This window comes from Actinoplanes awajinensis subsp. mycoplanecinus, from assembly GCF_001509495.1.
Lineage (GTDB): Bacteria > Actinomycetota > Actinomycetes > Mycobacteriales > Micromonosporaceae > Actinoplanes > Actinoplanes palleronii.
Genome location: NZ_LLZH01000223.1, coordinates 56923 through 100641, shown reverse-complemented (window position 1 = coordinate 100641; position 43719 = coordinate 56923). Strand labels below are relative to the sequence as shown.

Here is a 43719-nt window from a genome sequence, read left to right as displayed (position 1 = left end):
AGCGACTCAAAGCCATGCAATACCGGCCCGCTCTCGCCACCGGCTTCCTCGGCAGCAGCGGCCTCAAACCACCCTGACCCTGACCCCAAAAGGTCAGTACTTGCAGAAGTTCAAGACGGTGGGGGTAAGCCGGCTCGGTGTCGGCTTCGTCTTGCGGCGGTGTGGGCTGGTTCACGTCAAGTCCTCGTGCCATGCAGCGTCGACGATCTCGGGGATCTCGTAGAGATAGTTCTTGAGCACGTTGCCGCTTCTGTCCAGGTACCGGCGTAACAGAGTCAGTCTCTGGTTGATGGGGTCGAAGCTGTCGTCGGCGCGGATGGCAGCGGCGAGTCCGGCGCCGGCGACGGAGGTGCGGTAGCCAAAGCCTTTGTCGAGTGGTTTGACGTCGACGAGGCCGCGGCCGATGAGGGACCCGAGGACCGCGTAATAGGAGGGATCCCAGGGGCCGTAGCGGTAGCGCATCATGCGGGCATCGAGCGGTGCTTCGTCGGGGTCGATGCCCGCGATTTGTTCCGGGCTGGCGCCGTGGGCGAGCAAGACCTGGCGTAGGTGGCGGGGGTAGCGCAGAAGGAAGTCGAGTTTCGCGAGCTTGATCCGGCCCTCAAGGTAGCGTTCTTGGGTCTTGTTTTTGCGGCTGAAAGCGTCGATCAGTAGAAGAATCCGCGCTTCGGCCTCGCGGGAGGGGCGAAATCGGGCCCTGGGTGACTCGTCGTCGGGGAGGCCTGGCGGTGGCGGGACACCGTTGGGTGGAGCGGCTGTCATGGTGGCTTGAGGGGTCATGACGCGCGCCATCCGAACCGGCAGGTATCGGATAGGTGGCCGAGGTAGCCAAACACGAAGAATTCGTCGCGGTCAAAGATGTTCTGCCGGTCGCAGTGGGCCAGGTGTGCGGGCTGGGACAGCAGGGCGTTGGCGATTGCCTCAGCTGGACGGCCCGCTGCCGCGGGATTGGTGACTGCGGCCAACTCGACTTCGGCTGCGGTTGCTTCGGCCATTCGCAGGACCCGTCGCGCCAATTTCTCGAGGTCGTCTTCGGCGCTGTCGCGGCTGGCGAGCATCAGCTGGCGTTCGACCTCCATGTCGGCTCGCATCTCCTGCATCTTGGCGATGAGCGGGCGGCTGGCACCGGCCGCCGTCATCTTCAGTTCCATGAGGGAGACGGAGGTGCCGGCGGAGATGCGTGCGAGTAGTTGTTGCTGGGACTCGCCAGGCTGCGGCGGGGTCAAGCTGAGCAGCATGACGCGGCTGAGGATTTGGTCGCGGATCGGCGCGATGGCCTGCCCTGCGGGTTCGTGCGGTTCGGGTAGGTCGGACCCGAGGTGGGGAAGGGCTGCGCTGAGGATCGCCTGGATCGATGGCGGCTGTCCTTCTCGTGCTGTTTGCGCGGCTTCTGCGGCGGTCAGTAGCCGCTCATACAGGAACTTGACCTCTGGGTGGGACAGGGATGGCCAGAGAGCGTGCAGTTCCCACATCGCCTTGGCGTCGATGTGAGCCTGCGTGGGCTGGTCTGGTTCAATGACGAGGCGGTGGAGGAAGTCGTCGACCCAACCTCGGGGGATCTTGTGCGCGACGAGTTTCTTTCGCACCTCAGCGCTGGCGGATCACGGGTCTTGGACGAAGTCTTCTGTATCGGCTTTCCCAGCGGTCGCCCCTTCGAACCAGAGTTCAAAGGTGCAAAGCTCGTGCATCCTCTGCTTGCGAGCCGCAACATACGAGCGAGCGAGCGCGTCGAGGCCGCGATCGTTCATGGCGGCGACGCTCCAAGAGCCCTTGTCACGAGTTTTGAGTTGAATGAAGCGGACTTTGTCCGCGTACACCAAGGTGAGGTCCTCAACGTGCTCGCAGGCTAAGAACAATGGTTGATCTTGTTCTCTGAGACACGTCAGCCACTGTCGTACAACCTGTTTGGCCTGCCACCGGTAGCGGGCAAAGGTGTCGAGTCCTGTGGGATCGCTTTCGACGGTAGCTACCTTGATCAGCATGTCCAGGCCAGGGATCGGCTGTTGCTGCTTTGCGTCAGTCACCCGGATGAACCCCCACCGATAAAGGCAACAACGAACCACAGACAACCCAGCGTGCCCATAGCACTACGCTGAGGAAACGATGCTAGCGGTCGTGGAGCGAGGTCAACACCCCCTGAACTGTCCTCGGGCCGTTCGACTGTTCCTTCATGGACACCCGGCCTGCCTCGGGCCAGCGTGTCAGCCATCTTCGCCACGTTGGCGGTCTCGCCGCGGTAAAACGTTCCTAAAGATCTCTGCGGGGGACTGTAAAAAGAACGGTGTAACTCCTGATCAAGGAGACGCACCTGATGACCATGACGACCGAGGCCGTGGATACTTCCGCGGTGGCCAAGAAGAAGAACCCGGCAGCCTCGCCGGGTGGTGTTGATGCCCAACTGGTCGGCCAGTTGGTCGAGCAGGCCCGTGCCGCGGGCCTGCAGCTGACCGGCGAGGGCGGCCTGCTGCAGCAACTGACCAAACGCATGATCGAGGCCGCGATGGACGGCGAGATCACCGACCACCTGGGCTATGAGAAACACGATCCGGCCGGCAAGGACGGCGGGAACTTCCGCAACGGGTCAGGGCCAAGACGGTGCTGACCGATGTCGGCCCGGTCGAGATCAGCGTGCCCCGCGACCGGGACAGCTCATTCGAGCCGCAGATCGTCAAGAAGCGGCAGCGCCGGCTGACCGGGGTCGAGGACATGGTTCTGTCGCTGTCGGCCAAGGGCCTGACCACCGGGGAGATCAGCGCTCACCTGGCCGAGGTATATGGCGCCGAGGTGTCGCGGCAGACGATCTCCACGATCACCGACAAGGTCATGGACGGCATGGCCGAGTGGCAGAACCGACCCCTGGACCGCGGGCGGTTTCTACCAATGAGCGCCCGTCAAGGTGTGGATGGCCGGCGACTCCACGATGATGAACGCCAGCACCTGCCCGATCGGCTGGGGCAGCCAGTTCGGGTCGTGCCTGACCACCGACGCTACGGTGCAGAACAGCGCCGTCGGGGGCCGCAGCATCCTGACGTGGCTCTACGAGGGCAACGTGACAAGCACGAAGAACGCCGCAGGCGAGTGTGCGCTCAGCTCGACGGCATACAGCTCACGGTGGACCGCGATGCTCAACGGCTTCGCGTCAGGTGACTACCTGATCGTCCAGTTCGGCATCAACGACCGCGACACGGCCTGCCCGCGGCACGTCGGTACCGCCCGCTTCAAGGAACTGCTCGGCGTGATGGCCACCGCGGCCAAGGCCAAGGGCGTCAAACCGATCTTCGTCACCCCGGTCGCCGCGATCACCTGCAGCGGCAGCACCGCCGTCGGCAACCGCGGCTTCGTCACCGAGACCAAGGCCGCCGACACCACCAACGGCGTCCCGGTGATCGACCTGCACGCCCGCAGTGTCGCCCTCTACAACTCGCTGGGGCCTGTGCCCGAACAACGGCGACTACACGACCGGTGCGGTCGGCGCGTTCTTCTGCAACGACCACACCCACTTCGAGGCAGCCGGCGCAAAACAGATCGCCACCGCACTACGCGAACAGAGCATCCCCCTCGCGGCGTACCTCAAATAACGTGCGCCGGGATCAGGGCCGTGTCAGACGCGTTGTCTCCCCAGGAAGGGACTGGGGGTGCCATGCCAGAAGACAGCAAGCTCGTCACGAGCCCTGGTCGCGGCCACGAAGAGCAGTGAGCGGTCCCGCTGCCTCTCGTTCTCGTACCGCTTCGGGTCGAGGTCGCGATACCTGTTGATCATCTGGCGTGGCACGAGGCCGTCGCTCACTCCGGCAACGATGATCTTCTGGTACTCGAGGCCCTTGAGCCGGTGCATCGTCCCGACATGAACGCCGTCGCCCCGATCAGGGCCGTTGGGGCCGATCTCGACGGCGGGGATGTCCTCCGCCTCCAACCGTGTCATCACATCGGTGGCAAGCTTCTTGGTCGGCACGCAGATCGCCACCGAGCCGTCTCGGGGCGTGCCCCAATCGGCTAGCTGGGTAATGATCAAACCGCTCTCCTCGGCCCAGTCAGCCGCACCGAGGAAGACGGGCTTCGCACCCTGCAACAGGGATCGATAGCCGGCCAGGTCGTCGGAGCCGCCGTCGAGGTCGTCGTAGGCTCCGCCATCGATGATCTCCAGCGCGGCGGCGAGGATCTGCCGTGTCGTCCGATAGCTCAGAGTCAGGCGGGCTGAGCGGCCCCGGATGTTGATACCGAGGCTGCCCAGCCGCACCTGGTTGTCGTAGATGCGCTGGTGGGAGTCGCCGGTGAGGAACATGTCATCGGGTCCCGCCGGAACCAGCGCGCGCAAGATCCGCCAATGTGCGGCGCTGAGGTCCTGTGCCTCGTCGACCACAACGTGCTGGTATTGGCACGGGCTACCAGCGGCAAGTGCCGCCGCCCGGACAGCCACCTGACGCCACGTCCAGGAACCCTGCGCTCCCAGCCATCGCACGAAGCGCTCGCTGAGATCCCACACCTGGTCACGGTCGGCACGAGCCAGGGCTCGGCCCCGATGAGGCCGGCGGGCGCTGAAGTATCCGGCCCGCGAGGTGATCGCCTGCCCCAGGATTACCTGCTCCCATTCGGCCGCGAGGAACTCGGGGCTCCACGTCGAGGCACCGATCTGCGTGTCCAGGAACTTGCGCCACAGCTGCGGCACCTGAATGTCGTCGAGCTTGCGCTTGGGAGCCCTCGGGTCGTACTGGGAGACGATGCGGTCGGCGAGACGGTCGACGTGCACCACGTCGACGCGGGAGAGAACCTCGTCGCCGCCGAGCGCGCGCAGGCGCGTACGGAGGTCAGCGGCCAGGTTGCGGTTGAAGGTGGTAAGCAGGATCGGCTTGTCGATGCCGGCCGGCAGCTGCCGGGCCAGGTGCACGGCCCGATGCAGCGCGACGATCGTCTTGCCGGTGCCCGGGCCACCGCTGACTCGGGCCGCCCCGTTGAATCGGCGCTCCACCAGGCGGCGCTGACTCGGATGTAGGAAGATCTGCCACCGCTCGAAGGACTCGCCGAGGATGAAGCGGAGTGCCTCGTCGTCCGTTGTGACCTGGCTCGCCGGACGCTTCACCGCGGCCCGGAGGTCGTCGACATCGACCTGGTCGGCGGCCTGCACCGGCTGGGTGATCCGGTCGTGGACGTAGTCATAGGTGTCGCCGTCGAAGAGCGCGAAAAGCACATCAGTGGTGAGTTGCGGCGCCCACTCGGCCATCTCCAGCAACTGCGCCTCGTCGGCCAGTTGCCGCACGTGGGGCAGCAACGGCTCCGCGACTCCCAGGGCGATCAGCTGCTCGTCGGTGTAAGCACCGAAAAGCTGCCCGCTCGGCAGGTGCCTGCCGATGATGCTGACGCCGACGGGCCGGGTGTCGATCGACTTGAGGTCCATCACCTCGATGCCGCCGGTCACGCGGTTGACCCGGTAGGCGTATCGATCGAGGTCGTCGTAGACGGAGCTGCGATGCTCGACGCCGATCAGCAGGTACTCGCTGTGCCCGAGGTGCAGCAGGATCGCACGAACGTCGCGCTTGACCCGGGCGGCCATCAACCGGTTGTCCCCGTGCAGGGTTTTCAGGTCAAGGCCGGGCTGGTCCGGGTTGTTGCGGAACTTGTACATGAACTCGAGGACTGCCCCCTTGTCGGTCCGGGACAGCTTCATGATCTCTTTCTCGGCCTGATCGAAGACGTGCAGCGTCGCCCGGTCGCTCATGCCATCACCCGCCTGCTGATCTCGTCGGCCGTCCAACCCCGGGCCGGACGTGCGACCCAGCCCGCGGCCGCATACGCCTCATCCCGTTGAGTCACCTCGTGGTCGTCCAACGCGCCGACCAGCACGATCGCTGTCTTGCGAAGCGGCCAGGCCAACTCGGCCATCCAGCCCTCGTCGCCCAGCTCATATCCGACCACAGGTGCGGGAGCCCCGCGGTTGGCCAGCTCAGGGACGAGGCCGGCCAGCGCCGGGTCGCTCAGGTCCGCGTAGCGCAAGACCTCCTGCCATCCCGGAGCCATCGGCAGAGCCTCCTCGTCGGCCTCGACTGCGGCCAGCATCTCCGCGATCTCGTCGACGTCCACGCCGGCATCGCCCGGCACGTCACGGGCATCGTTGAGCAGCGCCTCGAACGTCTCCCTGGCGGCGCGGCGCTCATTCACGTCGCGCTGGAGTTGCCCGATGTAGCGGCGTAGCCGCAGTGCACGAGCGTCGGTGTTGCCGTGCGCCAGGCGATAGTCGGCCAGCAAGCGCTCGATGCGCTCCAGCGCCTGCCGGGTACGTCCCAGCAAGGCATCGCACATCGCGGTCCGGTACCTGCAGTCGAACTCCAGGTCGGACACCCCCGCGTCCACGGTTGAGAGATCCACCGCGAGCGCATGGAAGATCGGCTCCGCGTCCTCGTAGTCAGCCGCCTCGAACAGCTGGGTGGCCTGCTCGTGACGGGCACTCGCAACATCGGCGTCGACCGCGTCGAGGACCTGCCGTGCGGCTAGCACCGCACGGCCCAGCATGGCTGCCGCATCACCGTGGCGGGAGCGCCGCGCAAGGGCGCGCGCCTCCTCGCGCACGCGTCGCAGCTCCTCCCTCGCGAGGAGAGACGCACCGGACTCGATGGGATCGGCCGCCGGAGGGTGTGCCTCTGTCGTTCTGGCGAATACTCGCTGCAGCACGCCGGCGTACATCCGGGCGGGACTCAGCATCGAGGGTGGGTCCAGGGCTCCAGGCAGCGGGCCGAGGTCCACGGAGAACGGCAGAAGCCGGTGATAGACCTCCTCGGCGCTGGCCGGGCGGGCCTCCGGCTTCTTCTCCAACATCTGCATGACCAGCTGTTCCAGTTCAAGAGGCACATCGGCACGGCGGGTCCGCGGTACCGGCGGCGTCTCATTCACCTGCTGGTTCATCAGCGAGAAGGCCGTGGGACCGGTGAACAGGGGCGAACCGGTCAGCATCTCGTAGAGAGTGCAGCCGAGGGCGTACAGATCGGCGGCCGGGCCGGCCTCGCTCGTCTTCACCTGCTCAGGCGCCATATAGGCGGGCGTCCCGAGATAGTCGCCCATCCGGGTGATACGCGCGAAGTCCGCGTCAGACGGCGCGGTAGCCAGCCCGAAGTCCAATACCTTGACCGCGCCGTACGGCTCGAGCATGACGTTGCTCGGTTTCAGGTCGCGGTGGACCAGGCCTTCGGCGTGTGCGGCGGCCAGGACCGAGCAGATCTGAGCGCCGATCGCGGCGACCCAGCCGATCGGCAGCGTGTCCGGATGCTGCTCGACGATGAGGTCGGCGACGGTCAGACCGCGGATGCGTTGCATGACCATGTACGGGACATCGCCGTCGACGCCCACGTCATAGATCGCCGGAACACCCGGGTGCTCCAAGCGCGCGGTGATCATCGACTCCCGCTCGAAGCGATGCCGGATGTGCGCCTCGTCCTCAACGCCCGGCGGCACCCGCAGGAACTTGACCACGACCTCGCGTCTGAGCCGGTTGTCGTGCCCGAGCCACACCTCCCCCATACCGCCGTGCGCCAGTGGGAGCTTCCGCAGCTCATAGCGCTTGCCGTTCAGGCTGAGACCCGGCACGTGCCCTCCCGTCTACACACGAGTGCCGCAATGCCTCTTGTTAACACAGCTTTCGTATCGTAGTGTCGTCCGTGTTGCGCACCGCGAAAGCATAGCGAGCGCTGGCACGGCCGCGGGAGATCAGTCCCGTTTCTGTTTACAACCCGTCGGCAGCTTCCCGGGGAGAAGTACTCGTCCACCGGGGGCAGCCGACCGACGAACACTCTCGGGGCGTGACCGCGTGGTTCCGTGCCTGACCGCCGCAGTGCACACCCGAGGAGGTACGCGGTGAACTACCTGGAGTGGAACAGCAGCCTGCTCACCTACGTGATCGACCGCGGGGACCCCACCCGGGACCTCTACCTCTACGTCGACCGCGATCTCCTCGCCAAGCTGTCCGGGCTCAGCCCGGAACAGGCGGTAGAGGACTTCAGCAGGGCTTTTCAGGTGGGCATGGGCAGCAAGCCGTTCCATCGCGGCATGCAGACGGCGACCAAATGGCGCCTCAGCGGCTTCCCGGGCGCACCACAGTTCGTCATCCATCTCGCGATGACGGTGCTCGCCGTCACCGAGGACCCGATCGACGGCAGCGTCTACAAGCGCCAGAACGCCCTGCTCGGCCTGCCGAGCCTCAAGAGCCCGCCGCTGGGCTACGACACCGATGTCCCGCTGCTGTGGCGGGCGTGGAACATGTGGCTGAAGGGGCCGGGCGCCATCCACGGCCGCCCGACCGCACGGTCCCACGACCTGTGGTCACTGCAGGGCTGGGCGCGCAGCCAGGCACTCATCCGCTATCACGACCGGCTCCTGATCGAGGAGTACCTGGCGGCCGGCGACCCGTCGTTCGACAGCTTCCGGACCTGGCTGGCCCTGCACCGCCCGCACGTCTGGGATCGCTTCCGCGAGCAGCCGGCCATGGACATCCTGCGCGCCGTCTTCGAGGAGGAGGAGGCTCGCTTCGGGGTGCACGAGCCACGCTCCCGGCCGGCAACCGGCCCCTCGCAGCAGCAAGGCCTGCTGAGCTACGACCCTATGACAGGCGCGTTCTCCGGCATCGTGCTGATCGACGAGGAGTGGGTCGGACGCACGGTCGACCTGGGCCAGGGCGAGAAGCACACTGTCGACGGCTACGACCCTGTGCTCCAGATCCAGCCCGATGTCTCCGAGCTGGAGATGCTCACCACGGGCGTCCAGCACCGGCTCGCCGATGACCTTGTCATGCGCTTCGGTGGCGAGAGCCTCTACGCCCTGCGCGACGACGCCCGCGTGGACGCCCAGCTGCAGGTCCGGAGCGTGGACCATCCCGCTGTCGTCGATCTCCTGGTTCGCGCCGACCAGGTTGCCCGGGTGACCTCGATCCTGCAGACGGCCGGGCTGGAGCCCCGGCAGACGCCCGCCGGGATCGGGGACTGGGCCCGGTTCCGCGACGTCAGCCTGACTCCGGCCCAGCCCGCTCTGCTCACAGGGCTCGGCTTGGGCAGGGCTGCCCGGGCCGAGCAGCAATGCACCTTCTTCGGCGGGCTGCGGGTACGGACGGGCCTCTACCTGGTCGGTGGGGAGCCCGACGTCCATCTCACCGGCGACGAGCCGGTCACCGAGGTGATCGTGGACGGCGTGCCGCATCCGGTCCTGGCGGACGACCGGCGGCTCGCGCTGTCCGACCTGGCACTCTCGCCGGGCCAGCACCGCATCGAGTCGCCCTGTGGCACGCGGACCCTGCGGACCGAGGACTACGTGCACGAACGGCCTGTGCACAGCGAGATCGCGCGGCCGATCGTGCTGCTCCCGCACGGCTATGCCGTCAAGCCCACCGAGGTGCGCACGTCAGCGGCGGCGACACTGGCCGGCGCCGCCCTGGACGGCGTCCAGGTCTACGACCCCGTCATCATCGGCAAGCGCCCGGGAACCGACACGCTGATGATCACTTACTCGGGCGACGTCAGTGAGGTCTTCCCGACCACTCCGGTCTGGGTCAGCGAGGCGGGGATGCAGCCCAGCACCATCGATGTGCTGGCCACGGTGCGAGACAACTCAGCGCCGGTCGCGTGCGTGCTTGTCCGCAGCCGTGCCAACGAGCGTGTCCAGGCCATCGCAGTGCCGTCGGAGGCGCCGCGCTTCGAAGGCAAAGCACCGAGCCGTCCCCGGCCGGACCTCATGACCTCCCTGGTGCTGAGCTTCCGCAAGTGGTCCTGGGTCGGACAGCGCCACCCCCGGGTCGACAAGATCATGAGCACCGCCCTGCGCGCCACGGAGCGCGCCTCCTCGACGGCACCATTCGTGCAGCCGAGCCCCGGCCCGGAGGTCTCGCGGGTTACCGTGGCCGAGCGTCTCGTGGCCGAGAACCCGTACGACGACGTGCTGACCTGGCTCTCCGAGCGGGAGAATGGCATGGCCTCGATCTCTGAGCTCGCCGACACCTGGAGCTGGCTGTGCCGGCGCTACGGGCTCACCGATCTTGCCTTCCGCTGGCGCGGAGCGCTGAAAGTCCTGGAAGACCTGGGCCACATCGAGAGGCACTACGACTCGGCCCGGGTCGGCGTCGCGCCGTCGACCTTCGTCGCCCTGCCGGCCTCTGCCGGGCTCTATGCGCTGGCCGGAGCACGACCGCAACAGCTTCTGGAGCGGCTCAACAATCCGGATGATCCGGACGCGGTCGTCGCCGAGGCGGCCCTGTACTGGCAGGTCCACCACCGTACCCCGGTGGACGTCCAAGGCAGGCCGAGCGGCCCGCAGGCCATCTACCTGGAGTCCGACCCCGCACAGCGAGATGTCGTCCAGCGCGGCCTGCAGGGTCTCGGCGTGAAGATGCGCGGATTGGTGGCCGATGCCCTGCTCGCACTGCAGCCCGCCATCACTGACCTCGACGCCGTCGGCACCCGGCAGACCATGTCGCCCGGCACCGAGATCCACCGGCGCACCAACCTGAACGGCGTCTACGACTGGAAGCCGGTCCGAGACGACGCACGGCCTGGGCTCTACTCCTACCGGCTGCGCAGCGGCAGGGCTTTCGCCTGGCGCCAGTCACCGGGCGACTCTCTGGTCGAAGTCGAGTTCGGCGTCGGCGAATGGCTGCTGCGTGCGGCAGAGGGAGAGACCAGCCTCTTGCACGCCGACCAGGGCACCCGTCGCCGCCTGGCGGTTCCCGAGGCCGTGCAGCTGCCCCGAATGATCTCCCGCGCGCTGGTGCTGCGCAGTGGGCTTCCTCCACGGGTGAGCCGGATCGGACCCGGCCCCGCCCTCTACCTGGTCTACGAGAACGTCGACAGCTCCACCACCCGTAACGTGGCTCAGCTGCTCGCGCAGGAGCCGGTTGCGGGGACCATCATGACAGCACGACAGGGGTGACACAGCACATGAACTCTCCGGCCCTGACGCTCGACGGGCTTCAAAACTATCTCGAAGACGCGTTCCTGCGGTACTACGAGACCGCGTACGAGCTACGCGACAGCGCATTGGAGAAGGAGCGCCGCCGACTGCTCAGCCAGCGCGGAACGGTCTTCGTCGACCCCTATGTCGAGCTGATGCCGTCGTACCCCTCGTCGCGGTCGACCACGGGGGAGATCTTCTTCGATCTCGGCATGCCCGAGGCTGCCTCGCTGGTCCAAGCCGGCCTGCTGCCGCATCCTCGTCCATACGCCCACCAGGAGCAGTCGCTACGGGAGTCGTTGAAGGGCCGAAACGTCATCGTCGGCACCGGCACCGGCTCCGGTAAGACCGAGTCGTTCCTGCTGCCGGTGGTGGCGGGGCTCGTCAAGGAGTCGAAGAGCTGGGCGACGCCGGCCGACGCACCGGCGGCTACGCCGTGGTGGCGCGCCGGCGGGGCGTTCCAGCCGCAGCGCGACAAGGAGCAGGGCCGACTGCCGGGCATCCGGGCGCTGCTGCTCTATCCGATGAATGCCCTGGTGGAAGACCAGCTGGTACGCCTGCGCACCGCCTTGGACTCGCCGGCCGCGCGTGCGTGGCTGGACAAGAACCGACCGGGACACCGCTTCTACTTCGGGCGTTACACCGGGCGCACGCCCCTGCCCGGCACGCGCGAGACCGCCACCCCGGACAAGGTCAAGCGGCTCGCAAAGCTCATGCGCACAGCGGAGCAGCGCCAGCAGCGTCTGGCGGAGGGCATCGCCGAGGGATCCATCGACGACAAGTGGCGGTACTTCCTGCCGTCGCTGGACGGGGCGGAGATGAGGTCGCGCTGGGACATGCAGCACGCTGTCCCGGACATCCTCATCACGAACTACAGCATGCTCTCGATCGCGCTTTCCCGCTCGGACGAGGCGCCCATGATCGAGGCAACCCGGCGCTGGCTCGAGGCCTCCCCGAGCAACAAGTTCAACCTGGTCGTCGACGAGCTGCACATGTACCGCGGCACGTCCGGCACCGAGGTCGCCTACCTGCTGCGACGGCTGATGAGCGCGCTCGGCCTGGACCAGCGCCCCGACCAGCTCAAGATCATCGGCACGTCGGCGAGCATCCAGGACGACGCTGAAGGCCGCGCTTTCCTCAGCGAGCTCTTCGGCCGCAAGGACAGCTCGTCCTTCACCTTCATCAAGGCCAAGGAGGAGGAGCCGGAAGGCGCCGACGACCTGCGCGAGCTGACCGCTCCGCTGCTCGAGGAGCAGCTGACCGCGGAGAGCCTGCCCACCGACGGGACCTTGCCGCGGGCGATGCTCCGGGCGATGACCGAGGACGGCGAGCTCCGGCCGCGTGCGCTGTCCACCGTTGCGGGCAAGCTGTTCCCCGGCGTCGGCAACGAGCAGGCGCGGAAGGCCTTCGACAACCTGACGAAGCTGCTGGAGATGCAGGACTCCCCGGCCGTACGCCTTCGTGGGCACCTCTTCGCCCGCACCCTGCAGGGCCTCTGGGCATGTGCTGACCCGGAGTGCTCACAGGTGGCAGCCGACGAGCAGTCTCCGCAGCGCCGCATCGGCAAGCTGTACGCCACCCAGCGCTTCACCTGCGATTGCGGTGCCCGGGTACTGGAGCTGCTGTACTGCCAGTCCTGCGGGGAGAGCATGCTCGGCGGCTACGTCGCCCGGAACGCCGGCAAGGAGTTCCTCGTCTCCGCAATCGGCACGCTGGACAAGCTGCCAGACCGGGCACCCGCCGGACGCGACGCTCACGACTATCGCGTCTACTGGCCGACCGACCGTGAGCCGGTGGTCAAGGGGAAATGGCGACGAACCGGCACCCGGACCAGCAAGGACGCCAAGCCTCCGGCGTACGAGATGGAGTTTGTCAAGGCCCGTTTCTCGCCGGGTACCGGCCAGCTCGAGCGCAGGTTCACCAAGCCGCGCACCGGCTTCATCTTCAGCCTGACGGCCGGTGGCGCCGAGGATCGGATGCCCGCGTTCCCCACCCGGTGCCCGTCCTGCAAGGACGACCGTGAGCGCCCGACGAAGAGCGACCGGGTCGAAGACCAGCGCCGATCCGGCTCGCCAATCCGGACCCAGGGTGTCGGTTTCGAGCGAGCCAACCAGGTGCTCACCGGCGCGCTGAAGCGCCGGCTCAAGTCGCGGCTTGTCACGTTCTCCGACAGTCGCCAGGGCGCGGCTCGCGTCTCGGCAAATCTCGAGCTGGCGCACTACCTCGACCTGATCCGCGCGTTGCTTGTCAAGTCGGTGAAGGCCAAAACCGGCGATGGTGTGCTGTTGCAGAAGCTGCTCGACGGGGACCGGAGCCCCGAGGCGAAGGAGGCCCTCGGCCGGCTCAAGGCCGTCAACCGAGAAGCGTTCATGGCGATCTCCACCAAGATGAACGGCTTCGACTTGGACAGCGCTGACGAGCGCGCGCTCGCCGGCGCCCTGGAGTCCCTGAGCGGGCGACCCAGCCTCGTTGACATGGTCAACGAGCTGCAGCCGCGGCTGCTGGAGCTCGGCGTCAATCCCGGCGGCCCGGGGCCGACGTTAAACAAGGTGCGTGACGGGCTGTCCTGGACGCGCCTGTTCGACTGGGATGTCAGCCCGGTACGCGACCGCGGCACCTCCCTCGACGCCGACGACCGGGAGTTGCTCGCTGAGATCCAGCGTGCCCTCGGCGCCCAGGTGGTCAAGACCGTCTTTGCCGGCGGCGATCGGGACATGGAGGCTCTCGGCCTGGGTCACGTCGTGCCTGGTGCGCCGATGACCCTCGGCTCGCTCGACCCGGCCGCCGCCAACGAGTTCGCCTGCTCCGCGCTGCGCATTCTGGGTCGCCGACGGCGAACCCCGTGGACGAGCGAGTATGCCGAGAAGGACTGGCCCCGTCAGCTGCGCGACTTCGCGGATAAGGTGGTTGAGCGACACCCCTCATGCGGGCTGGACGGGGAAGGCTTGATCGAGGCCTTCGGCCGGAAGCTGAACGCCGGCGAGCAGTCAGGCCACCGTGTCGATCCGGCCGAGATGCGCGTTGCCCTGGTCGACAAGCCGGCCTTCTGGCGATGTGGCACCTGCCGGACCAAGCATCTGCACCGCAGCGCCGGCATCTGTATCACCTGCTTCGCCCGGCTGCCCGAGGAGCCGGAGACCGCTGAGTCGGTCGCCCAGGACTACTACGCCTGGCTGATCGATGAGGACGGCGGCTTCCGTCTGCACTGCGAGGAGCTGACCGGCCAGACCGACCCGCTGGAGTCCCAGGCCCGCCAGGCTCGCTTCCAGGACGTCTTCCTGGGCGACACGGAGGTGCCCCGAGTCGACGGCATTGACATCCTCTCGGTCACCACGACGATGGAGGCCGGCGTCGACATCGGTGCGCTCAGCGGCGTAGTGATGGCCAACATGCCGCCGCAGCGATTCAACTACCAGCAGCGGGTCGGCCGGGCCGGCCGGCGCAGCGAGCATCTCGCCATCGCGCTGACCGTCTGCCGGGGTGCGCGCAGCCACGACGAGCACTACTTCGCCAACCCGGCCGCGATCACCGGCGATAAGCCGCCGCAGCCGTTCCTCGACATGCGCTCCGAGCCGATCCTCAAGCGCGCCTTCGCCGCTGAGGTGCTAACTCGCGCGTTCCGCTCAGTGTCGAAGCGAGTGACGTTCGCCGTCGGCCGCAGCGTTCACGGTGAGTTCGGTTCCACCGACGACTGGATCAACCTCCCCGAGCTCAGCAGCGCCGTCCGCGACACTCTTGCCATCGGCCACGCGACGTGGCTTTCGGTCGCCAACGGCCTGCTGACCGCGACCAACATGGATCCCAAGGTGGCGGACCAGCTCGCCGACTGGGCGGCAACCCAGTTGGCCGATGCCATCACTGACGCCGCTCGCACGGCCCGCACCCAGTCGCTGGCGGAGACCTTGGCGCAGGCCGGCCTGCTACCGATGTTCGGCTTCCCCACGCAGGTTCGCGTGTTGTACACGGAGAAGCCCAGGGGTGTCGGCGAGCCGAACACTCTTGACCGGGACTCCAGCATCGCTCTCTCCGAGTTCGCCCCGGGAGCCGAGGTCGTCAAGGACAAGTCGATCCATGTCGCGGTCGGCGTGGTGGACTACCGGCAGGCCGGCAACGGCACCTGGATACAGAGCGGTGAGGACCCTCTTGGCCCGCGGGACAAGGCGGGTGTGTGCCAGCAGTGCCTCGGCATCACCCTGGCGGAGACCGAGACCTGCCCGGACTGTGGGGCAGGCGCTCCCAGCTTCGCCCAGGTAACCGTCGCGCAGCCGCTCGGATATCGCACCTCGTTCGTGGCGCGCGACTATGAGCAGCTCGGCGAGCCGACCGCCCGGGCGGCGCAGCCCCGGTTGGTCATGGGTGTGTGGACGGAGAAGCACCATGCGAACGCCCGCGTCCGCTCGACCACCGGCAAGATCATGTCGGTCAACGACAACGACAACGAGCTGTACCAGTTCACCGCCGCGACGTTCAAGAACAGCTCGCGACAGGCTGACGGGCTCATCGAGCTGAGCCTGCTCACCGAGAAGGAGCGCCAGAAGCGGGCGAAGCTGTCCAACCAGGTGCCGGAGGGCACGCCACGGGAACCGGTCGCGCTCGCTGCTCAGCGCCACACGGATGTGCTCGTGGTCGGCCTGTCCAGCACCCCGCCCGGGTTGACGATCGACCCGCAGGAGCCGGCCGGGCGTGGCGCCTGGGCGTCTCTGGGCTATCTGCTGCGTGACGCCGCCGTGAAGTGGCTGGACATCGGCCCGGCGGAGATCCAGGTCGGTGTGCACCCTCGCCAGCACGAGGGCCGGCTCACCGCTGAGCTGTTCATCGCCGACAGCCTGGAGAATGGCGCCGGTTACGCCACCCGGCTGGCCGACAAGTTCGAAGACCTCGTGGGAGAGGCCGAAGCGTTCGCACATGGCCTCAGCAAGCACAACAGCGGAGCACCCTGCGACTCGAGCTGTCACAGCTGCCTGCGCGACTACGGCAACCGCGCCTGGCATCCGCTGCTCGACTGGCGCCTCGCCACCGATCTGCTGGGCCTCCTGCAGGGCTGGCCGTTGGACGTCGACCGGCAGCGTGAGCGTGATGTTCGGGCAGCGCGGCGATTCGCCCAGGACTTCAACTGCTCGGTGGTCGAGGATGAGATCCTGATCATCGACAAGCCTGGCGCGGGCCGTCTGGCGATCCTCCACCCGTTCGAGGACCGCTCGGGCACCTCGGCCAACGCCCGAGTGACCTCGCTGCGCAATCGGGACAGCGAGGTCAAGCTGGTGACCTCGTACGACCTGATCCGACGCCCGGGAGCCTTGATGGCCGAGCTGGCGGCGCGATAGTCGTCTCGACCGGGGATGGGCGCATCACTGCGGAGACGTGCCCATCCCCCGCTCTCTGGCCGCGATCAAGCGATCCACCACTTGCCGAGCCGGCTCGTGTTCCCAAGAGCGAATCACCCGCCAGCCCTCGTCGGTGAGCCGAGCATCGGTGTCCCGGTCACGCAGCACGTTCCGGGCGACCTTGACCGACCAGTATCCCGAGTTCGTGGACGGCGACTTGCAGTGCTCCGGACAGCCGTGCCAGAAGCAGCCGTCGACGAAAACCGCAATCTTGTCGCGGGGAAACACGAGGTCAGCGCGATGGCGAAGCCACGCAACAGGTTGAACATCCACGCGGTAGCGCAATCCCCGGCGGTGCGCCTCGCGTCGTACCGCCAGCTCGGGGCGGGTGTCTCGACGCCGATTGCCCTGCATCACCTTCCGGGCCGCCGGAGTGCTCGCGCTTGGTGGGGTGGGGAGCTCCAGGAGCCTCCGGCTCCTGATCCGCTGTCTGCGACACTACGCACTCCCCGGCGATTGTCTCCATCGGCTGTCTACCATCCGCAAGAATGCGCCCTACCATACGGCATGGCGCACCCCCAGAGATCCATTATGCGCTGGTTTAAGGCGCAGCCAGAGACTATTGTGTGATTCCACAGTGGCCGATGCTCGCGTGAGGGAACAAATGCCTGCGGAGACGAACCCCTTAGCAATCTCCAAAGGGGTCGCGCGTGCCCAATTTCGGCGCGCCCACAGCATCGCCGAAAGCGACGAGGCCGTGCCTGCACAATGGGCACAGCGAGCCACCAGGACAGGCGAGTCCCGCAATCGGACTTATACCCCTGTCCTCGGGACAGTGCTTCTGGCCAAGGCTACCAACCCAGCCGTCGACGCCTTCGCACTCAAAGCCGGCACAGGGCCTCGCGGATACTCGCCAAGGTCCTTGGCGAAGGAGGTCTTCGTCCCGCTCTGCGCGGAGAGCGACGTCGACATCCGGACCCATGGCGCGGAGCCTTTCAACAACCAGCCCTTCTTCGGCAAGGACGAGATCCACCGTGACCTCGTGCCGGCAAACAGCCCGGACCGGCCGGATCTCGACTTCCTTGTCGAGTCTCTGGAGCACGCCGACCTCCTCTCCTCCGAGCAGGCGGTTCTCGCGCTTGCGGCATTCCTGCGGGTGCGCCTCGCGCTGAGCCGGCGCGGAGGCAGTTCAACCGCCATGCCGACATCGCTCACGCAGCGGGGCCTGGAGCGTGCCGCCGCTGCGCTCATCAGCTCCGGCCCAGGAGTGGGACGCCGGGGAAAGGCGCTACTCGCTGGATGCCTCGACCTTGCCTTCCCGCGCCGAGTCCTCGACCATTACACCTCCCCTGTCGCCTGCGCTCTCGGAGACCTCGCGATCTCAGCCGCTCCCATTCGGCAGGGAGATCCGGGCGGCGAGGTGCAAGTGACGCTGGCCGCCGCAGTGAAGGCAAGGCCGGTTAACGCCCCGGAGATACTGCAATTCGCCGAGACAATGGCGAAAAGGGGCGTCGGCAAGGGCCTTTACTTGGCTCTCTCCACCCGGCAGTCAAGGATGGAGCTGGACGAGGGCGTGGCCAGGGCCGCTGACCGCTATCAAGTCACCGTGGAGGTCTACACCGACCCACAAGCGCTCGTGAAGGCCGCTGTTCTGTGGTCGTCATACCCGCTCGAGGAATGCCTGTCTCGGCTTCCCCACCTTGTCACACAGCGACTGACTGAGCTCCATTGCGACGACGCGGCCCATGAGCAATGGAGTGGCCTGCTTTCCATGGATCCGGGAGGCAAGCCCGAGCAGGCACTACTTCCTCTGTTCGGGGCTTAGCGCGCCCGAGGTGAGACCGTCACGTGCCAGGTTGATGAGATCCATACCGATCCGGCTCAACTCGCGCATAGCCGCCTCTGCGCTGTCCAGCGCACGGAAGGCCTCTGCGTACCGCCGCTGCTCGTCGATGCCCATCTGCGGAACACGCGATCCCCGAACATCAGCTCGGTAGGTACCGCTAGCGCTGGTCGAGCGGGACATGTTCGAGCTGCTGCGCAAGAATCCCCGCAAGAAGTCGGTGTCGAGTTGGTCGCTGACGGAGGTCGCAGTCCGATCCGTTATCTCGACGATTCCCGCGCGAGCCAGATCAGAGAGTCTTAGCACGCCACCATCGATAGACCCAGATCCGGGCGATAATCTTGGAACAAGGTCACGAATTTGATCCAGTGCCGCCAACAATGACTCCCGCGCATCGGAGTATTGGATGGCTTGGTCATCTTGACGATTTGTCAGGTAAGCCGAGGGCGTCAGGTCGACCGCCTCATCGAGCAGGTCAATCACGGGCACGTCCACCGATCGACCCGCAACCAGCTCCGGTAGATCCATCGGATCACCGTTGGTCAGGTCGACCATGCGAACGGTCGCGGCGGACCGTTGCTGACCCGTCGGCTTGGCCAGCACCCAGACGTGCACCGGCTGTTGATGCGAAGAGACCATTCCCGCGGGTAGTGCGATGATCTGCTCCAGGACTCCACGCCGCACCAACTCCGCTCGAATGCGCTTACCCGCCCTGCGATAGGCGACAGAGGGCGGCATCACCATCACCACTCGTCCGCCGGGCGCGACGTGGGCATAGCAATGCTGCAGCCAAGCAAGCTCCCCTTCCGCCTTGGTCGGGAGCCCGAACTCCCAGCGCGCATCAAGCAGTAGGTCGTCACGCCCCCAGTCGATCAGCCCGACCGGGGGATCACAGACCACCAGCTCCGCCCGAACCTCCGGCCAAGCGTCTCGCTGCAGGGAGTCCGCGGCCTCGGCATCCAGATCGAGGCCGAGCAGAGCGCACCTGGCTTGAAGGAGTCGGACAGCCGCGGGATTGATGTCCTGCCCGACCAGCTTGGCCGGGCCTGCGGGCTCCATCGCCAACAGCAGCGCTCCCGGCCCGCATGCAGGGTCGAAGACCGTCCCGCTGAAGTTCCCCGCGATGCGGGCCACAGCTCGTGCGAGTTGACGTGTGGTGTGCGACCCGCCCGAACTCACCAGTCGGTCGGTAAGGCCTGACACGACGTCGGCCGGGGACGACTGCTCAGCCATGCGCCGAAGCCGCAGCCTGGTCGACTCATCGAAGCAATCCAGATCACCGTCAAGGAACATCTCCGCAACCTCGGCGATGCCGGCGACCATGTCGTCGCCGCGTGAAGCCCGAAGCGTCTGCCACACAAGGACCTCGTCGGAGACATCGCTGCTCTTCCGCTGTCGCTCCAGCCAGCCAGTGACCTCGGAGAGCGCGAACAAGGCATTGCGGCCACCACCGACCGCTTCCGGAAAGTCAGCGTGACGACGCCTCCAGTTGGAGACCGCGGCACGCGTCACGCCAGCAAGGCGTGCCACCTCGGCAGCCGAGATGAGCGTGCCGTCGGTGTCCAAATCATGGGCATTCACAGGCCGACAGTACACGGCAGCCACGCCGCAAGCACCTGTCACGCAATAACAGTGTCAACGGATAATCGACAGGCCAACAGCGGTTCGACCGGGCATTTGTCCCAGTGATGCTCAAATAGGATGGATCCGCCTCGGCGCTGTGCCAGGCAAAAGGCCGTGCGTCTATCTGTTAGCAAAGCTCACGTGTCGGTGTTACCAATCCACACGCCCGCCCTGCGGGACTGTCAACCTCACCAGGCCAACTCCTGCTGGACAGCGTCTGAGCTGGAGACCAAGCCTGCCCGCGATTGGCTGGGTGCGACCTCTCGCGGCTTCGGGCCCTTGCCTGTGCCCGGATGCGCCTTCTTTGCGCCCTTCTTGTCGTGGTACCGCTCCGGAACGGGAAGTACCTCAGCGGGCTTGCGGAGCGGGCCCTCCAGCTGGCCGAGCAGCAGCGTGGGCCTCACCTGCTCCTGGACGTCCGCCGGCACTCCGTTCAGATGCGTGAGCAGTGCGCGCCCGAAGACCTCGGCGAGCAGTGGCGGCGTGGCATTGCCTGCCTGTTTGATCTGCTGCCGGAAGGGGCCGGCCAAGTTCCAGGAGTCCGGGAAGCTTTGCAGCCGGAGGCTCTCACGAGCGGTCAGCGGGCGGTTGTCCCAATGAAAAGGCCCTGTCGAAGGGCCGGGGCTCGCGGCGAGCGTCCAGGCCGGCTGGTCCCTTGCGAGCTTCAGCAAGAACGACCAGTACCGGGTTCGGTAGCCGAACAACTCCTCGCCACCGCCGCGGGCCGTCAGGTACTGGTAGTTGCTGCCCTCAGGAATTGACGGCAGCAGGCCGGCCCAGTTGCCTTGGGGCACCGGGAGGTCGGCCTCCGCCAGGTCCCCGATCGCGTCCCAGGCCCGGATGGGCGCATCGGCGTGGGTCGGCACCGGCAGCTCCATCAGCTTGCCGTCGCGGGTAGCGATGCCAATCACCCGATTGCGACGCTGCGGTACGCCGTAGGCCGCCGAGTCGATGATCTGCGCATGCAGGCTATACGCGGTGCCATGCTTTGCGTTGATCTCAGCGAGACGCTCGCGGATGAACGGCGAGGCCGAGATCTCGCCGCGAAGAAATCCGGCAACGTTCTCGATGAGCAACGCCCTGGGCTGAAAGACCTCAACCAGGTCGAGCATCGCGACGACAGTCTGTGCCCGATCGTCGTCCATCCCCCGCCGGCCGGTGTTCGCCCACTGCGCAGCCATGGAGAACGGCTGGCAGGGCGGCCCACCCGCAATTAAGTCGAGGTCGCCGACCTTCAGCCCGAGGTCCTTCGGCTTGACTGTCTCGGCGGCGACGGTCACATCACGGCACTTAAGCTGCTCCCACTCGGGCCTGTTGTTCTGCAGGGTCTCGGCACAGAAGGGGTCGATCTCCAGACAGGCTCTCGTCTCGAACCCCGCGGCTTCCAAGCCAAGATCCAGGCCTCCTGCCCCGGTGAAGAGCGAGAGAACCGAGCCTTGGTGACCCTGCACCGTGAACCGCCTTTCGAACAATCTGCGCTAACGGCATGAGCTCACGCCACCGGGGATGCCCTGTCAAGCACCAAGGCCTCAACGACGCCCGCGTGTCACGGCTGCCGGAGCATCGCAGCTTAGCCGGGGTCTCCGGCGGCCAGAGTCGCGGTGTCGCCCGGTGGCCGGAAAGCCGCCACGGCTCCGCAAGGCCTCGCTAGCCGGCGCCGACGTGCCGCGATCGACGAAGGTCAGCACCCGGGCGAGCCTGCCGTTGCCTGCGAGCCTTCTGTCAAGCGCGGAAGGCCCTCGCCAACGGGCTCATCGCCGTCGCGCTGTCCTCCACATCTGAGGACAGGCGCACCGTCCAGCTCAAGTTCACGATGCCGTCGGGCACCTGCGGCTGGGGCACGCTGGAGAAGTCCAGAATCCGGGCGGTGATCAGTGCCTGAGTCTCGTCGAAACGGCGCGGCGAGTTCAACGTCTCCCCCGCGACATTCACCGCTCGGTGCAAGACTGCCTGGCGCAGATCGGGCCGGTCCCGGAGCCGGCGGTCGATGCGGTCCAACAGGTCGAGCACACTCGTTCCGGAACCCACGTCCGAAGTCACGATCGAGACCACCACGACATTCGAGGTCGCCGACTGCTCCAACTGGGGCAGCGAGAAGATGTGCTGGCGATATGCGCTGGCGGTCGTCTTGACCTCTAAACGGTCGTTCCCCACCGCGAAGTCGAATACCCGTAACGGGTCGGATCCCCAAGCCTCGGCAAGAAGGATCGGATCGGAGGCATGCGCGATAACGAGTAGCTCGCCCCACAAGCCGATCTCCTCGCGTTGCGTGGCGTTACGCATCGCGGCGAACAACGACCGGAGCGCTTCTACCCCTCGCCCGATGGCTTCAACATCAGCTCCTTGATCCAACTCGTTGACGAGATGGGTGAAAATTCCCAGAAGTACGTGCTGCTCGGCATTTGTGGCGACGTTACAAGCCACCAGCCCCGTGGTCTCCTGCCAAGTCGCTCCGCTGTCGTCGCTCATCGTCAGCAGAACCCGAGGACGGTATTCCAGGCGGCGCAATCTCAGGGCGTGCCGCGATGCGGCCGGGACGACAAGGATGACCCGTTCCTCAGCGTCCCGCCCGATCCGGCAACCACTGCGACCGAGGGGCATGGAAAGCACCACGCCACCGGTCTGCTGGGCAATGGCGGGATCAACCTTCTGCAGGGCGGATCGCAGAGCGACATCGTCAATCATCTGGGAAGCTCCCAGTAGACACGGCGCTCCCACCCGTCAGGAATGCCGACGGCCAGTGCCGGCACGGGACCGGTGCCCGAGCCCTGCGGATCGACCATATGAACCTGCACGGTGATTGCGGTCGGCTCACGAAACGCCTCATCGCCCGGGTACCTGTCTTGCGTCGAGGCACGGCCCTGGAAAAGGCGAGAGATGCTGAGTGAGTTGGACACTGAGCGTGATCGATTACGGGGCTCGAGGTTGTCCATCCCCATGACGACCACCTGGAGCGGCTTGTCGACTACACCGTCCTGAACCGCGGCGATGAGGAAGAGAAGACGGTCGAGCTGCTCGCGCTCCACCGGCGAGCACGCCCAGGCCTCGATGAGCTGCATGGCTTCTGCGTAGTTCCAGGGAGCGATGTGGTGTCGGCCGTGCTCCGGGCCAGGCCGCTGATCCCTCTGATCGGGCGATCCGAGCCTTTCCAACAGCTTGCTGACCTCAGTCAGCAGGCCAGCGTTGTCGGTGGCCAGGCCCTCAAAGTAGAGATCTTCCTGGCGGAACGGGAACTTGCTCTTCCCGACGACCGCGGTCTCCGACGAGAGGGTGATCACCTGTTGCCGGGTCGGCCGCAGATCCGGGTCGAGAAGCAGCTTCCGGCGCCATTCCTTGAGTGAAGATCCCTTCTGGTCAACCTCGCGGAGCTGCGCCTGCATGGAATGCTCATGCTCGACATATTGCTTGAAGATGCGGGCCAGGTCGGCGGAGAACCATCCACGCAACAGGTCGAGATACGGCCGCTTGTAACCGAAGAACCTCCCTCGCTGCTGGATGGTGTCCGCATTGCCCACACCCGGGCCGCGCGGCATATAGGTCACCGCGAGGCTCTGCACGGTGAAGCCCCGGTCCAGCTTGTTCCCGCCGATCACGATCCAGCCCGGGAACGTCTTCCACTCCTCCTCGGGGATCTCCGCCGCTGTCTCGCTGTTGACGACGCGCTGCTCGACCCGATTCAGATACACCCGAGCGGTACTCAACATGCTTCTCAGGTGTGTTGGCTCCTCCTGGTAGGACGGAAGCTCGGGCACCGTCCGCGCAAGGTCCTCATACGCCGGCACGAAGGTGTCATCCAACAGCTCACCGTAGGCAACGTCGTCCTCGTCGCGCAGCACCTCACGCCAGTCGTCGAGGATCGCCTTGACCCACTCGTCGTACTTCTTGTGCAGGTCCTTCGTTGATGCCGGGTGCACCAGCATCGCCAATGGCCGCGGGCCATTCCGCCGCTGAGCGACCACCAGCGCCAGCGCCCAGAAGGCCAGGGCATCGGCGAGCGATCGAGGCGCAGCCTCGGCGGACGGGTCGAGCGCCGCGACCATGTCCTGCTCGGTGATCTGCCGCACGAACTGTGAGGACTGGTCCGCGAAGAGATCCGCACCGCCTACGTAGTCGTGACCCGCGGCAAGCATGGTCACCTTCTCCGGGGAGAGGGCATCCGCAATCGAGATGAGCAACGGCGCTTGCGGCGTCGCCGTGTACATCAAGTAGACGTGGCGAGCCAGCGCAGCCCGCATTCCCTGCACAGCGGCATAGACGGTGCTCTCCTGCCCCTTGGCCGCTTTGATGTTCAAGCTCGCCTGGTCGGCCTCATCGTCGATGACCAACGCCCGCACCGGACGCGCCATGCGCTTGTCGAAGACCTCGTTCAGCAGGTTGGTCAACGCATCCAGACGGCCTGCGTGCTTGAGCACGAAAAGTACGGCCGTCTGTCGCTCATCGGCCGAGAACGCCGGGTCGGACCACTCCTGCAGCAGTCGTAGCAGGCTGTCGGTATCCGCAGCGGTAGGGTTCGTCCACGTCCGCCACGGGTTCAGGCCGCCGTCACCGTACACATTGAGATCGCGCTTGAGCCGCTTCTCAGTCTGCGTGAGTAGATTGTTCTTGGTCCCGGCGAGCACGACGATCAGCGGGTAGTCGTTGTCACGGGCGAGAGCCATCACGGTGGTGAAGGACAGCGTCTTGCCGCTCTGCACCTCCCCCACCACCAGCTGAGCAGCGGACCACTCATCTCGTGCGCTTCCGCAGCGTGCGAGCACACGCAGCGATTCCTCGCGAATGCTTAGCTGTGCCTCCTCCGGAAGCCCGGAGAGCACCCGTTGCGCCTGCTCACCGACGGCAGGGAGGAACTCTCCATTGTCATCGGACGACACGATGGCCTTGACATAGCTACTCATAATGCGGTCGGAATCCTTTGCGAAAGCGGGCCTTCAAGAAGCTTGTTCAGCGCTGTGCGCAGCGTCGAAGCCCGGCCTTGGGGAGCATTGCGTGCCTGGATCTCCGCGAGCGCGACGGCGAGGCACAGGCGCAGAATCGGCTCTATGTCTCCGTCCGGCAGACTGGCGAAGGATCGCATGAACGGCGCCGCCCGATTCACCCTGATGACCTCCGTTCCGTCCTCTCGGACGATCCGGATCAGGCTGGTGTCAAAGGGCTCGTTCACGACCTCGAATCGTGCCGAGACGCCGAAGGACTGCGGGATGACGATCTCGGCCGAGATCGGACGGTCGGGCTCATTGCCGTTCGACACAGCGCGCTGCATCGGCAGGTCGAGGCGGGCGATGTCATCGCGTTGGGATGGTGCGGTCAAGGACTGCGCGGCAGCTGAAGCACTGGCATTGACCGCCCGCTGCACCTCAGCCTCGACGTCGATCTCCTCGCGGCCGTGCTCCGATTTCCGGAAGCCGTTCGCCATACGAAGCAACGGAAGCGGCTCTGCGTCGAGGGCATCATGCAGTGACTCGATAAAGGCATCCTCGTCACCGCCCCAGATGACGTCGTCCTTTGAGTACGCAACACCCAGCTCGGAGACGTCGAGCTCGCCAAAGATGCGCTGATAGGCAAAGGAGTTCGACCGGCCGAAGATGCTGTCCGGCCGATAGCTGCCCTCCGTGTCCTTCGCCATGCTTCCGGCGCCGACCACAACTTTGCCCCGGTAGAGCAGGGAGAGGCCCGCTTCAATCGTCGAGCCCTTCTCCCGGATGGCGACCCAGCCTGTGATTTGGCGGCCAGAGCCCAGGAGCACGTCGATGTCTTTCTTCCAGACTTCCACCGGCCCTTTCGGGGTGTCCCAGCGGGGAGCGGCGAGAATAGTCGGCTCGCGATACGCGAGGGCCTCGTTGTGCACGATCAGCTCGATCTCTCCAGAACGGAGAAAGGATCTATAGATGCTGCCGAGGTAGCTTCGAATCTTGCCAAGCGTGCGTCCGGTAGGTGTGGGCTGATTCAGATGGTGGAGCGTGACAATCGTCCCGTGCGTACGTGGATCAGCAGGAAAGACCTCGACCCGCACCTCGTCACTTCGCGTCTCGAGGATCTTCGGGATGTCGATCTCCACGACTCGTTGGGTGCTCTCGCCGAGGGCAGACGTCTGCACCGTGAACTTCCGGGCGTACCAGCACGCAGCGCTCTTCATCCCGATACCGAACTGCGACAGGCCAGTTCGGTCCGGCGGAGGCTGCGCTGGCGCGAACGCTCGGGGGATGTCGGCGGCTCGGATACCGGCCGCATTGTCCCGGACAATGATCGAATCGTTCACGACCTGGATCTCGATGCGCAACCGGAAGGCCGGGTAAAGACTCTGGAGAGCGTCCTTGTTGGCTCGATAGCTCTGAATCGCGTTGTCAACGAGCTCGCCCAAGGCGTACCAAGCCTTGTACTTCATCGACGGGAAGAGGGCAAGCATGCCGACTCCCGGGCGAACTGAGACGCTATCCGAAGAGACGGTTGCCGAAGCCATAGAAATTGTAATCGCCCTCCCCCAACGGCGAACCCACCGCAGGACCCTCGCTTTGACCCCAACAGCACTGCAATAGGGTCATTCCACTTCCAAGGCAGTCTCTAGGACGGCCCCGGGCGTCGGTAGCGGCTGAACGGATGAACACCGCGGACGTGGGAATAGGTCACGTCTGGAGCAAGACGTTCCTCCCCTCGCACTACGCGATGTTCAGGCAGCGGCGTCCGCGGCCAGCCGGTTGCGGCCGCCGCGCTTGGAGACGTAGAGGTGGGCGTCCGCCCGGTCGTAAAGATCCCGGCCCGGCACGCGGCCAGGCCCATGCTCAGCGTCACCGTCAGGCCCGGCATGATCGTGCTCCAGTCCCGGGCCAGGATCACCCGGCGGATCCGCTCCGCGATCTGGCGGGCCTCCTCCTCGCCGACGGCCAGGAACACCGCGAACTCGTCGCCGCCGAAGCGGATCGCCACCTCGTCGTGCCGGCAGTGCGAGCGCAGCACCGCGGCGATCTCGCCCGGCACCCGGTCGCCGACGCCGTGCGAGTAACGGTCGTTGATCGCCTTGAAGTGGTCCACGTCGATGAGCAGCAGCGACCGCCGGTCGTGGCCGTGGTGACCCGGCGGTCGAACATCCGCTGGTTGCCGAGCCCGGTCAGCGCGTCCGTGGCCGCGGCCAGGTCGGCGGTCGTGCGGGCGGCGCGGTAGGCCTGTCGCAGCATCGTGCGCCGGTCCATCCGCAGCTGCCACAGCGCCTCGACGTGACTGCGCAGCGACTCCAGCACCGCCTGGGTGACCTCGCCGGGAAACTCCAGCGCGGCCGTGATCGTCAGCTCGTACTGGAAGAGGAGCCGCTGCGAGCGCAGGACGGCGAGTTCCACGGCGGCCCGGAACTCGCGGCGGGCGGCCCGCCACTCACCGTTCGCCCGCAGGGCAAGCCCGTGCGCGAGGTGTAGCAGCCGGGCTTCGTGGCTCTGCTCGGCCGCGCGCAGAGGAGCACCGTGAGTTGCCGGTGCTGATCTGGACGGTCACGTCACGGGCGCTGATCGGTCACGCGGAACTGTGCGAGGTGGATGCGGGTCCGGGACGGCGGGTGTTCACGGCGTGGGCGGATGCGTTGCCTGCGGGCGAGGGCTGTGATCCGGTGCCGGTGCTCGACGATGACGGTGTGACCCGGTTGCGGGCGGTCCGGCGGTGCAGCGGGGTGCCGGTCGTGTTGACCGCTGCGGTGCACCCATTCTGAGCTGGGCGGCCGGTCAGTTGTCGTGTTTGGCGGCGGGGACCCGGCCCAGATCGCCGCGGTTGCGTAGCCGGTAGCTGTCGCCTTTGAGGGAGACGACCTCGGCGTGGTGCACGAGCCGGTCGATCATGGCGGCGACGACGTCGTCGCCGAAGACCTCGCCCCAGCGGCCGAAGGGTTTGTTGCTGGTGACGATGAGGCTGGCGCGTTCGTAGCGGGCCGAGACCAGTTGGAAGAACAGGATGGCGGCTTCGGGTTCGAACGGGATGTAGCCGACCTCGTCCACGATCAGCAGCGGGGTGCGGCCGAGTTTGGTGATCTCGGCCTGGAGCCGGCCTTGCTGGTGGGCGGTCGCGAGCCGGGCGACCCAGTCGGAGGCGGTGGCGAACGCGACCCGGTGCCCGGCCTGGCAGGCCCGGATCCCCAGCCCGATGGCCAGCATCGTCTTGCCGGTGCCAGGCGGCCCGAGGAAGATCGTTTCGCCACGGTGGCGACGAGCGCGCCGGCGTCGTCCACCACGTCGATCCTCACGGTGGTGTCGTCCACCCGGGAAATCCGCGCCCGCGCCCGGCCGCTCCCGGAGCCGAGCAGCACGCCGGACCACGAGAACGGCAGATCGGTGGCCGATCCGGCCTGCTTGTCGAGCAGGGCTCCGTGCAGCGCCACGTCGAGCAGCGCCGGATGCACACCGAAACCGGCGCCGGCCTCGTCCGGCACGGTCAGCTCGGTGTAGACGTCGGCGCCGTCGCGCCACGCCGCCCGCACGCCCTGGAAGATCGGCCCGTACTCGCATCCGGCCTCGGCCAGGCGCCCGTACAGGGCGTCCACCGGCACCGGGGTGGCGCCGGCGGGCGGCCAGGACGGCGGGAACGGCAGCGCCGCCGCCGGGGCCGTGCCGAGCCAGCCGCGGGCGTGACAGCTGACCCGGGAGGCGTCGGCCACCGTGGCGTGCGGCTGCCGGGAGTAGATCGCCACCTCGCGGCGGCCGTCCGGGTCGACCTCGCCCACCCGGACCTGCAGCAGCCGGGCCTCGTCGGCCGCCAGCACCAGTGGCGCCTGCAGCACCAGCTCGTCCACCACCGGCGCGCCGAGCTGCTCGCCGGTCGCCGCGGCCAGCTCCACCAGGGCGGCGCCGGGCATCACCACGGCGCCGAACACCGAGTGGTCGGCCAGCCACGGCTGCGCCTGCGCCGACACCCGGCCGGTGAACATCCACTCGTCGCGGTCGCCGAGCGGCACGACCGCGGCGAGCAGCGGGTGGTCGAGCCGGCCGGGTGTCGGCGGCGGCCACGTCGCCGGCCGCCGCGCGCAGACCGGGTCTCGATCATCCAGGACTGGAACATCTCGACGTGATGCTTCTTTACCACGGTCGGGTCGGTCGCGGCGCCGGAGGCGGCGTACTCGGATTCCGGTGAGCGCAGATACCGGGCCAATTGTGTTGCGGCCAGAAGATAGTTGTATCGGGTCGTTTCCGGGTGATTCGCGGCCCGAAGCGTGCGGTCCCAGTCGCGGATGAAGTTCGCCCAGTCGGTTCCCTCCAGGCCTTTGAGGAGGGAGCTGAGGTTGAATAGGGGCATCTCTGGTCACCTGCCGAGTCAAGGGGTCTACAAGCGGCGTGCTCGACCCGGCAAGACGTACCAAGACAACAAAAGAGGGCCTCTGACCTGCAGAGACCCTCTCGATGTCGGGCTGACAGGATTTGAACCTGCGACCCCTTGACCCCCAGTCAAGTGCGCTACCAAGCTGCGCTACAGCCCGATCCCGCCCGGAACCTCAGCCCCGCGCGACATCTCCTAAAGCTTACCAACCTCACCCATGCGCTTTCCCGCGACCCCCCGGCCCGGTCTTCTTCCTCGGCTTCACCGAGATCTCGATCGGCGTCCCCTCGAACCCGAACTCCTCACGGAGTTTGCGCTCGATGAACCGCAGGTACCCGGCGTCGAACGGCCCGGTCGTGAACAGCACGAACCGCGGCGGAGCAGCTCCCGCCTGGGTCGCGAACAGCACGCGAGGCGCCCGCCCACCACGAACCGGGTGCGGCGTGCCCTGCGTCAACGCGGTCAGCCACTGGTTCAGCGCGCCCGTCGGAACCCGCTGCTCCCAGCCCGCCAGCGCACGGCGGACGGCAGGCGCGAGCTTGTCGACCGCGCGGCCCGTCTTGGCCGAGATGTTGACGCGGATCGCCCAGGTCACTCGTTTGAGGTCACGGTCGATCTCTTTGTCCAGGTAGAACCGGCGGTCCTCGTCGACCAGGTCCCACTTGTTGAAGGCGATCACCAGGGCGCGACCGGACTCGATCACCTGGGTGATCACTCGCTGGTCCTGCTCGCTGATCACGTCGCCGGCGTCCAGCAGGACGACGGCGACCTCGGCGGCCTCGACGGCGCCGGCGGTACGCAGGGCAGCGTAGTACTCGGTGCCGGATGCCTGGTGGACGCGCTTGCGCAGGCCCGCCGTGTCGACCAGCTGCCAGATCTCGCCGTCCATCTCGACCAGACTGTCGACCGGGTCGACGGTGGTGCCGGCGACCGAGTCGACGACCGCGCGCTCCTCCTTGGCCATCCGGTTGAGCAGGCTGGACTTGCCGACGTTGGGCCGGCCGACCAGCGCGATCCGGCGCGGGCCACGCGGGGCGCCCTCGATGATCGGCGGGGTGGGCGGCAGCGCGCGGAGGATGTCGTCGAGCAGGTCACCGGAGCCGCGGCCGTGCAGCGCCGAGATCGGGTGCGGCTCGCCGAGACCGAGCGACCACAGCGACACCGCCTCGAGCTCGAGGTTCTGGTTGTCGGCCTTGTTGGCGATCAGGATGACCGGCTTGTGGCTGCGCCGCAGCATCTTCACCGCGGCCTCGTCGACGTCGGTGGCGCCGACCGTGACGTCCACGACGAAGATCACCACGTCGGCGGTCTGCACCGCGATCTCGGCCTGGGCGGCGATCGCGCCGGCCCGGTCCTTGGCGTCGGGTTCCCAGCCGCCGGTGTCGACGACGGTGAACCGGCGACCGGTCCACTGCGCGTCGTAGGGCACCCGGTCCCGGGTCACCCCGGGAACGTCCTCGACGACCGCCTGGCGGCGGCCGATGATGCGGTTGACCAGCGTCGACTTGCCGACGTTGGGGCGGCCGACGACGGCGACGACCGGCACCGGTCCGGTATGGGACTCGTCATCGATCGGCGATGAGGAGTCAGAGGCGTAGTCGATCCCGCCCTCGAAATCATTGATGTCGAGGCCGGCGGGGAATTCAGTCACTTACTTACCTTGCTGTCGAGCAGACTCAGGAGGTGCTGCACGACCTCGTCGATACCCATTCCGGTGGTGTCCACCTCGAGGGCGTCGGAGGCCTGGCGCAGCGGGTCGGTAGCACGGCTGGAGTCCAGCTTGTCGCGGCGCGCCAGGTCCGCTTCGGTGGCCGCCACATCGGTGGCGTCCTCGGCGCTGCGCCGCGCGGCGCGGGCGGCGGCCGAGGCGGTCAGATAAACCTTCAGATCAGCGTCCGGCGCGACCACCGAGGCGATGTCCCGGCCCTCGACGATGATCCGCGGCTGCGACGCGATGATCGCCTGCTGCAGCGCGACCAGGTGTTTGCGGACCGCCGGCACCGCGGCCACGGCGGAGACCGCTCCGGTCACCTCGGCGCCCCGGATGGGTTCGTCGACATTCGTCCCGTTGGCGGCGAAATGCGGTGCCGCCGGGTCGGTGCCGATTGACAACTCGGTCTCCAGCGCGATCTTCGCGATGGCGTCCGGATCGGTCAGATCCACACCGGCCTGCAGCACCGCCCAGGTCACCGCGCGGTACATCGCGCCGGTGTCCAGATACACGCCGTCGACCGCGGTCGCCAGACGACGGGAGACGGTGGACTTGCCTGAGCCGGACGGGCCGTCGACTGCGACGACGCACTCCTTCGGCCGTACCTCTAGCGCCACCGTTCCTCCTGACATCCCCACGGCAACAACCCTCCCATTGTGCCCGCCGTCGCGGCGCCCGACGAACCTGGGGCACCCCGCGACCTGCGGGTGATCACCACGACACGCTCACGCAGCACCGGGACCGGACCCGGGCGACGCTGCGGAGAACGGCCGCTTTCACTCCGTACAAAATCGGGGTTGAGACCGCTGCGCCTGCGGCGCCGAACCAACCGCATCGCTTGCGGCCGACGGTGGTCCTTGTTCTTTCCCGGGTACGACGTGAGCCTCCCCCGTCCACGACTGAGATCCGCCGTGGGGGATTTCGGATGCCAGGTCCAGCCTACCGGACCCGCCAGACCCGCGACGATCGGGCGAAAAGCCCTCTTGACCAGCACTTTCGCCGCCTTACGCTGGCACTCACGTCGATCCGTCAGGGGGCCGGATGCACGCGGGTGAGGCCTGGAGCCGTTCGTCACACATGAAACGCCACTGGCCGGCCCTGCCGGAGCCGGACGCCGTGCTGGAGGGCCTCGCGGTGAATCCCGCGTTGCCCGGCCCTCTGTTGCTCCGGCTCATCGCGGAGCACAGCGGGGCCGCGGCCGACGGGCTCGCCGAGCGCGAGCCACTGCCCGCCACGGCCGTCACCGCGATGGCCGGGCACCCCGATCCGTGGGTACGCGCCGCTCTCGCCGGCAACCGATCGGTCGCCGCGGAGATCCGGCTGCGGCTGCACGACGACCCGGACCCGCTGGTCCGGCAATGGATCCAGAACGTCCGCGACCTGCCCCGCCCGGAGTCCGCGTTGTCGCGGATCCTGGAGCGGTATCTGAGCTGGAGCGAACGGGGGATGCTCACCGACCCGGAACTGATCGGCGAGCTGATGGAGGAAGCCACCCGCGACCGGCGGCTGGTGGCCCTGCTCACCCGGCACCCGGACGATCGGTTCCGGACAGCGGCCTGCGTCTTCGGCAGTGTCGACCCCGACCTGCGGGAGATCCTGCTCCGGGACCGGTCCGCGACGGTCCGGTCCCGGATGGCCGCCATCCTGACCGAACGGGCCCGGCCGAGCACGGCAGCCGACCTCGACGGCATCCGCGGGATGCGACGCGGCAGCGTGCTGACCGCGCCGCTCTCCCCCGAGCTGCTGGCCCGGGTGCTCGCCGAGGGTGACGAGGATGACCTGGCGGTGCTGACCTATAACGATCACCTGCCGCCGGAGGCGGTCGCGGCTCTGCTCGCCCATCCGCTCCCGGCCGTCCGGCGGGCGTTCGCGGGCCGCCGGCAGCTGACCGCGGCCCAAGCGGTCCGCCTCGGCGCGGACCCGGACCCGTCGGTCCGGACCGCGGTCTCCCTGCACCCGGTGCTGACCGAGGAGCAGTTGTCCGCCATCGACATCGACCCGGGCAGCGCGGGCTCCGACAGGCACTATCCGAAGCCGTCCCGCGAGGTGCTCGCCCGCTGGGCGACCTCGGTCAACCCGCTGCTGCGCCGGCGGGCCGCCGAGGACTCCCGGCTGCCGGCCGCGCTGGCGGCGGGGCTGGCCGGCGACACCGACCGCGAGGTCCGGATGCGGGTGGGCCGGTTCCACCCCGCCGTCGTGCCGCCGGCGCTGATGCTGGAGTCCTACCTGGATCGGCCGCATGCCGGGAGGTGCGGCTGCGGCATCCGGATGCTGCGGCACGCGGACTTCCCGGTGGCCGGGCTGGCCCGGTTCGCCACGCATGACTCCCCCGCCGTGCGCCTGCTCGCCACCTACGATCCGCAAGCCGATCCGGCCCTGCTGGAGGACCTGCTCACCGACCCGGACCAGGAGGTCCGCCGGGCCGCGGCCCGGTCCCGGCACCTTCCGGTGGCCCGGATCGTCGCCCTGCTCGACGAGCCTGAGCTGCGCGGCTTCGCCGCCGCCAACCCCGCCCTGCCGGTGACCGAGATGGCCCGCCGCCTCGAGCTCCCCCGGCTGGTTCCCAGAGGTGCCTCCGCACCTCCGAGACACCCCTAGCAACCAGCTCGAACCCAACGCCCCGGCCAGCGACGCTGGTGCTACCAGACGTCGCCGTCGCGCCAGTCGCAGATCAAGAGGGCGGCCTCGTTGAGCGGGGTGCCGTCGGGGACGGGGCGGACCAGGGTGCTGTCGTCGTCTTCCTCGGTGCGGCGGATGCCGGTGGGGGCGACTACCGCCGTGCCGCCTGGCCACAGGTGCCAGCCTCGGGTCAGATAGAGCGCGCGGCCGGCCCGGGACGCTGACAGGGCGCCGAGGGCGTAGCCGTGGTCGATGATGCGTTCGGCCTCGGTCATCACCGCGGTGGCGAAGCCGCGGCGCCGGTGGGCCGGGTGCACGGCGACCGCTTCGACGTAGCCGCACCGCCAGGAGCGGCCCTGGTGCAGGAAGCGGCGCTGCACCACCGCGCCGTGCGCGATCAGGGTGCCGTCCACAGAGATCAGGATGTGCAACCCGCCGAGGGTGTGCTCCCAGTCGTGGTCGTCGAAGTTGCCGGCGAAGGCGTCGTCGAGCAGGGCGCGCAGACGGGCACGATCGCTCGATGTGAGATCGGCGGTGGCCACCGTGCGAAGGACAGTCATGCCGCATGGTCCCAGAATTCCGGCACCATTTCGGTAATCGCCACGGATACGCACTGTCACTTTTTCGCACAGAAGCGGGCCGGGTCGCGCACAGGGCCCGCCAAGATTGCATTTCTAGGTTCCTGACCCAGGGATTCCGGGCCGTTCCGGAAACGAAAGGGAAACTGTGCCGAAGGAACCGAGGAGAATTCACCGGCCGCGTCCACGATGGATCGTTTTCGCCGTGCTCATCAGTTTGTTCGCGAGCATTCTTCTGGTGAACGGACTCGTTCAGGGTGAATTCACCCAGGACGGGGCGACCGCGGCCACCACGCAGACCTCGCAGGTGCCGGCCGAGGCGCTCACCGGCGGGCCGATCATCGCGACCGACGGGACCACGACCACCAGCGTGTCGGTGCCGGACAAGCAGATCGTGCTCACCTTCGACGACGGGCCCGACCCGGAGTACACCCCGGAGATCCTCGAGGTGCTCGCCGAGTACGGCGTCACCGGCACGTTCTTCATGATCGGTTCACAGATCAGCGAGTACCCGGACCTGGTCAGACAGGTCGCCGAGGCGGGCAACGAGATCGGCATCCACACCTACACCCACCCCGAGCTGTCCGGGGCGAGCGAGTGGCGGCGCACCGTCGAGATGCGCGAGACCCAGCTCGCGCTGGCCGGCGCGGCGGGGGTGACCAGCGTGATCTTCCGGCCGCCGTACTCGTCGACGGTGGCCGCGCTGGACGACGACAGCTGGGCCGTCATGCAGGACATGGGTGAGCAGGGCTACCTCACCGTGGTCAACGACCTGGACAGCCGGGACTGGGAACAGGACGTCACCGTCGACGACATCGTCGAGGCGGTGACTCCGGACGACGGCGCGGGGGCGGTGCTGCTCTTCCACGACGGCGGCGGGGACCGGTCGCTGACCGCCGACGCGCTGCGCGAGGTGATCCCGGCGTTGCTCGCCGAGGGGTACACGTTCACCACGGTGGCCGCGGTCTCCGGGATGGCGACGGTCAACCCGGACGCGACAGCTGGTGAGCAGGCGCTCGGGCTCGGCCTGGTCAGCGCGGTGCAGATCGCCACGCACGTGTCGGCGTGGTTCTCCGGGCTGCTGCTGATCTTCGGGGTGCTGACCGTGGCGCGGCTGCTGTTCATGCTGGTCCTGGGCCGGCGGCACGCCCGCCGCGGCCGTTCCGGGCACCGCTGGGGGCCGGCGTTCACCGAGCCGGTCACGGTGATCGTGCCGGCCTACAACGAGAAGGAATGCATCGCCGACACTCTCGGTTCGCTGGTGGCGAGCACCCATCCGGTACGGATCATCGTGGTCGACGACGGGTCCACGGACGGCACCGCCGAGATCGCCGAGGCCCTCGGGCTGCCCGGCGTGACCGTGCTCCGCCAGCCGAACAGTGGCAAGCCGGCCGCCCTGAACGCCGGCATCGCGGCCGCGGACACCGACGTCGTGGTGATGATGGACGGCGACACGGTGTTCGAGCCGGACACCGTACGCCTGCTGGTCCAGCCGTTCGCCGACCCCGCGATCGGGGCGGTCGCCGGCAACGCGAAGATCGCCAACCGGACCGGGATGATCGCGCTCTGGCAGCACATCGAGTACGTGGTCGGCTTCAGCGTCGACCGGCGCGCGCAGGACGTGATGGGCTGCATGGCGACCGTCCCGGGTGCCGTCGGCGCGTTCCGGACCGAGGCGTTGCGGCAGGTCGACGGGCTCAGCGACGACACCCTGGCCGAGGACACCGACCTGACCATGGCGATCGTCCGGGCCGGCTGGCGGGTGGTCTACGAGGAGCGGGCGCGGGCCTGGACCGAGGCGCCGGCCACCGTCGGGCAGTTGTGGCGGCAGCGCTACCGGTGGAGTTACGGCACCATGCAGGCGATGTGGAAGCACCGCCGGGCGGTGGTGGAGAAGGGCAGTTTCGGACGGCGGGGATTGCTCAATCTCGCGTTGTTCCAGACCCTGATGCCGTTGTTGTCGCCCCTCATCGACGTTTTCCTGATTTACGGTCTGCTGTTCCTTAATCCGGCCGAAACGGTGCTCGCCTGGTTCACCGTGCTGGCCGTCCAGGTGCTCAGCACGGTCTATGCGTTCCGGCTCGACGCGGAATCGCTGCGGCCGATCTGGCGGGTGCCGCTCCAGCAGTTCGTCTATCGCCAGCTGATGTATCTGGTGCTGATCCAGTCGACCCTCGCGGCGCTCGGTGGCATCCGCCTCGGCTGGCAGAAACTGCAGCGGGCCGGCGGCCTGAGCGCCCTGCTCGGCGCCCGCGCCCGGTGATCCCCGGCCGGCGTCGCGATACTGCGGCGACGGCCGAACTGTTCCGGCTCTACGGTGACCCCATGTCCGTCCCCGCCGTGTCCGACACCCGCGTCCGCCCGCCCGTCACCGTGCTCGTCGCGGTCCTGATCACCATCACCGCCTGGGCCTCCGCGTTCGTCGCGATCCGCGCCGTGCACGCCCACTTCGACGCCGGCCCGCTCGCGCTCGGCCGCCTCGCCACCGGGACGATCGCGCTCACCCTCGCCCTGCTCGCCACCCGCAGCTGGGTGAAACCGACCGGGCGCGAGTGGGCTCTGGTGATCGGCTGCGGGATCGTCTGGTTCGGCTTCTACAACGTGGCGCTGAACGCCGCCGAGCAGCGCCTGGACGCCGGCACCTCGGCCATGCTCGTCAACGTCGGTCCGATTTTGATCGCTCTGCTGGCGGGCGCGTTCCTCGGCGAGGGCTTCCCGCGCAGCCTGCTGATCGGCATCGGCGTGGCGTTCTGCGGCGTGCTGCTGATCGGCTTCGCCGGGCACGGCGACACCGCCGCCGACCCGCTCGGCGTCGCGCTCTGCCTGCTCTCGGCCGCCGCCTGGGCGATCGGTGTCACCCTGCAAAAACCCGCGCTGCGCCGGCTGCCCGCGCTGCAGGTGACCCAGATGGCCTGCACGGTTGGCATGATCACGACGCTGCCGTTCACCGGCGGGCTGATCGACGACCTGCGCGACGCGCCGGCCGGCTCGATCGCCGGGGTGGTCTATCTCGGCGTGGTGCCGACCGCTGTGGCGTTCGGCACCTGGGCGTACGCGCTGACCCGGATGAACGCCGGGCGCCTGGGCGTCACCACCTACCTGGTGCCGCCGCTGACCATCCTGATGGCGTGGCCGCTGCTGTCCGAAACTCCCCATCCCCTGGCCCTGGCCGGCGGGGCGATCGCCCTGGTCGGGGTGGCGCTCAGCCGCCGCCGCTGAGCACGGTCAGGCCGCGGCCGTCAGCCACCCGCACCTACCGGACATGATCACGGCTAGTCCGCCCGGTACCCCTCGAACAGCGGGCCGCCCGCGCTCGCCAGCACCTCGACGGCGAGCGCGGCCGGGTCGTCCCGCGCCGCGAGCCAGCGCTCGGCGAACTCCGGGTCGTGTTCGCGCAGCTCACGCAGCAGCCACTTGCCGGAGCTGACCCACCGGCCGGCCAGCGACAGCACCGCCTCGCCGGTGCCGGTCCACAGTCCAGCGGCGATCACGGTGCGTTCACCCGGGTCGGTCGCGTGCTGGAGGTCGTCCAGGCCGTCGGTCAGGCTGTAGCGCAGCCAGTCGTGCTGGGCGCCGGTCAACCGGCCCGGGCCCTCGGCGAGCACCCGCGCACACCGGGCCGGCAGGTCGCCCGGGTCGCCGAACAGGACCACGCCGTGCGCCAGCATCCGGTGCGCGCTCGGCTTGCGCTGGGCCTTCTCCCGCTCCAGGAAACCGTCGAGCCGTTCCCGGGTGTGCACGAACAACTCCACCGGCCAGCCCCGGTAGCGCAGGCTCTCCCGATGCCCCGGATCGGACTCGTCCATCACCACGATGTCCAGATCGGAACCGGCGGTCCGGTGCGGTCCGACCACACTGCCGGTCAGCAGCGCCCACGCGGCGTCCGGGAAGCGATCAGCGACGAGTTCACGGGCGACATCCACCGGTTCCATACCCGTGATCATGCCGGAGTGACCGGTTCCGGTCGCCGCGGACGGAATCCGGCGTATCGCCACCACCCGTTCGCTCGAATCCGGCAAATTTTTTCAGCGGTTGCGGAACACGCCTCTGACCTGCGCTTTTGTGACCGCTTCGAGGGGCTCCGGGAGGGCCGCCGGCGAAACCGCGTTGAACCGCCCACGCCGCAGGCCCCGTATGGCCCCCCAACCGGTGAACATCGACGGCCAACGACGAGGAGTGATCATGAGGTCGCGCACGTACCGACGCAACCAGGGCAACCCGGGGAACCGGCGGAAGACGATCGGCGCGGTAGTGGTCGCGGGGGTGCTGGTGGCCACCGGAGTGGCCGGGGTTCAGCTCGCGAACGCGAGCACCCAGCCCAAGGCAGCCAACCTGGTGAGCGTGGACGGTCAGCAGTTCGACGTCTCTCAATGCCAGGACCTGCAGGTGAACGCGGGCAGTGTGGTCTGCGACGGCGAGGAGCTGAAGCCGGTCGCGGCGGAACAGGACGCGGGCCAGGCGGCGGTCGCCTCGGCGCAGGCCCTGGAGGCGTCGTGCGACCAGTTCGCGCTGGACGCCGCCGCGGCCGCCGGCGAACAGGCCGGGGCTGCCGCCGAGCAGAGCGCGGCGGAGAACAAGGCCGCGAACAAGAAGCTGGCGAAGAAGTACGTGAAGTCGCTGAAGGGCAAGGCCGGCAAGGCCGCGGACAAGGGCGCCGCCGCCGAGCCGTCCGAGGCTGCCGCCGACGACGCGGCCGGTGCCGCGGAGGAGCAGGGCGCTGCCGGCGAGCAGGGTGCTGCCGAGGACCAGAACGCGGGCGACCAGGGTGCGGCGGCGAACGACGCCGCGGCAGCCGCGGTGACCTCGGCACAGGCCACCCTGCTGCAGGCGTGCCTGGCCCTCGCCGACGCGAAGGCCGTGGTGGCGGCCGGTGCCGGCGCCGCTGACGACCAGGGCGCCGCCGAGGACCAGAACGCGGGCGAGCAGGGCGCGGCCGGCGACGACGCCGCCGCCGGTGACGACGCGGCCGGTCAGGACGAGCAGGGCGCGGCCGACGAGGCCGGACAGGAGAGCGCGGCGCCTGCCGCCCACAAGAAGTAACCGGAGGCAGGCGGGCCGGGGCGACCGGTCGGCTGTCCTTCGTACCAAAGGCGGGGTGAACCGATGCCCCGCCTTTGGGTGCGTCGCGGCATGGGCCGCGACCCACCGCGGTCCCGGCGATTCTGCTGCGGCGACCGGTACCGCATTCCTACAGTCACAACCTATGCGTCGAATCACCCGCCTTCTCGCCACCGCGACCACCGGCATGGTGGCGGCCGCGCCGATCCCGGCACCGCCGCCGCTGCACCAGGGCTGGATCGTCACCCGGGCGGACAGCGCGCGGTGCCTGACCGGCGGGACGATCGGCACGGTCGTCAGCACCCGGCCCTGCGGCGGCGACACCCCCGGGCAGACCTGGTTCCAGGCCAGCGCCGGCACGTTCTACAACGGGGAGAACTGCGTCCGCGCGGAGCGTGCGGTGATGCGGGTGGCGGCGTGCGACGGCGGTGATCCGGCCCAGGAATGGTCGTTCGTGACGGTGCTGCGCAGCGAGGCCTCCGGCGCGTGCCTGACCGAGGAAAACATAAATTCTCTGGGGTACGGGACGGTGCGCCTGCGCGACTGCACCTGGCAGCGCAACCAGAAGTGGCGCTCCACCTCTTAATCGGTTGACCGTCCGATCCGGCGCTCCCTACCGTCGCGTGCCATGAAGGCACTGGTAGCCACCGACTACGGCCCGCCCGCGACGTTCACCGTCGCCGACCTGCCGATCCCGCGGCCCGGTGACGGCCAGGTGCAGATCCGGGTCGCGGCGGCCGCGCTCAATCCGGGCGACCTGGCACTGCCCCGCGGCGACCTGCGTTCCATGATCGAGCTGACGTTCCCGCACGTGCTCGGCAACGACTTCGCCGGGACGGTCACCGAGGTGGGCGACGGCGTGACCGGTTTTGCCGTCGGCGACGAGGTGTTCGGGCATGCCGTGCCCCGGGTCATGCGCCCGCTGGCCGCCACCGATCGGCCCGCGCTGGGCACCGGCACGCTCGCGGAATACGTCGTGGTCGAGGCCGGCACGCCGTTCCTCGCGCACCGGCCCGCGACCCTGCCCGCCGCCGACGCGGCCGCGCTGGCCACCAGCGGCCTGACCGCTCGCGCCGTGTCGATCACCGCGGGGGTCGCGGCCGGGGAGACGGTGCTGGTGGTGGGCGCCAGCGGGGGGATGGGCACCGCGCTGATCCCACTGCTCGCCGCGGCCGGCGCCAAGGTCATCGCCACCGGCGCGCCGGACGACGAGGCGGTGCTGCGGGAACTGGGCGCGGCCGAGGTGATCGGGTACGGGGACTATCCCGCCGGGGCCGACGTGGCGGTCAACTTCGCCGTGCCGGGCACGGAGCTGGGGCCGATCGCGGGTGCGCTCCGACCGGGCGGGCGGCTCTACACCGTGACGTTCCCGGTTCCCCGACCGGAATGGATCGGCCGCGACGACATCTCCTGTCAGGTGGTGCTGGACAAGGACGCGTCCCTGGGCGGGATGGCCGAGGTGGCCGCCGACGCCGTGGCCGGGCGGCTGCGGCCGTACCTCGCCGCGAGTTATCCGCTCACCGACGGCGTCCGCGCCTACACCGACCTGGCCGGGCGGCACACCCTCGGCAAACGGGTCATCAGGTGCGAGGAATGAGCCTGGACAGCGCGTGGGTGCGGCGGTGGCGGGACGATATGCGGGCGCTTGCCGAGCGGATCAACGGCGGGTTCCAGGAACGGTACGGATTCGCGCCCGGGGAGCACCGGATAAGCGGGCCGGCTGCCGATGAGGAATGGCCGGGCGTACCGGAAGATCTGTCGATTTTTTATTCCGTCGTCGGGGAGGTGAGCCTTCCGGATGTGCATGTCGGGTATTGGGTTCACCGGCCGTCGCTCGACGGTTTTCCGGAGGCGTTGAGCGACGGCCGGCGCATCGTGGTGTTCGGCACCGACGGCGGTGGCGGGATGTTCGCGCTGCCGGACGCCGGCCAGCCGGTGCTGCACCTGGTCGAGGGTGGTCTGCACGACGGTGTCCACGACGCCGACCACGTCACCGAGGTGGCCGCTGACCTGCGCGAATTCCTGGTCTTCCTGCACCGGCAGGCCGCGGACACCGCCGGGGACTAGGCGGCGAAACCGCCGTCGACGTTGAGCGTGGCGCCGGTGACGTAGCGGCCGTCCGGGCCGGCCAGGTAGGCCACGGCCGCCGCCACATCGGCCGGGTCCGCGTAGTGGCCGAGCGCGGTGAACCCCTTGATCGTCTCGGCCATCGGGCCGTCGGAGGGGTTCATGTCGGTGTTCGTGGGACCCGGGTTGACCAGGTTCACGGTGATCGCGCGCGGGCCGAGTTCCCTGCCCAGGGCCGTGGTCAGGCCGATCAGCGCGGTCTTGCTCAGCGCGTAGAGCGAGAAGCCGGGGAACGGCACCCGCTCGGTCATGTTGCTGCCGATGTTGATGATCCGGCCGCCGGTCGTCATGTGCCGGACCGCGGCCTGCGCGGCGACGAACGGTCCGCGCACGTTGACCGCGACCATCTGCTCGAAGTCGTCCGGGCTGACCTGCTCGATCAGGCCGGTATTGAAGGCCGCGGCGTTGTTGACCAGGATGTCCAGCCGGCCGAGCTCGGCGACCGTGCGGGTCAGCGCGGCGACGAGCGCGTCCGGGTCGGCGCTGTCGGCCTGCACGGCGATGGCGCGGCGGCCGGTCTGGTGGATGCGCTCGACGATGTCGTCGGCGTGCGTTTTGTTCTGGTGAAAGGTCAGCGCCACGTCGGCGCCTTCTGCGGCGAGGCGCCATGCGATGGCGGCGCCGATTCCCCGGCTGCCCCCACTGACGAATGCGACCTTGCCCTCGATCGTGTTTCCCATGCCGACGATCCTGCCGTCGACAATGGCGGCGGTCTGGCGGCGATCGGACTTCGCATTCACACACGGAAAAGCGGCCCGCGATTTCACACGGGCCGCTCCTATCCGCTTATCAGGCTGCCCGTCGGGTCAACACCACCACCCCGCCCAGCAGGGCCAGCATCAGCACCACGAAGCCGGTCATCGCGGCGAGCGCGGTGAACGCCTGCGTCGCGAGTCCGAGACCGATCACCGGGGCGGTCAGGCCGAGGTAGCCGATCAGGAACAGCCCGGCCAGGGACTCGCCACGGCGTTCCGGGGCGGCCAGCGCGGTGACGGTGCCGACCGCGGTCTTGAACAGGGTGCCCGCGCCGATCCCGGCGATCACGCCACCGGCCACGAAGACCGGCAGGCTGGTCAGGTACATCCCGGCGAGCAGGATCAGCACGCCGGCGCCCTGTCCGACCAGGCCCAGGGTGAGCTTGGCGCTCGCGGTGAGCCGGCCGGTCAGCGCCTGTGCCACGGCGGCCGCGCCGAAGACCGCGAAGACCAGGCCACCGGCCAGCGCGCGGGACGGGTGGTGCAGGGTGCCGGCCACGAAACCGGGGGCGACCGAGGTGAACAGGCCGAACACCGCGAACGCGGCGAACCCGGCGGCGAGGTAACCGGCGACGGCGCGCTCCGCGGTGATCCGCTGCGGGCGGTAGGCCGGCTTGACCGGGCGCTCCAGCACCGTCTCCGGAGTGAGCGCGACCGCGACCATGGCCACCACGAGCAGGACCGCGAAGACCACGTACGGCGTACGCAACGGGGTGTGCACAAACGAAGCGAGCAGGCCGGCGACCAGCGATCCGGCACCGAGACCGCCCGTGTTCGCCGCGGTCGAGACCACCTCGAAGCGCTGACGCGACGCCCCCGGCCGATGCGCCGCGTGCAGTTCGTGCAGGTACGCGGTGGCCGTCGCGGTGATCATGCCGACGCCGAGGCCGGTCAGGAACCGGGCGGCTAGCAGCACCGGCAGCGTGGTGCCGGCCAGGAAGAGCGCCGCCGCGGCGAGCTCCAGGCCGAGCGCCGGGATCAGGATCTTCTTGCGGCCGACCCAGTCCGAGACGTGCCCGGCGAGCAGCAGGCTGATCACGACGCCGACGGCATAGACGGCGAAGACGACGGTGACGGTGAACGTGGAGAAGCCGTCCCGGGCCACGTAGAGCGGGTAGAGCGGTGTCGGGACGGTGGAGAACGCCATCGCGATCAGGAACGCCGCGGCGATCATCCAGAACCCGGCGCCGTGCCGGGTCTTCACAGGTGTCGCGGTGAGACGCGGAGCGGAGGCCAGAAGTGTCATGCCTTGAGCATCCGCACCAGCAAGCATCACGTCCAACGAAAGAATCAGCTCACAATCATCAGCATCGGTGATACTTGCGGGCGTGGAGCTACGCCAACTCGAGTACTTCGTCGCCGTCGCCGAGGAACAGCACTTCTCCCGGGCCGCCGCACGCCTGCACGTCGTCCAGTCCGCGGTCTCCGCCGCGATCAAGACCCTGGAACGCGAGCTCGGCGCCCAGCTGCTGGACCGCAACGCCAAGCGGGTGCTGCTCACCGACGCCGGCGCCGCTCTGCTGCCCCGGGCCCGGATCGCGCTGGACGCGGCCCGCGACGCCCGGGACGCGGTCGACGAGGTGCGCGGCGGCCTGCGCGGCACGCTGCGGCTCGGCGTGCTCACCTCGATCCGGTTGCTCGACCTGCCCGCGCTGCTCGGCGAATACCACCGGCGCCACCCCGGCGTGCTGCTGCGGACCAGCGCGGCGCCGTCCGGGTCGGCCGGGCTGGTCGCGGCGCTCACCGAGCACCGGCTGGACCTGGCGTTCGTGGCGCTGCCCGGCCCGCCGCCGCCCGGCGTCCGGCTGATCGACCTGGCCCGGGCGCAGCTCGACCTGGTGGTGCCGGCGGATCATCCGCTCGCCGGGCGGGGGACGGT

General features: G+C 68.3%; 31 protein-coding genes, 1 tRNA gene and 3 pseudogenes (1 of these 35 only partly in view). 14 read left to right on the top strand and 21 right to left on the bottom strand.

Translation table 11 applies throughout. The features are described 5' to 3' along the window. Positions 1-171: 171 nt before the first annotated feature. Genes ADL15_RS22785 through ADL15_RS55560 form a run of 3 tightly spaced genes read right to left on the bottom strand, consistent with a single transcriptional unit; the run spans position 172 to position 2024 of the window. On the bottom strand, positions 172-780 hold the full coding sequence (locus ADL15_RS22785; RefSeq protein WP_157441543.1) for a hypothetical protein: 609 nt from the start codon (positions 778-780) through the stop codon (positions 172-174). Then, positions 777-1586, bottom strand: coding sequence for a hypothetical protein (locus tag ADL15_RS55565; protein WP_232344289.1), 810 nt, complete (start codon positions 1584-1586; stop codon positions 777-779). Before ADL15_RS55565 ends, ADL15_RS22785 begins: the two co-directional genes overlap by 4 nt. Before the next feature lie 15 nt (positions 1587-1601). Continuing rightward, complete coding sequence (locus tag ADL15_RS55560; protein ID WP_232344288.1) at positions 1602-2024, bottom strand: dsDNA nuclease domain-containing protein; 423 nt, start codon at positions 2022-2024, stop codon at positions 1602-1604. Positions 2025-2311: 287 nt separating this feature from the next. On the opposite strand from ADL15_RS55560, the pseudogene ADL15_RS51655 reads away from it, so the two are divergent. Next, a pseudogene (locus ADL15_RS51655) lies at positions 2312-2862 on the top strand (transposase); the annotation flags it as partial. Positions 2863-3121: 259 nt separating this feature from the next. Then, entirely contained in the window at positions 3122-3697 is a 576-nt protein-coding gene (locus tag ADL15_RS54325; RefSeq protein ID WP_232344287.1) for a hypothetical protein, read from the top strand. Here ADL15_RS54325 and ADL15_RS22760 read toward each other — a convergent pair. Both ADL15_RS22760 and ADL15_RS22755 read right to left on the bottom strand, forming a co-directional pair. Continuing rightward, positions 3602-5713 (bottom strand): UvrD-helicase domain-containing protein, encoded by a 2112-nt coding sequence (locus ADL15_RS22760; RefSeq protein ID WP_067694666.1) that lies wholly within the window; start codon positions 5711-5713, stop codon positions 3602-3604. The genes ADL15_RS54325 and ADL15_RS22760 overlap by 96 nt on opposite strands. After that, positions 5710-7572: a serine/threonine-protein kinase gene (locus ADL15_RS22755; protein ID WP_157441542.1), complete on the bottom strand. Its 1863-nt coding sequence runs from the start codon at positions 7570-7572 to the stop codon at positions 5710-5712. The genes ADL15_RS22760 and ADL15_RS22755 overlap by 4 nt, the downstream gene beginning before the upstream one ends. A gap of 267 nt (positions 7573-7839) precedes the next feature. Between ADL15_RS22755 and ADL15_RS22750 the strand changes: the two genes are divergently transcribed. Together ADL15_RS22750 and ADL15_RS22745 are read left to right on the top strand one after the other, a co-directional pair. Continuing rightward, positions 7840-10896 (top strand): hypothetical protein, encoded by a 3057-nt coding sequence (locus ADL15_RS22750; protein WP_067694661.1) that lies wholly within the window; start codon positions 7840-7842, stop codon positions 10894-10896. A gap of 8 nt (positions 10897-10904) precedes the next feature. Continuing rightward, positions 10905-16241 (top strand): DEAD/DEAH box helicase, encoded by a 5337-nt coding sequence (locus tag ADL15_RS22745; RefSeq protein WP_067694658.1) that lies wholly within the window; start codon positions 10905-10907, stop codon positions 16239-16241. A gap of 24 nt (positions 16242-16265) precedes the next feature. On the opposite strand, the gene ADL15_RS22740 is transcribed toward ADL15_RS22745, so the two are convergent. Next, complete coding sequence (locus ADL15_RS22740; protein ID WP_269748369.1) at positions 16266-16706, bottom strand: very short patch repair endonuclease; 441 nt, start codon at positions 16704-16706, stop codon at positions 16266-16268. Between the two features lie 199 nt (positions 16707-16905). On the opposite strand from ADL15_RS22740, the gene ADL15_RS22735 reads away from it, so the two are divergent. After that, positions 16906-18066, top strand: a complete 1161-nt coding sequence (locus ADL15_RS22735) for a restriction endonuclease, SacI family (protein WP_067694652.1) — start codon at positions 16906-16908, stop codon at positions 18064-18066. Here ADL15_RS22735 and ADL15_RS22730 read toward each other — a convergent pair. The 6 genes from ADL15_RS22730 to ADL15_RS55555 form a co-directional block, all read right to left on the bottom strand. Then, the gene (locus ADL15_RS22730; RefSeq protein ID WP_232344286.1) at positions 18043-19665 is read right to left on the bottom strand and encodes an N-6 DNA methylase; all 1623 of its coding nucleotides are present in this window, start codon (positions 19663-19665) and stop codon (positions 18043-18045) included. The genes ADL15_RS22735 and ADL15_RS22730 overlap by 24 nt on opposite strands. Before the next feature lie 230 nt (positions 19666-19895). Then, entirely contained in the window at positions 19896-21158 is a 1263-nt protein-coding gene (locus ADL15_RS22725; RefSeq protein WP_067694697.1) for a DNA cytosine methyltransferase, read from the bottom strand. A 271-nt stretch (positions 21159-21429) separates the two neighbouring features. After that, positions 21430-22392 (bottom strand): PD-(D/E)XK motif protein, encoded by a 963-nt coding sequence (locus ADL15_RS22720; RefSeq protein ID WP_067694646.1) that lies wholly within the window; start codon positions 22390-22392, stop codon positions 21430-21432. After that, positions 22389-24602: a Z1 domain-containing protein gene (locus ADL15_RS22715; RefSeq protein WP_067694643.1), complete on the bottom strand. Its 2214-nt coding sequence runs from the start codon at positions 24600-24602 to the stop codon at positions 22389-22391. The genes ADL15_RS22720 and ADL15_RS22715 overlap by 4 nt, the downstream gene beginning before the upstream one ends. Further along, positions 24599-26110, bottom strand: coding sequence for an ATP-binding protein (locus tag ADL15_RS22710; protein ID WP_067694640.1), 1512 nt, complete (start codon positions 26108-26110; stop codon positions 24599-24601). The genes ADL15_RS22715 and ADL15_RS22710 overlap by 4 nt, the downstream gene beginning before the upstream one ends. A 155-nt stretch (positions 26111-26265) precedes the next feature. Beyond that, positions 26266-26733 carry a GGDEF domain-containing protein gene (locus tag ADL15_RS55555; RefSeq protein ID WP_067694637.1) on the bottom strand — a complete coding sequence of 156 codons (468 nt, stop codon included), beginning with the start codon at positions 26731-26733 and terminating at the stop codon, positions 26266-26268. A 182-nt stretch (positions 26734-26915) separates the two neighbouring features. Here ADL15_RS55555 and ADL15_RS55550 point away from each other — a divergent pair, with 182 nt between their 5' ends. Continuing rightward, a complete protein-coding gene (locus ADL15_RS55550; protein ID WP_067694633.1) occupies positions 26916-27110 on the top strand; it encodes a hypothetical protein in 195 nt (64 codons plus the stop codon). Between the two features lie 300 nt (positions 27111-27410). On the opposite strand, the pseudogene ADL15_RS22690 reads toward ADL15_RS55550, so the two are convergent. The 5 genes and pseudogenes from ADL15_RS22690 to cmk all read right to left on the bottom strand — a co-directional run. After that, positions 27411-27869, bottom strand: a pseudogene (locus ADL15_RS22690) (ATP-binding protein); the annotation flags it as partial. A 68-nt stretch (positions 27870-27937) separates the two neighbouring features. Then, positions 27938-28981, bottom strand: a pseudogene (locus ADL15_RS55545) (polyketide synthase dehydratase domain-containing protein); the annotation flags it as partial. Between the two features lie 97 nt (positions 28982-29078). Next, positions 29079-29152 (bottom strand) — tRNA-Pro (locus tag ADL15_RS22680). Positions 29153-29203: 51 nt separating this feature from the next. Further along, entirely contained in the window at positions 29204-30595 is a 1392-nt protein-coding gene (gene der, locus ADL15_RS22675; protein ID WP_232344291.1) for a ribosome biogenesis GTPase Der, read from the bottom strand. Positions 30596-30639: 44 nt separating this feature from the next. Next, a complete protein-coding gene (gene cmk / locus ADL15_RS22670; RefSeq protein WP_067694624.1) occupies positions 30640-31335 on the bottom strand; it encodes a (d)CMP kinase in 696 nt (231 codons plus the stop codon). 445 nt (positions 31336-31780) lie between these two features. Here cmk and ADL15_RS22665 point away from each other — a divergent pair, with 445 nt between their 5' ends. After that, positions 31781-33301, top strand: a complete 1521-nt coding sequence (locus ADL15_RS22665) for a hypothetical protein (protein ID WP_067694621.1) — start codon at positions 31781-31783, stop codon at positions 33299-33301. A 41-nt stretch (positions 33302-33342) separates the two neighbouring features. On the opposite strand, the gene ADL15_RS22660 is transcribed toward ADL15_RS22665, so the two are convergent. Beyond that, on the bottom strand, positions 33343-33882 hold the full coding sequence (locus ADL15_RS22660; RefSeq protein ID WP_067694619.1) for a GNAT family N-acetyltransferase: 540 nt from the start codon (positions 33880-33882) through the stop codon (positions 33343-33345). A gap of 256 nt (positions 33883-34138) precedes the next feature. On the opposite strand from ADL15_RS22660, the gene ADL15_RS22655 reads away from it, so the two are divergent. Together ADL15_RS22655 and ADL15_RS22650 are read left to right on the top strand one after the other, a co-directional pair. Beyond that, complete coding sequence (locus tag ADL15_RS22655) at positions 34139-36163, top strand: bifunctional polysaccharide deacetylase/glycosyltransferase family 2 protein (RefSeq protein ID WP_232344285.1); 2025 nt, start codon at positions 34139-34141, stop codon at positions 36161-36163. A 62-nt stretch (positions 36164-36225) separates the two neighbouring features. After that, a complete protein-coding gene (locus ADL15_RS22650; RefSeq protein WP_067694613.1) occupies positions 36226-37119 on the top strand; it encodes a DMT family transporter in 894 nt (297 codons plus the stop codon). Positions 37120-37172: 53 nt separating this feature from the next. Here the strand turns inward: ADL15_RS22650 and ADL15_RS22645 are convergent, their stop codons facing one another. After that, complete coding sequence (locus ADL15_RS22645; RefSeq protein WP_067694610.1) at positions 37173-37832, bottom strand: nucleotidyltransferase family protein; 660 nt, start codon at positions 37830-37832, stop codon at positions 37173-37175. Positions 37833-38082: 250 nt separating this feature from the next. Between ADL15_RS22645 and ADL15_RS22640 the strand changes: the two genes are divergently transcribed. The 4 genes from ADL15_RS22640 to ADL15_RS22625 all read left to right on the top strand — a co-directional run bounded on the left by ADL15_RS22640 (position 38083) and on the right by ADL15_RS22625 (position 41025). Further along, a complete protein-coding gene (locus ADL15_RS22640; RefSeq protein ID WP_232344284.1) occupies positions 38083-38940 on the top strand; it encodes a hypothetical protein in 858 nt (285 codons plus the stop codon). Positions 38941-39103: 163 nt separating this feature from the next. Further along, positions 39104-39544, top strand: a complete 441-nt coding sequence (locus tag ADL15_RS22635) for an RICIN domain-containing protein (protein ID WP_083971600.1) — start codon at positions 39104-39106, stop codon at positions 39542-39544. A gap of 42 nt (positions 39545-39586) precedes the next feature. Beyond that, complete coding sequence (locus ADL15_RS22630; RefSeq protein ID WP_067694601.1) at positions 39587-40555, top strand: NADP-dependent oxidoreductase; 969 nt, start codon at positions 39587-39589, stop codon at positions 40553-40555. Continuing rightward, positions 40552-41025, top strand: coding sequence for a hypothetical protein (locus ADL15_RS22625; protein WP_157441540.1), 474 nt, complete (start codon positions 40552-40554; stop codon positions 41023-41025). Before ADL15_RS22630 ends, ADL15_RS22625 begins: the two co-directional genes overlap by 4 nt. Here the strand turns inward: ADL15_RS22625 and ADL15_RS22620 are convergent. Next, positions 41022-41765, bottom strand: coding sequence for an SDR family oxidoreductase (locus ADL15_RS22620; RefSeq protein WP_067694595.1), 744 nt, complete (start codon positions 41763-41765; stop codon positions 41022-41024). The genes ADL15_RS22625 and ADL15_RS22620 overlap by 4 nt on opposite strands. A gap of 109 nt (positions 41766-41874) precedes the next feature. Continuing rightward, complete coding sequence (locus ADL15_RS22615) at positions 41875-43086, bottom strand: MFS transporter (protein WP_067694592.1); 1212 nt, start codon at positions 43084-43086, stop codon at positions 41875-41877. An 82-nt stretch (positions 43087-43168) separates the two neighbouring features. Between ADL15_RS22615 and ADL15_RS22610 the strand changes: the two genes are divergently transcribed. Beyond that, positions 43169-43719 carry the 5' portion of a LysR family transcriptional regulator gene (locus tag ADL15_RS22610; RefSeq protein ID WP_067694589.1) on the top strand. It continues 343 nt past the right edge of the window, so only the first 551 of its 894 coding nucleotides appear in the window; the start codon lies at positions 43169-43171; the stop codon falls past the right edge of the window.

What these genes read in the sequence shown, in the direction of transcription:
- ADL15_RS54325 (WP_232344287.1), top strand. Translation starts at nt 3,122, where the DNA reads ATGCTCAACGGCTTCGCGTCAGGTGACTACCTGATCGTCCAGTTCGGC.
- ADL15_RS22635 (WP_083971600.1), top strand. Translation starts at nt 39,104, where the DNA reads ATGCGTCGAATCACCCGCCTTCTCGCCACCGCGACCACCGGCATGGTG.
- ADL15_RS22745 (WP_067694658.1), top strand. Translation starts at nt 10,905, where the DNA reads ATGAACTCTCCGGCCCTGACGCTCGACGGGCTTCAAAACTATCTCGAA.
- ADL15_RS22620 (WP_067694595.1), bottom strand. Translation starts at nt 41,765, where the DNA reads ATGGGAAACACGATCGAGGGCAAGGTCGCATTCGTCAGTGGGGGCAGC.
- ADL15_RS22720 (WP_067694646.1), bottom strand. Translation starts at nt 22,392, where the DNA reads ATGATTGACGATGTCGCTCTGCGATCCGCCCTGCAGAAGGTTGATCCC.
- ADL15_RS22710 (WP_067694640.1), bottom strand. Translation starts at nt 26,110, where the DNA reads ATGCTTGCCCTCTTCCCGTCGATGAAGTACAAGGCTTGGTACGCCTTG.
- ADL15_RS22645 (WP_067694610.1), bottom strand. Translation starts at nt 37,832, where the DNA reads ATGGAACCGGTGGATGTCGCCCGTGAACTCGTCGCTGATCGCTTCCCG.
- ADL15_RS22625 (WP_157441540.1), top strand. Translation starts at nt 40,552, where the DNA reads ATGAGCCTGGACAGCGCGTGGGTGCGGCGGTGGCGGGACGATATGCGG.
- ADL15_RS22785 (WP_157441543.1), bottom strand. Translation starts at nt 780, where the DNA reads ATGACCCCTCAAGCCACCATGACAGCCGCTCCACCCAACGGTGTCCCG.
- ADL15_RS22630 (WP_067694601.1), top strand. Translation starts at nt 39,587, where the DNA reads ATGAAGGCACTGGTAGCCACCGACTACGGCCCGCCCGCGACGTTCACC.
- ADL15_RS22715 (WP_067694643.1), bottom strand. Translation starts at nt 24,602, where the DNA reads ATGAGTAGCTATGTCAAGGCCATCGTGTCGTCCGATGACAATGGAGAG.
- ADL15_RS22665 (WP_067694621.1), top strand. Translation starts at nt 31,781, where the DNA reads ATGAAACGCCACTGGCCGGCCCTGCCGGAGCCGGACGCCGTGCTGGAG.
- ADL15_RS22640 (WP_232344284.1), top strand. Translation starts at nt 38,083, where the DNA reads ATGAGGTCGCGCACGTACCGACGCAACCAGGGCAACCCGGGGAACCGG.
- cmk (WP_067694624.1), bottom strand. Translation starts at nt 31,335, where the DNA reads ATGTCAGGAGGAACGGTGGCGCTAGAGGTACGGCCGAAGGAGTGCGTC.
- ADL15_RS22760 (WP_067694666.1), bottom strand. Translation starts at nt 5,713, where the DNA reads ATGAGCGACCGGGCGACGCTGCACGTCTTCGATCAGGCCGAGAAAGAG.
- ADL15_RS22660 (WP_067694619.1), bottom strand. Translation starts at nt 33,882, where the DNA reads ATGACTGTCCTTCGCACGGTGGCCACCGCCGATCTCACATCGAGCGAT.
- ADL15_RS22615 (WP_067694592.1), bottom strand. Translation starts at nt 43,086, where the DNA reads ATGACACTTCTGGCCTCCGCTCCGCGTCTCACCGCGACACCTGTGAAG.
- ADL15_RS22735 (WP_067694652.1), top strand. Translation starts at nt 16,906, where the DNA reads ATGCCTGCGGAGACGAACCCCTTAGCAATCTCCAAAGGGGTCGCGCGT.
- ADL15_RS22650 (WP_067694613.1), top strand. Translation starts at nt 36,226, where the DNA reads ATGTCCGTCCCCGCCGTGTCCGACACCCGCGTCCGCCCGCCCGTCACC.